47 protein-coding genes are annotated in these 57,671 nt (G+C 46.4%); 30 read left to right on the plus strand and 17 right to left on the minus strand.

Annotated elements, in window-relative coordinates; translation table 11 throughout:
* Positions 1-274: 274 nt before the first annotated feature.
* The 7 genes from J0L70_RS27225 to J0L70_RS27255 all read left to right on the plus strand — a co-directional run bounded on the left by J0L70_RS27225 (position 275) and on the right by J0L70_RS27255 (position 11,429).
* Positions 275-778 (plus strand): hypothetical protein, encoded by a 504-nt coding sequence (locus J0L70_RS27225; protein WP_287456575.1) that lies wholly within the window; start codon positions 275-277, stop codon positions 776-778.
* A 35-nt stretch (positions 779-813) separates the two neighbouring features.
* Positions 814-6,972, plus strand: coding sequence for a strawberry notch C-terminal domain-containing protein (locus tag J0L70_RS27230; protein ID WP_287456576.1), 6,159 nt, complete (start codon positions 814-816; stop codon positions 6,970-6,972).
* Between the two features lie 88 nt (positions 6,973-7,060).
* Positions 7,061-9,385 (plus strand): M23 family metallopeptidase, encoded by a 2,325-nt coding sequence (locus J0L70_RS27235; RefSeq protein ID WP_287456577.1) that lies wholly within the window; start codon positions 7,061-7,063, stop codon positions 9,383-9,385.
* Between the two features lie 15 nt (positions 9,386-9,400).
* Positions 9,401-9,913, plus strand: coding sequence for a hypothetical protein (locus tag J0L70_RS27240; protein WP_287456578.1), 513 nt, complete (start codon positions 9,401-9,403; stop codon positions 9,911-9,913).
* 4 nt (positions 9,914-9,917) lie between these two features.
* On the plus strand, positions 9,918-10,472 hold the full coding sequence (locus J0L70_RS27245; protein ID WP_287456579.1) for a hypothetical protein: 555 nt from the start codon (positions 9,918-9,920) through the stop codon (positions 10,470-10,472).
* Between the two features lie 72 nt (positions 10,473-10,544).
* Entirely contained in the window at positions 10,545-10,805 is a 261-nt protein-coding gene (locus J0L70_RS27250) for a hypothetical protein (RefSeq protein ID WP_287456580.1), read from the plus strand.
* 54 nt (positions 10,806-10,859) lie between these two features.
* A complete protein-coding gene (locus J0L70_RS27255) occupies positions 10,860-11,429 on the plus strand; it encodes a hypothetical protein (RefSeq protein ID WP_287456581.1) in 570 nt (189 codons plus the stop codon).
* A 279-nt stretch (positions 11,430-11,708) separates the two neighbouring features.
* Here J0L70_RS27255 and J0L70_RS27260 read toward each other — a convergent pair whose 3' ends face one another.
* The 3 genes from J0L70_RS27260 to J0L70_RS27270 form a co-directional block, all read right to left on the minus strand.
* The gene (locus tag J0L70_RS27260; protein ID WP_287456582.1) at positions 11,709-11,891 is read right to left on the minus strand and encodes a hypothetical protein; all 183 of its coding nucleotides are present in this window, start codon (positions 11,889-11,891) and stop codon (positions 11,709-11,711) included.
* An 87-nt stretch (positions 11,892-11,978) separates the two neighbouring features.
* Positions 11,979-13,049: a S1 family peptidase gene (locus J0L70_RS27265; protein WP_287456583.1), complete on the minus strand. Its 1,071-nt coding sequence runs from the start codon at positions 13,047-13,049 to the stop codon at positions 11,979-11,981.
* Positions 13,050-13,170: 121 nt separating this feature from the next.
* Complete coding sequence (locus J0L70_RS27270) at positions 13,171-14,505, minus strand: S1C family serine protease (RefSeq protein ID WP_287456584.1); 1,335 nt, start codon at positions 14,503-14,505, stop codon at positions 13,171-13,173.
* A gap of 329 nt (positions 14,506-14,834) precedes the next feature.
* Here J0L70_RS27270 and J0L70_RS27275 point away from each other — a divergent pair, with 329 nt between their 5' ends.
* The 4 genes from J0L70_RS27275 to J0L70_RS27290 all read left to right on the plus strand — a co-directional run bounded on the left by J0L70_RS27275 (position 14,835) and on the right by J0L70_RS27290 (position 19,449).
* On the plus strand, positions 14,835-16,064 hold the full coding sequence (locus tag J0L70_RS27275) for an AAA family ATPase (protein ID WP_287456585.1): 1,230 nt from the start codon (positions 14,835-14,837) through the stop codon (positions 16,062-16,064).
* 279 nt (positions 16,065-16,343) lie between these two features.
* Positions 16,344-18,875 carry a bifunctional serine/threonine-protein kinase/ABC transporter substrate-binding protein gene (locus tag J0L70_RS27280; RefSeq protein ID WP_287456586.1) on the plus strand — a complete coding sequence of 844 codons (2,532 nt, stop codon included), beginning with the start codon at positions 16,344-16,346 and terminating at the stop codon, positions 18,873-18,875.
* Positions 18,876-19,007: 132 nt separating this feature from the next.
* Positions 19,008-19,145, plus strand: coding sequence for a hypothetical protein (locus J0L70_RS27285; protein ID WP_287456587.1), 138 nt, complete (start codon positions 19,008-19,010; stop codon positions 19,143-19,145).
* Entirely contained in the window at positions 19,108-19,449 is a 342-nt protein-coding gene (locus J0L70_RS27290; RefSeq protein WP_287456588.1) for a hypothetical protein, read from the plus strand. Before J0L70_RS27285 ends, J0L70_RS27290 begins: the two co-directional genes overlap by 38 nt.
* A gap of 362 nt (positions 19,450-19,811) precedes the next feature.
* On the opposite strand, the gene J0L70_RS27295 is transcribed toward J0L70_RS27290, so the two are convergent.
* The 3 genes from J0L70_RS27295 to J0L70_RS27305 all read right to left on the minus strand — a co-directional run bounded on the left by J0L70_RS27295 (position 19,812) and on the right by J0L70_RS27305 (position 21,996).
* Positions 19,812-19,970, minus strand: coding sequence for a hypothetical protein (locus tag J0L70_RS27295; RefSeq protein ID WP_287456589.1), 159 nt, complete (start codon positions 19,968-19,970; stop codon positions 19,812-19,814).
* Between the two features lie 239 nt (positions 19,971-20,209).
* Entirely contained in the window at positions 20,210-20,707 is a 498-nt protein-coding gene (locus J0L70_RS27300) for a BamA/TamA family outer membrane protein (protein ID WP_287456590.1), read from the minus strand.
* 2 nt (positions 20,708-20,709) lie between these two features.
* Positions 20,710-21,996 carry a ShlB/FhaC/HecB family hemolysin secretion/activation protein gene (locus tag J0L70_RS27305; RefSeq protein WP_287456591.1) on the minus strand — a complete coding sequence of 429 codons (1,287 nt, stop codon included), beginning with the start codon at positions 21,994-21,996 and terminating at the stop codon, positions 20,710-20,712.
* Positions 21,997-22,392: 396 nt separating this feature from the next.
* Between J0L70_RS27305 and J0L70_RS27310 the strand changes: the two genes are divergently transcribed.
* The 4 genes from J0L70_RS27310 to J0L70_RS27325 all read left to right on the plus strand — a co-directional run bounded on the left by J0L70_RS27310 (position 22,393) and on the right by J0L70_RS27325 (position 26,364).
* Positions 22,393-22,851 (plus strand): hypothetical protein, encoded by a 459-nt coding sequence (locus J0L70_RS27310; RefSeq protein WP_287456592.1) that lies wholly within the window; start codon positions 22,393-22,395, stop codon positions 22,849-22,851.
* Positions 22,852-23,013: 162 nt separating this feature from the next.
* Positions 23,014-23,694, plus strand: a complete 681-nt coding sequence (locus J0L70_RS27315) for a hypothetical protein (protein ID WP_287456593.1) — start codon at positions 23,014-23,016, stop codon at positions 23,692-23,694.
* A gap of 18 nt (positions 23,695-23,712) precedes the next feature.
* Entirely contained in the window at positions 23,713-24,381 is a 669-nt protein-coding gene (locus J0L70_RS27320; protein WP_287456595.1) for a response regulator transcription factor, read from the plus strand.
* Positions 24,382-24,402: 21 nt separating this feature from the next.
* Positions 24,403-26,364 carry a CHASE2 domain-containing protein gene (locus tag J0L70_RS27325; RefSeq protein WP_287456596.1) on the plus strand — a complete coding sequence of 654 codons (1,962 nt, stop codon included), beginning with the start codon at positions 24,403-24,405 and terminating at the stop codon, positions 26,362-26,364.
* Here the strand turns inward: J0L70_RS27325 and J0L70_RS27330 are convergent.
* Together J0L70_RS27330 and J0L70_RS27335 are read right to left on the minus strand one after the other, a co-directional pair.
* Positions 26,356-29,289: a two-partner secretion domain-containing protein gene (locus J0L70_RS27330; RefSeq protein WP_287456597.1), complete on the minus strand. Its 2,934-nt coding sequence runs from the start codon at positions 29,287-29,289 to the stop codon at positions 26,356-26,358. The two genes, J0L70_RS27325 and J0L70_RS27330, sit on opposite strands and share 9 nt — an antisense overlap.
* 34 nt (positions 29,290-29,323) lie before the next feature.
* Positions 29,324-32,623: a two-partner secretion domain-containing protein gene (locus tag J0L70_RS27335; RefSeq protein WP_287456598.1), complete on the minus strand. Its 3,300-nt coding sequence runs from the start codon at positions 32,621-32,623 to the stop codon at positions 29,324-29,326.
* Between the two features lie 191 nt (positions 32,624-32,814).
* Here J0L70_RS27335 and J0L70_RS27340 point away from each other — a divergent pair, with 191 nt between their 5' ends.
* Positions 32,815-35,526: a CHAT domain-containing protein gene (locus J0L70_RS27340; RefSeq protein WP_287456599.1), complete on the plus strand. Its 2,712-nt coding sequence runs from the start codon at positions 32,815-32,817 to the stop codon at positions 35,524-35,526.
* 16 nt (positions 35,527-35,542) lie between these two features.
* Here J0L70_RS27340 and J0L70_RS27345 read toward each other — a convergent pair whose 3' ends face one another.
* The 5 genes from J0L70_RS27345 to J0L70_RS27365 form a co-directional block, all read right to left on the minus strand.
* A complete protein-coding gene (locus J0L70_RS27345; protein ID WP_287456600.1) occupies positions 35,543-36,298 on the minus strand; it encodes a DUF928 domain-containing protein in 756 nt (251 codons plus the stop codon).
* A gap of 165 nt (positions 36,299-36,463) precedes the next feature.
* Positions 36,464-38,833, minus strand: coding sequence for a dynamin family protein (locus J0L70_RS27350; RefSeq protein ID WP_287456601.1), 2,370 nt, complete (start codon positions 38,831-38,833; stop codon positions 36,464-36,466).
* 196 nt (positions 38,834-39,029) lie between these two features.
* Positions 39,030-40,385, minus strand: a complete 1,356-nt coding sequence (locus J0L70_RS27355) for an HlyD family secretion protein (RefSeq protein WP_287456603.1) — start codon at positions 40,383-40,385, stop codon at positions 39,030-39,032.
* An 8-nt stretch (positions 40,386-40,393) separates the two neighbouring features.
* Positions 40,394-42,544 carry a peptidase domain-containing ABC transporter gene (locus J0L70_RS27360; RefSeq protein WP_287456604.1) on the minus strand — a complete coding sequence of 717 codons (2,151 nt, stop codon included), beginning with the start codon at positions 42,542-42,544 and terminating at the stop codon, positions 40,394-40,396.
* Positions 42,545-42,624: 80 nt separating this feature from the next.
* Positions 42,625-42,903 (minus strand): hypothetical protein, encoded by a 279-nt coding sequence (locus J0L70_RS27365; RefSeq protein ID WP_287456605.1) that lies wholly within the window; start codon positions 42,901-42,903, stop codon positions 42,625-42,627.
* Positions 42,904-43,223: 320 nt separating this feature from the next.
* On the opposite strand from J0L70_RS27365, the gene J0L70_RS27370 reads away from it, so the two are divergent.
* Entirely contained in the window at positions 43,224-44,525 is a 1,302-nt protein-coding gene (locus J0L70_RS27370; RefSeq protein ID WP_287456606.1) for a HEAT repeat domain-containing protein, read from the plus strand.
* Between the two features lie 36 nt (positions 44,526-44,561).
* Here J0L70_RS27370 and J0L70_RS27375 read toward each other — a convergent pair whose 3' ends face one another.
* Together J0L70_RS27375 and J0L70_RS27380 are read right to left on the minus strand one after the other, a co-directional pair.
* Positions 44,562-45,080 (minus strand): hypothetical protein, encoded by a 519-nt coding sequence (locus tag J0L70_RS27375; protein ID WP_287456607.1) that lies wholly within the window; start codon positions 45,078-45,080, stop codon positions 44,562-44,564.
* Positions 45,081-45,089: 9 nt separating this feature from the next.
* Positions 45,090-45,581, minus strand: coding sequence for a GNAT family N-acetyltransferase (locus J0L70_RS27380; RefSeq protein ID WP_287456608.1), 492 nt, complete (start codon positions 45,579-45,581; stop codon positions 45,090-45,092).
* A 756-nt stretch (positions 45,582-46,337) separates the two neighbouring features.
* Between J0L70_RS27380 and J0L70_RS27385 the strand changes: the two genes are divergently transcribed.
* The 3 genes from J0L70_RS27385 to J0L70_RS27395 all read left to right on the plus strand — a co-directional run bounded on the left by J0L70_RS27385 (position 46,338) and on the right by J0L70_RS27395 (position 49,835).
* Positions 46,338-46,838: a glycoside hydrolase family 24 protein gene (locus J0L70_RS27385; protein WP_287456609.1), complete on the plus strand. Its 501-nt coding sequence runs from the start codon at positions 46,338-46,340 to the stop codon at positions 46,836-46,838.
* A 390-nt stretch (positions 46,839-47,228) separates the two neighbouring features.
* The gene (locus tag J0L70_RS27390) at positions 47,229-48,716 is read left to right on the plus strand and encodes a pentapeptide repeat-containing protein (RefSeq protein ID WP_287456610.1); all 1,488 of its coding nucleotides are present in this window, start codon (positions 47,229-47,231) and stop codon (positions 48,714-48,716) included.
* An 840-nt stretch (positions 48,717-49,556) separates the two neighbouring features.
* Positions 49,557-49,835: a hypothetical protein gene (locus J0L70_RS27395; RefSeq protein WP_242044277.1), complete on the plus strand. Its 279-nt coding sequence runs from the start codon at positions 49,557-49,559 to the stop codon at positions 49,833-49,835.
* 82 nt (positions 49,836-49,917) lie between these two features.
* On the opposite strand, the gene J0L70_RS27400 is transcribed toward J0L70_RS27395, so the two are convergent.
* A complete protein-coding gene (locus tag J0L70_RS27400) occupies positions 49,918-50,373 on the minus strand; it encodes a hypothetical protein (RefSeq protein ID WP_287456611.1) in 456 nt (151 codons plus the stop codon).
* Positions 50,374-50,543: 170 nt separating this feature from the next.
* Here J0L70_RS27400 and J0L70_RS27405 point away from each other — a divergent pair, with 170 nt between their 5' ends.
* From J0L70_RS27405 to J0L70_RS27415, 3 genes are all read left to right on the plus strand, one after another.
* Entirely contained in the window at positions 50,544-50,849 is a 306-nt protein-coding gene (locus J0L70_RS27405) for a hypothetical protein (RefSeq protein ID WP_287456612.1), read from the plus strand.
* Positions 50,850-50,921: 72 nt separating this feature from the next.
* Positions 50,922-51,878, plus strand: coding sequence for a pentapeptide repeat-containing protein (locus J0L70_RS27410; protein ID WP_287456613.1), 957 nt, complete (start codon positions 50,922-50,924; stop codon positions 51,876-51,878).
* Between the two features lie 44 nt (positions 51,879-51,922).
* On the plus strand, positions 51,923-52,204 hold the full coding sequence (locus tag J0L70_RS27415) for a hypothetical protein (RefSeq protein ID WP_287456614.1): 282 nt from the start codon (positions 51,923-51,925) through the stop codon (positions 52,202-52,204).
* A 78-nt stretch (positions 52,205-52,282) separates the two neighbouring features.
* On the opposite strand, the gene J0L70_RS27420 is transcribed toward J0L70_RS27415, so the two are convergent.
* Positions 52,283-52,465: a DUF4278 domain-containing protein gene (locus J0L70_RS27420; protein WP_190648779.1), complete on the minus strand. Its 183-nt coding sequence runs from the start codon at positions 52,463-52,465 to the stop codon at positions 52,283-52,285.
* A 110-nt stretch (positions 52,466-52,575) separates the two neighbouring features.
* Between J0L70_RS27420 and J0L70_RS27425 the strand changes: the two genes are divergently transcribed.
* From J0L70_RS27425 to J0L70_RS27455, 7 genes are all read left to right on the plus strand, one after another.
* Entirely contained in the window at positions 52,576-52,992 is a 417-nt protein-coding gene (locus tag J0L70_RS27425; RefSeq protein ID WP_287456615.1) for a winged helix-turn-helix transcriptional regulator, read from the plus strand.
* A 193-nt stretch (positions 52,993-53,185) separates the two neighbouring features.
* Entirely contained in the window at positions 53,186-53,773 is a 588-nt protein-coding gene (locus J0L70_RS27430; RefSeq protein ID WP_287456616.1) for a hypothetical protein, read from the plus strand.
* A 29-nt stretch (positions 53,774-53,802) separates the two neighbouring features.
* A complete protein-coding gene (locus tag J0L70_RS27435; RefSeq protein WP_287456617.1) occupies positions 53,803-54,579 on the plus strand; it encodes a hypothetical protein in 777 nt (258 codons plus the stop codon).
* On the plus strand, positions 54,576-54,767 hold the full coding sequence (locus tag J0L70_RS27440; RefSeq protein WP_287456618.1) for a hypothetical protein: 192 nt from the start codon (positions 54,576-54,578) through the stop codon (positions 54,765-54,767). Before J0L70_RS27435 ends, J0L70_RS27440 begins: the two co-directional genes overlap by 4 nt.
* A gap of 109 nt (positions 54,768-54,876) precedes the next feature.
* Complete coding sequence (locus J0L70_RS27445) at positions 54,877-55,485, plus strand: hypothetical protein (protein WP_287456619.1); 609 nt, start codon at positions 54,877-54,879, stop codon at positions 55,483-55,485.
* 59 nt (positions 55,486-55,544) lie between these two features.
* Complete coding sequence (locus J0L70_RS27450) at positions 55,545-56,114, plus strand: metal-dependent hydrolase (RefSeq protein WP_287456620.1); 570 nt, start codon at positions 55,545-55,547, stop codon at positions 56,112-56,114.
* The gene (locus J0L70_RS27455; protein WP_287456621.1) at positions 56,111-56,566 is read left to right on the plus strand and encodes a hypothetical protein; all 456 of its coding nucleotides are present in this window, start codon (positions 56,111-56,113) and stop codon (positions 56,564-56,566) included. Before J0L70_RS27450 ends, J0L70_RS27455 begins: the two co-directional genes overlap by 4 nt.
* Positions 56,567-57,671: the final 1,105 nt, after the last annotated feature.

Consider the following 57,671-nt stretch of genomic DNA (forward strand, 5'->3'; position numbering starts at 1 on the left):
CGACCATGCTTAACGACATCCACACTCTGGCAATCGGGACATTGAACAGGTTCTAGGACCATCTCGACTCAGCCCTCTAACACATCGTTTTCATTCTGCCATATATCCACATATCTAGAACACTACCGGGGCAATCTATACCGCAAACAAGGCGCAGGATTTCCGATCGACGTAATTTTGATCGAAGGACGAGGACAATCACAGCGAGATCTACCTGCGGCGGAAGTGCCAATCATCTACAAATCATTCGATGCACTCAAGGAGCTACTGCCCAATGAACGCATTCAGCACCGAGAACTACAACCACTTCTCACAGATTTGGAAGCCACAAGAGGAGAGAGATCAAACCCTGTTTCTGGTCAGGCTCCCGATCGAGATACAGGAATTATCTTGGCGCGACTACCAACGCTTAATGATGCTCAGAATTCAGTGGATGATTCATCGCTGGTTGAAGGAGAGCGGCGAGAATCAAATTCAAACGCACCGCCGCCTCAGCCAAGCCCTCAGAGCACTATCCATGCAGGAACCGCCGACGCTGTACGAAGACGCTCAGGCGAGGGAACTGGAACCGCTGTGGTGGTGGATGCAGGAATGGGCAGAAACCTTCGTCCAACGCAACGAAGTCCTGGCGACCAAGTTTCAAATTCACAACGGGCTGACGTTTCCGACTCAGATCGCTCTAGCTTCTCCAGAGATCCAACAGGCGTGGATGCAGGAACACGACGAGATCACGTTGGAGAATTGGCTGTCGCAGTTGACCTACGGAATGAGCGAGTAGTTTCCTCTTCAGACACAACACAAGAGACTCAAATCATGGCAAATCTAAACTTTGAGAGTCCAGCTTCGACGGATGCTACATTGAATGTTGCTTATTTACCTCGGAGTCAAGGCAAATCTCCCGGTACGCTCATTCCTTCCAATATGGCGACTGCGGCTCAGACTGCCCTCGATAAGCTAGAACGGGCAGTCGGTGATGTCGATGAATATGTCCAGCATCGCCTGTGGTATGAATCTAAAGAAGAACTATGGAAGTATCTGTACGCTGAACAGATTGATGCGAATGCTTTGGCGTTTTGGCAGCGCGATCGCGACAAAGTATTTCTCAATGGCGATCAAACCGGAAACGGTAAAGGGCGATTTTGCGCGAGTCAGATTGTTGATGCGTTCAACCAAGGCTACATTCCCGTTTTTATTACCCAAAAATCAACCCTTTATGTCTCGATGTTGGCTGACCTGCAAGACATTAGTAAACCTGGAGTGAATATCTTCGCGACTGACAACAATCTCAGATTAGATTTGCCCAACGGCAGCAAACTCAGAACGGGAAACCCTGCCGAACAAGAAGCTGAAATGCAACGCATCATGCAGCAAGGCGTTGGTGCGTACAATGCGATTTTTACTACATACAGTCAACTCCAGACGATCGACCGTGGCAAAGAACCGTTCCGACGAAACTTTCTTCGAGAGATTGCACCCAACGCCATTTTTATCTTCGATGAGGCACATGAAGCAGGCGGGAGTACTGGAGAAAAAGGCTGGACAAGCAGTAGTGATGCGCCCAATCGAGCCGAGTTCGCACGGGAATTAATCGATTTGAGTGCTGGAGCGGTGTTTGCCAGTGCTACAGCAATTAAAGATCCAGCCGTAATGGATTTGTATGCTCGTCGCTCAGATGCAGCAGAAGCAGTCGCCAGTATCAAATCACTCCAACGAACATTGAAAGCAGGGGGTGTTCCGCTTCAGCAAATGATGGCAACGAAATTCGTCGCATCTGGTCAAATGTTGCGACGAGAACGATCGTTTGAAAATGTTGCCTTTCAAGCCAAGGTCGTTCCGGTCGATCGGGAGGTAGCCGATAACATTTCTGCAATCATGCGAGCAATCAGTCAGTTTGACCTTGCTAAAGAGAAAGCCATTGCCAAGTTGAGCAAAGAACTGAAGAAAGAAGCGAAAGCTGCTAGCGAGGATAGCTCGATTGGGCAGGCAGGGGCACGATCGACAAACTTCACTTCGCTGATGAATAATGCGATCGATCAAGGCTTACTTTGTCAAAAAGCAGAGGCAGCAGTGCAAGAAGCGATCGCAGCCATCGAACGCGGGCAAAAACCTGTGATTGCTGTTGCTAATACAATGGATGCTTTCATTGGTCAGTATGCGGAAGACAGCGGACTTGAGCCAGGGGATGCGATCAATATTTCGTTTGGTGATGTATTGAGCCGATATCTGGAGCGATCGCGTGATGTCACGATCAAAGACCATGAAGGCAACATGACGCGCCGACGCATGACCGATGAAGAGCTAACCGACGTAGCATTAGCAGCTTATGACACTGCGAGAGAAATCATTGATACGACTGACCTCTCGACGATTCCGCTTAGTTCGATCGACTATATCAAGTGGCGATTGGCGCAGGCGGGGCTTCGAGTCGATGAGATTACCGGACGGCACAATATCATCGACTACGCAGTAACAGGAGAGCAAGGTTATGCTCGTCGCTCTGCGAATGAAACGAAGCCACAAGCACGAGTGCAAATTGTTGACCAATTCAATGCAGATCAAATTGATGTCCTAATCCTGAATCGTGCTGGAGCGACAGGTATTAACCTTCATGCTTCAGAGAAGTTTGCTGACCAAAAGCAGCGACATCTAATCATGGCGCAGGCAGAACGCGACATCAATCAAGTGATGCAGATGTTAGGGCGGGTGAATCGGTTTGGGCAAGTGTCTGAGCCGGAAATTACTTTGCTGATGAGTGATATTCCAGCCGAGAAGCGCTTGGGAGCTTTGCTATCTCACAAAATGGCAACGCTCAATGCTAATACAATCGCAGATCGCGATTCTGCTTTGTCGATCGCAAATGTCGTAGACTTTCTCACCCCCTATGGCGAAGAAGTGATTCACGAGATTCTCGACGACAATCCAGAACTAGAAGCAAAGCTGGCTTATCCCAGAAATAACCTACAAGGCGATTCAGAGATTGAGGCCATCAGCCGCATCACTGGGCGAATTCCGCTGCTATCGGTGAAAGAGCAAGAAGAATTATATGCGTTGATTGAATCAGAGACGCTGGATTTAGTCGCTCAAAAGCAGGCAATGGGCGAAAGCGTGTTGGAGGCACAGCAGCTTGATCTCGATGCTAGAACAATTGGACGGATGGAAGTTATTCCTGATGAAGGTCAAGTACGGAATGAATTTACGGGTTCAGTTTATCTGGACGTAGTGGATGCCAAAATCCCGGTGAAGCCGTTCAATCAACTCGAAGTGATTAACCTGGTGCGGGAGCATTTGGGATTAAAAGCTGTCCAACGAGTTGCTGACCATAACTTTGATCAGGTAGAGCGATCGGCAAAGGATGACGCAAAACTGACGATCACTCAACTTCGGCAAGCAACAAGAGACTATCGAACTGAGCTTCTATCAAGCAAACTCGATAGCTACAGTCGCAACAAATTAACCGAACGGCTCAATACACAGTTCAACCATATTCGCGACATTTTACGGCAGTTTCCATCTGGTCAAACTGTTCGAGTAGTATCGCCCGAAGGCAACGTGACATATGGAGTTGTTGCACGAATTTGGCAGAAGGGGCACAATGGCAGTCCCACCGCGCCATCAAACTGGAAAGCGCAAGTCCTAACAGACAATCAAGCTCGAATTCTCACCATCCCTTTGACCCGTTTCAATCGAGGAAAAACAGAGTCCCTGATCACAATTTCTGCTCAAGATAAAAACTGGGACGGTCATGACATCTACGAAGCCTTCGATCTCCGACAAACGGCAGACCGCACTGAGCGGCAAATTTTTCAAGGTAACTTGCTGAAAGCCTATGAGAAATATCCGACTGGAAAATTTCTGAACTACACCGATTATCAGGGCAATGTGCGGCAAGGGCTAGTTATGCCTACCAGCTTTGATATTCAGGAATCACTTCGAGAGCAGCCCGTCTCTTTTTCCGAACCACACCAGGTCAAGGCGTTCATGACTGAATTGACTACCTACCAAGGGTCAGTCAAAACCTTGGATGAGGTACTGACCATCAAAAGTCAAGCATCTGCTCGATTTGGGAGTACTGCGGCAGGTTTCGTGCTGCAAACTCCTAAAAGCGCGATCGGTGATCGCTTCTCACTCGATCAATCGCTGATTGTGGCTGCGGGGAATGAATTCTACTCGATTAGCGATCGCATGGAACTGATCGTTCCTGCTGAAAACATCGATCGCGTCCTGACTATTCTAATGAAAGAGCAGGAACAGACTCTAGCAGCATTTGATTTCAAGGATAAAGCGCGTGAGTTTTTGGGTGTGAGGCTACCAGAACTTGAAGTAGTCAGTGATGAATTTGTGGCAGAGAAATCAGTACCACAAGCAACGCTGAGGGGGGAAGCTTCAGAAATATTTGAGGAGGTGGGAACACCTCGACAGCAGGCTACTAACAACAATACGAACCAGCTAACCAGCAGCGCAGAAAGGAATGTGACGACATTCCTACGTGAAGCAGGTCTATGGACAGCCGTAGTAACTGCTGAAGATTATCACCTGAGAATTGAACACGAACCATACATTCCTCTTGTGATTGAACGGCATGGCAATCAGCTTTACCTAACGCATTACCTTGAACAAAACGGAGATACCTTCATTGATACAGAGGTGGTACTTCGCTTCCACGAGAACCACATTCTTCAGCTTGAAGAAACAGCCGTTCAAGATCCATTGCGTGGTGGAGAGCATCGAGGGAGAGATCGCAGCTTTGCCAAACTATTCTCCCAAAACATCCTCGATCAAGGATTTGCTCAAGCAGCCAGAACCCTTCAGCCCAATATGACTTCACAAATACCTGAAGAAGAATTGGAGCAATCAGAACTCTTTGCTCTCAATCAGTACGAATCTACAACTTCTAGAACTGACACTCTGCAATCCGACCCAACTTGGACAACATGGGATCAATCGCGCCAACAGCAAGACCACCAAGACCCCCAGCAAATTCAATCTATCGATATTCCTGTTGAAATGACAGTTAATTCATCCTGGAAAACCTTGGCTAATAGCATTCGAGATCTTGCATTGCTCGATTTAGCCGTTCAGTTTGGACTCGAACAAGACCGCTCCGATAAAGCAAAATGGCGATCGCAAAGTTTCTGTATTAGCATCAACGACAACAAGTTTTTTGACCATTATGTGGGCAAAGGTGGAATTGGCGCGATCGACTTTACGATGCACATTCAGAACTGCTCATTCCAAGAAGCGGTCGAGAAGCTAGCAAATGAACGTCCTTCGACTAACGTTCAAGCTCCCACCCAAGAGAAACGACCGAAATGCAACATTCGAGATGAAACCAAGTGGGAGGCAGTCCGAGATTATCTAGTGAATGAGCGCAGACTGCCTGCGGATCAAGTCGATAGACTACACGCTGAAGGATTACTCGCGGCTGATTCTCGCCAAAACGTGATGGTTTTTCGCCATCAACTCGCTGAGAACTTTGAACGCGGTGAAGCGATCGGAGCCAACCTACGAGGAACCATTCCAAATGCTGCAACTGGGGAAATCTTCAAAGGTTTGACACCTGGAACAGCCCGTGAGAACGGCTATTTCTGGTTCCAGCAAGGTGAAGGGAAAATTAATCGAGTCGTAATCACAGAATCTGCGATCGATGCCATCTCCTACTCTGCTCTGAATGAATTTGCGAACGCTACCGTTTTTCTGTCAACGGATGGTCAGGGTGCGATTCCAGTTGAGGCACTTCGCCAAGTCATCGATCGAGAAGGGGAAATCATTCTGGCACACGATCGTGATCGTCAAGGTGAGCATCTAGCGTGGCAGATTGCCCAGCAGTTTTCTGATGTAGTGCTAGAGCGAGAAACGCCAACAGCCGGAAAAGACTGGAATGATCAGCTTCTTGGTAAGGAGCAGGAAGATTGTCGATCGAAGATTGCAACAGAGCTTTGGACGTGTTATCGATTAGCAACGATCGAGAAACGACAAGAAATTATCCAGCTTGGGCTTGAAGTCAATGAAGCAAACAATCCTCGCACTCTAACAAGCGAAGAATTGCAGGCAATTCAAGATTCGATTACCTCAAAATGGGGGCAGGAAATTGCCCTGATTGCTCAACGTGCCTATGCTTATGCGGAAACGATGGGCGTTGTGAAACCTGATGAAAGTGGGGAAGCTTGGACTGCGATCGGAAACGGCTACGATCTCAGCTATAGACCAGTTAACGGTCACTTTCTGGTCGTGAGCAAAGAAAGTGAACCGATGGAAATTCTCAGTATCAACGGCATTATCCAGCCTGAAGCGACGCGAGGGATTCGAGAAACGAATTTAATCGATTTCCGCGAAACTGACAAATATCTGAATGAGGTGAAATTTCAGACCAATCAAACTCCAACTCAAACACAAGAAATTGCTCAGAGCAAACGAGAGCAATCCCAGGAGCCTCAACCTTTGAGTCCGTCTCAGCAACAATCCTCTCTGAAAGACCTACGGAATTGGTATCGCCGAGCGCGAGACATCGGGCGTTCCGATCAACATTTGAAGCAAATTGAGTTGGTGGGGAAAGCCTTTGTGGAAGGACAGTCACTTTCTGAGCGGGATTTGCAGATGATGGCAAAGGATATGGCGACTTGGGAAAAGCAGGCGCACTCGATCGCAGAACAAGCACGATTTATTCTGTCAGAGCTTGGGCAACCGCTAGCAGCAGGAACGGTATTTCCAGGCAAAACTTATTTGTTGTACGCGCAGGAATCATCGCTTTACGCTCTCGCTCCGGAACGCGGGAAGAAGCCTCAAGCAACCGACCAGCAAATCCTCCCAGAATCGGTGTTGAGATCAGGGCACGGCATCATTCTCAAACTGGAACACGGTGAAATTTCCTCAATGACGCAGTTAACTTCTGCGGATGCTCATCGGTTTGGGAAATTCGTTGAACAGATTCAACAAAGGACAAAGCAGACCGAAATGATTGGGCGCGATCTCTGAGGCAGCTTGTCAGAATTTATCAATTGTCTGCCTTATTTGTGTCAGATCGAGTCCCTAACCTTACAGCATTCAGCTTCTCAAACAAGCAATGCGTTGGTTTAGATTTCTCACACCGATAGTTCTGACTGTTGTTCTAGTCGTCATTGGAGCCGTTATCTTTCCGCAGCGATCCGATGCGGCGGAGAGTTACTTTCCAACAACACTCTACAACAGTGCGCCCGTGCCTGATTTGAGCCAAACTACTTTCTCTTCTTTGCCTGCAATTGAGCAGGCTGGAGCAGTTCAGGTTCCAAGTCAGACGATCGAGCAATTAGGTTACGACCCGTCTCGAAGTTGGCAAGCAGGAGCTTCGATTGGAGATGTTCTCATGTTAGGCGATACACAAGATACTTTTGGACTTCAAACCTTCAGTCTAGATAATGTAGCTCAGTTGGGTCGATTGAACCTGGGCAATCTCAGTCTCAGCAACTTTCCACTGATTAGACAGCAAACGATCGCAACGCTCGTGGATGCCGTGCCAATGCTGGAGAATTTTCAGCTTGGACAAGTCAAACCGCTGTCCGATCTGGTCAATCAAAGCCTTGCCCATCTTGCGCTCAAAGATCTGAATCTGAATGATTGGGGGGCTACTTCACTTTCTGCGATCGCATCTCATGACGTACTGGGGCAACTGCCGCTGAGTGAACTATCGCTCAATCGCTACAGTTTCAGCCAAATTCCAGGATTGGATCAAGTTCCACTTTCCAACTTCAAAGCGTGGCAAACAGCATTGATCAATGGCATACCAGGCTTATCGCAAGTTGCCTTCTCCCAGTTTCCGATTAATCCTTTTCAGATGCTTGGAGCCGTTGCAATTCATGATGTGACATATGGTGGGGAGCGATCGCACAAGGAATCCACCCAAAATCCAACAAAGTTTTCGATCACCGGAAGCGACAAAGTTGGGTTTCACTACAGCTGCGCTCAGGCAGGAGGCTGTGATTATATCGAACTTAATTCACCAGGCTATTCTGGCTCAGGAGCATTGAGCGATCCGGGACAGCTTCATGGAGCGAGATGGATTCGAGGTGGAAAAGAAGCAGGTGAGCAAATGGTTCCTGGAGGTCGTGGCGTTTTAGGACGACTCAACAGTGGAATGGAACCGACAGGTAGGCTTGCTTTCGGCAAAGCGTTCAAAGTCGTTCTGACAGATACCGATGAAGCGACAGGAACAGGTAGATTTGGGCTATATTTTCGGGTTTGCATCAAAAAAGCATTTGTCAATCTCGGCTGTACGCCCTATTTCATTGGTCCGGTTCCGTGGCTTTCGACCCAGGAAAAAGGCTTCGTGTTTGTTGGTCTAGCAGACGGCAACGGAGGTATGGATGAGCTACCGCCTGGAACTGAACTTCCCCCAGAAGTGCAGCAACAAATCGATCAAATCAAAGGGGAGAATTCACCCGAAGCAAATTTAGATGGGTCTGGGTTATGTGGTTCTGGCCCCGGTGGAGTCGATTTCAAAGCTTTAGCAGACGCAACCAGTGGCATTGAGGGAAATTACAGTAGTGTCGGACAATGGGGCTGTGATGGAGACGGAAACTGTGGGCGCGGACTAGGACGCTATCAGTTCATGACTTACCGCGAGGATGTCAAACAGGCAGTTTTGCGGCAACCTGGAGGTAGTGCTTTCTACGGGCGACTCGCGGCTGGGCACGAACCCAGTTCGGCTGAATTGCTGCAATACTTTCCAACTTCGGTGCAGGACTCATTATTTGTCAATGCCGAGACTCAAAACATCAAGTACCTTCAGAGCCGAGGAAAATCTGGGAATGAGCTTATTGCTTGCTTAGGAGAGATGTGGTACTCCGGTGAATGCAGTCATTCCGGTGGCAGGGATTACACCGGAGGACCAACGATCAGTGAGTACGGGCAGATTCTAGTTAGCAATTACCAGAAAGCTCTGAAGCGATCCGGCGGAAAATCCTGCTCTATCAACGCGAAAGGCGGCGGAAAATCTACTGGGAAGTTGAGCAGCCCGGTTTCTAATGCGCCTGTAACCAGCGAGTTTGGTGCGAGATCGCGACCCTGTGCAGCTTGCAGTACCTATCACTTGGGACTCGATTTCGGCGTACCCGATGGAACACCTGTGAAGGCAGCAGATGGTGGCAAGATTATCTACTCCGGTTGGATGCAAGGGTACGGCAATACGGTTGTCGTTGATCACGGCAATGGGCTGATGACGCTGTACGCACACAATTCTCAACTCCGGGTCAAAGTCGGAGACACGGTATCTCAAGGACAAATTATCACCGAGAGCGGCCATTCAGGCGTGGGAACAGGTTCTCACCTTCATTTTACGGTGATCGAAGGCGCAACTCCCGGTGATGTTTACAGTGGTCATGAAGTAGACCCCAGAAAGTATCTCAGATTGTAATTTCAGGAGAAAACTATGCCTCAACGCATTCGTCCGATTCGCTTTGGAATCAGCAGCATCGTGTTACTGATGACGCTGTTGGGATCAGTTCAACTGGTTCAGGGTCAGACCTCTAAAATTCCTGATGTTATCAAAAGTTGTTTACCAACCCAAACCCGCCCCGCGATCGTGCGCTCAGAACTGATCACCCAAACGCGATCGCAAAGCAAAACCTACTATTTACTGAGTGCATTCCCAGCTTCTGGCAATGGCATTGATTTGGTCATCTCGGTAAACGGAAATCGCTGCACCCAAGAATTTTTTAATGCTCCTGGAGATACTGTATCGCTGACGAGTGTGGTAGGTCAGGAGGTGGCACGAAAACTAGCATTAGGACGTTACCAGCACGAAATTAAACGGTTTGGCAGACCAAAGTTACAGCAGCAAGTGAACCAAGCAGCATCCAACGGTGTGTTCTATCCAGAAGAGGTCTGGGCACTGAAACAGCTTGGAATTTCGATTCCGACAACAGTTCACGTAACGGAGTAGAAGAATGTCGATCAAACGATTGGTTTATGGCGCGATCGTAGTCACACTATCCGGTGTTCTCATCTGGCAAATTGCCCCCAGCTTCTCTAATGAGTCAAGTTGGCAACCTGCTTCTCAAATCGCACCGCCAGGACTCTTGCAACGACTACAGCAAGACTACGCGCCTCATATTCCTTCCAACGCGACTGTGGATGTTAGGCAAATGCAAATGCTTAAACTGCAACAATCAGGATCGCTACCGCTGTATTTAGTCAACACAAGGATTCATACAAGTGGAAATCAGAAGAAAACGCCAACCTGTGGCTTTGGCGGCTGTCTATTTCTGGGTTACATCCCGGATAACAGTAGTTTTAAGCAAGTGTTCAACGGATTGATTAATGATTTTCAGGTGCAAGGAAAACCACCTGTGATCAAGCCAATTGCACGAACGATGAACAGGGTTCCTTGCTTTCAATTAACCACGTATAACCCAAGAACAGGAAAGAGCAATCCAACGCAAACCCTGTGCTTCAACGGGGGAGATTTTACGCCTGTTGGAGGGAAGGTGAAATACCCCTGATGACAAGCTAGAAAACTACAGCATTACTTCATCATTCGACTTCTTTAGTTTCTATCATGCGAGAGTCTCAGAATGGTTCAATTCGTTGACAAATACCAAGCAACTAAAACACTTAGCTTGAGTGGCGAAACCCTCAAGAAGTACCGACTTCAAGGGGAATGGATCGAAGGAATCCATTGGGTGCGGATCAATAGCCGATGTGTCCGGTACAATCTAGAACTAATCCAAGATTGGTTCCATAATCGTCATGATCCTGCCGCTCATTGGCGAGCGATCGAAGTCTACCAATCCACCCTGTTAAGTAATCAGAAGAAATCGAAAAAAGCCAAGTAAAGCAGGCATCATTTCGATTTTCCAGAACATTTACTCTTTCACAAAATACGGAATATGCAACAAAAGCCTTTTGCTGAAACCTTGCAAGAACTCCCTGAATCGACTCGTTTAGAGCATGGGCAATACACTATGCTGCTTCAGCAGGAAATGTCAGCAGTAACCGAGGGAAGCATTTACTTTAGCTTGCCAGATCAAGATGGTTATCTTTTTGAGTATGATGGCGATCTTGATGAGGCATTGAATGACTTGCCTGAGATTCATGGCGCGATCGCTTCCAGAGATGAAGTACAGCAATCTCCAACCTTAACTCCTGAGGCTACGATCGTAATCGAGCAACTTTGGAATCACTTCGAGCAAACTGGAACCCAAGAACTTGAAGGCGGACGGGATTACAATTTTCGGATTGAGAGCGACTGGCTTCTGGTTGTGCCAAAAGAGCCTTCTGAGGAAGTCGTGGCGATCAGTCGAGATGGGGAAGTACAGTCAACTTTTGAGCCAGAGCGCTATGAGCATCTGATGGCACGATGCGCGATCGCCTACGAAAACAGTATAGATCCCGCTTATGAGCAAACACAGGTACAACAATTCCAACAAAATAAAGAGCAGAACTGGGAATTGGGATAATGGAATAGTCGCCTTTCAACTTACCGTTTCGTGAGAGTTATTTTTGATTAGAGGGTTGTTTGCTGAACTGGAACTTGGAGCCGATAAACCAGTTCATTTGAGATCGGTTGAATTTCGAATTCAGTAAAAGTAGTTCCTGTTTCGACTTGCTCTTTGAGCAATCGCTCATCAATGAAGGTTTGGACAAGCACATAGCTTTGTCGATCATCAACGTCAGAGTTGTTTAGATATTTTGGGATTGCTGGATGCTCAATGGGCTGAAGAATATGGGTTTTGCGCTCAAATGTCTATCCTCCAATGGGCAAACCAATCGGGAGATAGACATTTGAGAATGATTTGAATTTGGGTTCCTTGGTCTTGTGCAAGGTAGGTTTTTCGTCCTGTTTTGCTGCTGAGACGAGCTTTGATTTGATAGCGATGGTTGAGAATTACATCGATCGGGAAAGTTTGATTCTGCACCATGAGACAATACAGCTAAAGCATTATCATCCAACGGGCCGCTCGTCTTCTTGATTGCTGCAACCATTGACAGCAATCAAGTCGCTACTTTTAGGATTTGCCAATAATTCGCCGTCGGCAATTTGCGATAAAGGCTTGGACATGAGCATCATAGGGAAACAGGGCTTGAACCTCTAGAAATTTGGAGAACGCCTGTCCAATGTTGCCCTGATTGTAAAGCTCGATCGCTTCTCGATAAATTGTGCTGGTAACACTCTCTTCATTTTTCACGCCTGCTTCCTTCAAGAATGCCAGCACATCGCTTGCAGGAATGGCAAAGCTATATCTTGGATCTCGACTCACAAAGGTTGATACTCCGGCAGCTTCAAGTTGCTGATTGATGACCGGGCTACCAGAGTGTCCGCCAGAGATTGTAACGGTCATCTGAATCACCTCTGAGCCGTCGGGCATCGTTTGTTTCCCCGAAATGGTTCCCTCACCTACAGTCGCAATCGGCTTTGGAAACAGAACATCGACTACACCTGGAAAGCCAACCGAAATGATGCGAGATAAGCTCAGAGGTTCAGAAGTTGCTAGCTTCAAAGCAGGTGCATTGCTTACACCCTCAACTCGAATTAGAGACAGATCAATCTCTTTGTCGCCTAATTTGCCAGATTTAATTACGGTATATGGGCGACTTTCGCCAGTTGAGAAGCGAATTTCCTGAATGAGGTTAGACTTTCCGATCTTTAGCTCAGATTCAATCTCATAATTGACCTCTTCTTCACGGAGTTCACCCTGTTCGAGGCGGTCATAGATAAAAGTGCGGATCACATCTGATTCATTGAGATTATCAATGGTAGTCACATGATGATTCGTGATTAAATCCGTTCGATTAACAAAGAAAGCAGACCCAGATCCCAGCACTCTCACTTTGTAGGTTCGCCCAGTTTTTGACCAGTACACTTCAACTTCATGACCGTTCACCACTTGAACAACGTGTGCTTGAAGATATTCAGCTAGATTTTTACCCTCAAACACCGATCTAGATTGAGTGACTGCTAAAGCTTGGTGATTGGTTTCGCGGGATAAGCTTGCCGAGGTTGCAACACCAGCTGTACTGCCATAAGAAGCGAGGAACACTACGATTGCGGTCAACTGTTTCCAATTTAGATTAAACATGACATCGCTCTCCTGCTTTGAGCAAAGTTAATAGGAATAGAACAATCAGAATTCAACACTGTAGGGCTAAGATAGGTGAGATTGCTGAAACATCCAGCAATCTCACAATGATTAGAAGAGGCTACTTGTTAGGTGCAGCTTGAGACTTTGCAATCAATTGCTGAATGTAGGGAAAGTCAGGGTTTAAGTTGCGAACTTCTTCAAATTCTTTCAGAGCCTGACCAAACTGCTTTCTCTGTAAAAAATCAATTCCGCGATGGTAGCGCCGCATCAGTTTACTCTCCTGAGGAGTGATACCTGCTGCCTGTAAGAGTTGCTTCAAGGTTTTGATGGGAACAAAAAAACCTGCACCCTCTACTTGTTGCTCTTTGTCGTTCAGTGCAACAAAACTTGCAAGACCAATGGCTTCTCCTCTACTGTCCAGTAAAGGACCACCACTATTTCCGGGACTAATTGCAATGTTCGCTTGTAGAACTTCTCCGCCTTCAGCAGGTCGCTTAACAGCACTAATGATTCCTGCGGTTAAACTAGGTTCTGGCAGATCTCGCCGATCTTGGTTAATGAACATTTTTGTAATGTCTCCTGGATAACCCAGTGAGTAAACACTGCCTCCAGTCGAAGGTTCAATATCATCTGATAAGGTCACAATTGGGAAGTTTTGCCCAGACATTTTGAGCAAGGCAACATCTTGACCCGGTACTGACTGCCCAGTTTTCTTAATCTCACTGGACATCACTTTAGGTGTGTTTGTTTGCCCAGGATTCGTAGACGGTAACACAACGTTTGTATCAGTCGAGACTCGACCAATTCGCAAATGCTCCGCATAGTACTTCTCGAACCCGCTTTCACAGATTGCTAGTAATTCTCGTGGGTTAGTGGTTTGAGAGAGGGCTTCTCGAACTCGATCATCACTAGCAAGCTCTCGGATTCCTTTTTTGCAGTATTCTCGTGTCGTGTTTACTAATGCTGTTTGAGCGATTTTACGCTTCATCGATTCGTTCTCATGAGACACGACATGGGCGGCAGTTGCAACCGTTCCATCGTCCGTAATAATAAATCCTGTACCGAATGATGGAACTTTAACTTGTTCCTCCCGTGTGCTACCGGGGCGCATGTATTGAACGGGATTACCCAGAACTTCTTTGATGAAGAGCGTTACTGCTTCAGCTTTAGAACTGATTTTCCCATTCGATAAGCGTTGAGCAACCTCCGCTTGTAATTGTTGAAATTTCTCACTGTCAAGGACAGGTTCTGGATAACTAATATCAGCTTGATGCTGAGCGTGTACCAAAACGATTCCAGGTTTGTTGTAGCTCGCAATTTTATCGGGCTTGAGGGATGGATCTGAGGGTTGCTGGCAGGCAACAACAGAAAATGATGTGAGGAATGACAGAAGTAAAATGAACCAATTTTTCCACCACCTATAGATTGGTGAAAACTTGAGTTGCACAGACATGATGCTCTCTCCAAGATTGAGGGGCTTAATAGAATGAATGTCGTCAAATCTGAAGTCAGCAATGGCAGATTGAACCTATGAATTAACAGAAAGCTAATAAACAGTCTTTTCAGTGCATCGGCTTTGAAAAGGTAGCGGTTCAGAGCGCGAACCTTGTGTGGTAGTTGCTGTATGGGTATAACCTAGCAGGAGGGATAGAAGCAGATCTAGAGTCCGTTTTCTCGCCTTTTCGGTCAGTTTTCGGTCAGTTTGCCATTATTTTGAGCAGACGTTGATTGATCGCCGAGCTATCTGATAGAGTCAATCTGTCCCTCAAACGGCTGTGATTTATGGGATTGAAGGCATCCACTCAAGGCAAGGAAGCGATCGCAAAAGCGATTAAAGCTCAAGAATTCAGACTAAACGGAAAGAATTGCCCCCTCCAAGCAGTTAAGGAATCCTTTGGTGAAGAGCTATCCGAGACAACTTGGGAAAGGTTTATCTATGCAAAGGCTCCGATCCGTGAGAAGAACTTCAATGCTTTGTGCAAGATTTTGCAGCTAGACCCAAAAAATATTGCGATGCGCCCAGAGGCACATTGTTTTGATTCTGCACCAATGCAGTTTAGATTTTACGGTCGTGAGCCTGAACTGCAAGCTTTAGAACATTGGATAAAACGCGATCGCTGCCGTTTGATATTGATCTGTGGACTTGATGGCATCGGTAAAACATGGTTGGCGGCAAAGCTTACTGATAAAGTTCACGATCGATTTGATCGCTCATTTTCCCAAGATTTCTCATATGCTCAGCCTATTCGAGAAATCATTGCGAATCTGCTGAGGCGGGTTGATTCTGATTTTGCAAGTGGGATCGATTTACATGAAAGTCTGCTCAATTTAAGAATGCGGCTGATTAAAGCACTAACGGATCAGCGAATCTTGATTACCTTAAATGAATCTTGGGATGACAGGGATCGCTTGCAGGACAGTTACCATCAGATGCAAGGCTGGTTGCTTGAATTGAGTGAGAAAGCACATCAAAGCTGTGTTGTCATGACGACTCGAATTGAGTTAGATATGCCCATAATTGAAAAAAAGGTACAGTCTTTGAAATTAGGCGGATTGTGTGAATCAGCGATCGTTCAACTTCTGAATGACAAGGGAATCACCTGCAATCTTGATAGTGCTCGCAGACTTGGAGAACGTTATGGCGGCAATCCTTCAGCGCTTAATCTTGCTGTGTCACTGATTATTAAGCACTATGGTGGAGACTGCGAAGGGTTTCTGAGCAGAACGATTATGATCCCTCCTAGTCTTGAAGAGATCTATCGACAGCACTGGGATCATCTCAGTGAAACCCATAAGGCACTTTTGAAGCAGTTGGCAGCCTGTCAAGAAGCACTTCTGAAAGAGGAGTTAGACGTAAAACTTTCAGCGGAAGTGCCAGCGTCTGAAATTGATCTAGCTGTGTTCGATTTGGAACGTCGATCTCTTCTGGAGCTAGTGCAAGAGGGATCAAGATCAGCGTATACTTTGCAACCCGTACTTCAACGACTAATTCAACGAAAGAAGCTAGTGTGAGCTAGATATCCACATATCTACTTATTGGCACTGTATTGTTAAACTTGATCATTGCTCCGTATGCTATTCAGCATTTAATTGCTCATACTGTGTAGCTCGTGAAATTCCAATTTATGTGGCAAATTAATGAATGTGACCGCTTAAAAATGACTTAATCGCTGTGAAGATATGAGCCTCTGCATCAACCCGCTCTGTAACTTGCAAAATCAAGAAGATGACGAGTACTGCCAGCACTGTAGCACATCGCTGATTATTGATGGACGGTATCGATTAGTTAGTATGATTCAGAATAATCTGAATACTGGCACAAAGGTATATGAGGCTGAGAGCTTTCACGAACCGGGGGCACAAATGATTCTGAAGGCACTTCAGCAGAATCATGCGGGTAGTGAAGAGACAAAAAGAGTACAAGAGTTTCTAACACGTGCGTTTGATCGAGAAATCAGATTGTTGATAGAACTCAATCATCCAGGGATTCCTAGACATATTGCAAACTTTACACTGCCGCTTTCTGGACGTGCGAATAGCTCTGCATACTTGAGATGTCTAGTTATGGAAAAGGTCGAGGGTATGAACCTTGACGCATGGTTAAAACAATCTGGCAAGCTTCGGGACAAGAAAATCGCTTTAAATTGGCTCAAGCAGCTTGCCGAGATGCTCGATCTAATTCATACACACAGTGAAGGCTATATTCATCGAGATATCAAGCCTGCTAATATCATCTGTAAACCAAATGGAACGCTTGCACTCGTCGATTTCGGGATCGCTAGAGAGATCCCCCCAATCGGCAATTTAGCAACTCGTTACTTCTCCCCTGGCTACACCTCTCCTGAGCAGTATGAAGGTCATGCTGAACCTCGTTCAGATTTTTACGCCTTAGGTCGAACGTTCATGCACATCCTTGCAGGCATCTCACCGACTGCGCTTGATGACGATCTCGCAGTTTCGTGGGATCAAAAAACTGCGTTTCCAGACTCCCCGCTCACTCGACTGATTCAGTCTCTGTGTGAGAAAGAGATCGCGCAGCGACCTGAGAACGCAAAGGAGATTATCAGCAGAGTTACTAGACTTCAACAACAAGCGCAAATCAGAAAAATTAAGCTCAAAAAAGCTGTTGCAAAACCAGATGTGACGATCGTTCTACCCCCACCTCCACCTCCAACCTGGAAAATTTGGCTGAGGAAGTTGAGATCACAGTTGAAGAAATGGTGGTGGGCAATCCTAATTCTTTTTTTCGCACTAGGGCTACTGATTGCATGGCTGTTCCCCATCTCGTGGGGGGATGGTGATGGCGTAGTCGCGGTTAATTTTGGAAAAGAATTAATTTATGCCGATAGACCTTTAGAGAACCCCTACGACAACTTGAGAAACGATGGACTTAACGCATATCAAGAGGCTGAAGGGGAAACCGATCCAAATGCAAAAATTAGGGCTTATGAGAGAGCTTATGAGAAATTTGATCAGATCCGAGAAATAGCGCTTCCTATTGCAGCATCAAAAGATGCTGAAGAAACAAACGTAGCGAACGCAGAGACTGAGGAAGAGAAAAAGAAAAAGGCTGCTGCTGGTAAAGCTGTGCGCGATATTCAGACCTTAATCTTCCGAAACAATGCCCTATCAATGAAGCGGTCTTTGGGCATGGGTAGACAGCCGTATAGAATTGTAGTTACTGTTCCTGTCAGCCTATCTGAAGGTGAGCAAGTCTTGTTTGGTATCGCTCTAGCACAAGAGAAGTTTTTGCAAGGTGGCGACCAGCGTACTCTAGTAATTGGCATTGTGAATGATTTGAATAATAAAGATGGCGAGGCGAAGAAGGTTGCAGAAAAAATAGCCAGACTGAGACCGGAGATCCTTGCTGTGGTTGGACACTACACTAGTTCTGGAACCTGCCAAGCACTTTCTACATATAGCAGGGAGGGAATCCCTCTCATCTCTTCCACCAGTTCTGCTATGGCAATTAAGAGAAAGCCCTTCCGAGATTCCTGCACAGATCTTCAAAGTTTCATTCGAGGCTTTATTCGTGGAACAGGGTCTACTTTTTTAAGAACGAATTCAACGACAAAGGAAGAAGCAGAAAGACTAGTAGAGTACTTAAAACTGAATAGTGTGAGTGAGCCAAAAGTTATAGCTTTCTACAGCAAAGATGAGGTCTACAGTGAAGATTTGCTTAACCAGTTTGAAAAGGCGCTAGAGAACAACAATGGAAGAATTATCCAGAAATTTGCATTGAGTGATCCTGATTTTTCAGATTACTCATCAATGCAAGAAACTTTGCAAAATGGACAATTTGATGCGATCGCACTCTTTGTAGATGGCAAGACTGGTATTGAGGAAAAATCAACGAATGCTGCTTACAAAGTTATTGAGGCGAATCAAGGCAGGAAAACGATCTTGGGATCAGCCCCACTTTATCATGCAAATACCATTAATAGGTCTAATCTGAAGCAGCAAGATTTAGAGAGGTTAGTACTGGCTGTAGATTGGAATAGGAACTGCAATGCTGAGCAGGCTTTTCTAGACAGAACAAAATGGGGTGGATTTAATCGTCGAATGGCGCAGTCTTATGAAGCAGTGCAAGCACTTGGTAACGTTTTTCAGGATGGTGTTTCAGATAGAGCAAACTTGATAAAGAAGTTGAAAGGCTCGACGATATCAAGTGAGGTCACTAGAGGCGCATTTATTCAATTTCATGAGAATGGAGATAGAAATGGTTTGAAGCGACCGAAATTGGTGCAAGTCAAATTTAGAGCACAAAACACAGAACCTATATTCTCTCCTATTGACAAGGAGGAGTGCGAAAATAGAAAGTAATTTTATGAATTCTACGAGTGTAGAAGGCAGAGGATAGCTGTAGAAAGGACTTCAAGGCAAGTGTCGAAGGAATTCATAGAACCGATCCAAGAATAACCTGATTTGACTCGTCTGGAGCTAGGGAAATATTCGATGCTTCTCCATAATAAGATGGCAGCAGCAACTGGGAGCAGCATTGACTTCAGCCTGCCAGAACAAGACAGCTCCCTTTACGAGTATGACGGAGATATCGATGAAGCATTGGATAGTCTGCCTGAGATTACGAAGTGACCCGATCAGAGATGGTTTAATCCAGACAGAACAACAAACATTGACTCCTGAAGCTGAGATCGTCGTCGAGCAACTTTGGAACTACTTCGATCAAACCGGAACCCAGGAACTTGAGGGTAAACAGGATTACAATTTTTGGATTGAGGACGAAAGGCTTCTGGTCTTACTAAAAGACTCTCCCGAAGAAGTCGTTGCGATCAGCCGAGACGAGCAGGTGCAGTCAACTTTTGAGCTAGAGCGGTATGGGCATCTGATGGAGCGATGTGCGATCGCTTATGACAACAGCATAGATTACCGCTTATGAGCAAATTCAGGTTCAATCATCTCAGCAGAAGAATACTCAGGATTGGGGGTTGGGGTAGAGATTGGAATTGAAGTAATCGTTCAAAACCGATTTGATAGTTTGGTCACGATCACAGTAAATCCGGCCACTTTTTCTAAAATATTACGTGCGACTTCATTCCACGGATGTTCATCATCGGTCACGTTCAAAAAAGAATGCAATCTTCCTGACTGAAGCTATTCGTAACAGTTATACTTTTAGCCCTCTTGCTTGAACCAGTTAAAGAAAGCTCGGAGTGTATTGAAATCAAGATTCAGAAAGGGACAGGCAGAGCAACTTTGCATCCTGAAGTTGGCTCAATCAGGCACTTCTTGGCATGAATTTTACTTCTTGTTTTCATCATCCTGCATGAATTTTCTTACTGCGTCTGCTAGTTCTTGCTCTCGTGTCTTCTTCGGCTTTTTAGTTGGTGGTTTAATCAGATCTGCTATTAGTAACCAAAGCACGATTATTACAACAATTGCACCTAGAATTAGTTCCATGTTGCACCTCCTGGAATAGGATTGTTTGTTCTACTGGTGGCTATGACTTTTCAGTTGCCTTTAACTTCACCCGTTGTGCGCCCATATTTCAAATGGTAAAAACTGAGGGAAATGAAGTCATTCCATGTTCTTGCATCTTTAACAGCGGTAAGCAGAATAGATTGATGCAGCTTTATGCAACGCCTAGTAGAAAATACTATGCTGACCTACAGAGTATCCAAAGCGAAAAAATCTCGCCCTTAAAAAGGCTGATAACGCAACGAGAAATAGAAACCATTATCTTGCAAGGAACTGCCTCGATTTTCAACCTGAATTAGGGGAATGCCATAATCTAGCCGTAGATTCAAGTTTGGAGTGATTAGCCAGCGGAGTCCCAAGCCTATACTTGCGATCGTCGCTTTCTCCGGATTAGCTGTTCTGTTATTCCAAGCGTGACCTGCCTCAACAAAAGGAACAATCTGAAGCCGATTAGAATCCCCCGACAATGAGACACGAAGTTCAGCCGAGGCTGAGATTCCGTTATCAGCTACTAGCTGATTCTGACCATAGCCTCTCACTGTTTCAATTCCACCTAAGCTAAATCGCTCTAAGGATAGCAAGGAATCGGGTGTTAGCTGTGCGTTCACCCGCGTCAAAAGCACCAATCGAGGTGATAGCTGCTGCAAGTATTGGAACTGTCCCAGCCAGCTAAAGAAACGTCCATCTGTGCCCGTATCGTTTACGGTTGCATCGAACAAATTTAATCCGAAGCTGAACTCGATCGCGCCGCCAGCACACTCGTCCTATTGCGAGAGAGCCACTCTTGAGAGAATCGCAGCACCGATACTTTAGATTCTCCATTTTCTGCACCCTCGGAGAAGGAAAAAGGTTCATCATCTAGAATGAACGTCTGGCTTCGTCGTAGGTCAAATGATAATCCGAATGCAAATTCTTGGTTTGGGGAACGAAACAGAGGTTGCCGAAACCCTGCTGAAAAGGTGCGGGCTTCACTGCGAATCCCCAGTTGATCAAATGGTTCTTCAATAATGTCGCTGTTGCTATTGCTATAGCGCAGTGTTATTGTCCCATCAAGAGCGTTAACAGGCAGTGTGTAGCCCAAATCGTACAAGTTTTGTCCGCGTGTAAGACCGTATTGAGCATTGATGCGATCGCCCAATCCTAGAAGATTTGTGTAGCTACCTGCCACACTCAATTGTTCTGATCCGACACTGGACGTTTGATAGTTATCAGCGATGATTGCTGCGGTAAAAGGAGGTGCTTCTCGCAAGTTGACCTGCAAAACATTGCGACCTGGGCTGCTCCCTGCCGTCAATTCCGCATTTACCTGTTGAATCAGTGGATCGATTTGAAGAAGTTGCAGCGCTCGGACTAGATCATTTCGGTTGAGTGGTCTACTTGCTGCTCGTTCTAGGCGCGATCTCACATAGCTCTGTTGCAGGCGAGTTAACCCTCCGATCTCAATTCGCTCTAACACTCCCTCAACCACTTGGATTTGAATGACACCATCGGTTAAATCTTGATTATTGGGAAGAAAAGCACCAGAGGTAATGTAGCCGCGATCGATGTAAAGCTGGGTAATCTGCGATCGCAGGTCAACCAATTCATCAAATGTAGCATCACGGTTTTCGGTTCTGAGGCGATTAATGAAAGCCTGAACAAGTTTATCTATCTCTACCTGTAGAACTGTACTGCCCAGAATTTCAATGCGATCGACTCGGAATCGGATATTAGTAGGCTCGGTTGGGGCTGGTGAAACAGGCGACGGAGTTGGGGGTTGAAGTGGGGATGGAAGTGACGGCGTAACAAGTGGTGTTTGAGGCGTTGGCGAAGGCTGTGGAATCGTTTGTTCTACAGTTCCAGGTGTATTAGGAGAAATTGTGATACCCGGTGGGGGAGCAGACTGAGCCAAGATAGAAGAGCTATTGCCCAGCCAGAACAGACTGGAGGTAATGAACGCAAAATACGACTTTGAAAGAGGTAGCCGTGTCAGGTAGGAATTCTGAAATTGAGATGAAACAACACTCATACCCACGGGAAGACATTCCTCATTTTGCTAAACCTCATTACACCAGACTGTCAGTATCTATGTCCTTACTTCTGAAGCACTGATCGACACATCAAAACCGCGACCTGAAACTGCGCTTCAAGCATTGCGGAATTTCTGGTAGGTAGAAATAAAAACGAATGTAGCATTAAGTTCCTGACATACCAACAGTAAGCATTATTGGGTCTTTGCGATAAAAATTACAAGAGTCCCTGTATCAAACGCGATCGTAGATGTTCTGCATTGATCAATATCTATAAGTTCAGAAAACTGCACCTTCATCATCAAGAATCAGAAGTTAGTATCGCGTAGATAGTCAATGATTTGTGTTTGGGATTTTTCCTACAGTGTGTATCAACTTCTTTAGGAGAAACGACAATGAAACGAATGATTGGAGCTTCACAGCTTGTCTGTGCGCTAACGGTTGGGTTACTGTCTACTACTTTCATCGCTTCGGAGAATCGAAGTGCAAGTGCCCAGACTGCTCAAGCTGCTCAGTGCTATGCCCAGTTTCAAGGACGGATGATGTATTTGCTCAACGGGTCATTTGAGTCCTGTGTTCGCGCCATCCGTGGAGCAGCAGGCGGCAACCAACTTGGAGTTGGGAACTGGGGAGGTTATGCAGTTAACACGGATGCCAACGGCAATACTTATGTCAATTCAGGCAATGGTCAATGGCAGTATGTTGGCGTTGTGCGGAATGTGAGCGGAACCGTCGGAAGTTTACAAGATCGATGTGTACGAGGTGATGTGCAAGCCTGTAATCAGTGGCGACGACAATCGCAGAATGCCATCCAGCAAATGCAGCGGCTCTATCCGCCAGGTTGGAACCGATAAGCGATCGCTCAACCATTGCACTTTTCTGCAAAGGTTCCTTCAGGAAAGTGCAATGAATTGAGTAGAAAGGATGAAAGCAGAGATGAAACCGCAAATTGTATGGTAGAACTATCGAAATTCAAACAGTTTCGGTCATCCCTTGCTCCAACCCTCCTTTTGACCGTGAGTTCAACCCAGCCGATCGCGAATTTATTTCAGTCCTCTGAGTCTCTGATGGAGATTCAGGACGCAATGCAGTGGTGGCATCAGCGACGATCGTTGAGGTCAGACCAGCAAGCGGCTGAAATTCGTCATCATCTGCTACAGGAGTTGTTTAGCTTGCGTCGGAGCTTGGAGTTGGCGAATTCCAACGCCGATCAGCATCAGCAATGGTTGGGAAAGGTAGAAGGACTTCAGCGATCGCTAGAGAATCTGAGCCACCAGCTTGCTCCACCCTATTTAGAGGCAAGTCTATCTCTAGCACTTCAGTTTGCGATCGAACAGTGGAAAGTGCAACATCCTGAGATTCAGTTTGAGATGCACTCGACTCATTCACAGCAACAGGATTCTCTGGAGCACAATCGAGTCATTCTCGAAGTCTTAAATGAGTGGCTCAGGCTCAATCTGCCTGTGTGTGATCTCGCGATCGCGCTAAACCATCAGGGCAATGACCATACACTGATGCTTCAGGTGAATTACGCTGATGCGGAAAAACTTGAGGCAACGCTGAAATCAGTTGAGGTGCAGTATCTAAGCCGAGTGTTTGAACTATTGATTTCAGGAAAAACTGAGGTGAAACAGCAGGGGCAGAGGGCAGTATGGTATTTTTTCTGGAAAGGGGAGAGTCCCAGTTTGAGTGCATAGTTTTTGAGGAATCAAACGATGGGTGAACCAACAGTACGAGACAAGCAGCAAAAATTTTTGGTCATCGATGATTTCGAGACGGTTCTGGATGGAACGGTTCACTCGTTGCAGCAACATTTTCCTGAAGTCGAAATTGTCACGGCTCGAACCGTTCAGGAGGCACAGGAACGATTGGCATCTCAGCCCGATCTCGTCGTGATGGATTTAGCGATCCCGGAAACCGCAGGCGATGAGCCTCGATCGGATGTAGGAGTTCAGCTTTTGCGCGAGATTCTGCAAACCAATCCAACGCTACACATTGTTGTTCAAAGTGCCTACCCCAAAGCCCTCGTTCGTCTGAAACCTGCGATTACATCTCACGATGGAGGATTTACGATCGCTGAAAAAAGCATCTCGCTCAAGGAGATGATCAAGCGTGTGGAGTGGGCATTAGATGGAATTGTCTACACGCCCAAGGAGATGCGAACCCGATTGGAGATTAAGCCAGAATGGTTGCAATTACTGAAGCTGGCGTTTGAGAAAGGGCTGACGGATCAAGCGATCGCGCAGGAGATGCGAGTTTCTGAGCGAACGGTTCGCAACTACTGGACGCAGATTCAAGATGCGCTCGGAGTCTATCCTGATCCAGGTAAGAATTTACGGGTTCAGACTCAAGTACGAGCGCGTGAAGAAGGCTTAATTGACTAACCTCCAACTCATGAATGAGATATGCGATACCTGAGAAAAGCATCCGTCCGAGAGGTTGGAAATCAGCTTCTATTGAGACGTGGGATTCTACTACCCTGGATGATTTCCGCCGCGATCGTAATCGTTGCCCGAACGTCTGGCGTTTTGCAATCCTTTGAGCGACAAGCATTAGATTCGCTGCTCCATCTGCGTCCAGCAGAACCAACTGACGAACGAGTTTTGATTGTTGGGATTGATGAGGAAGATATTCGCAGGGCAAGAACTTACCCAATTCCCGATCGAGATTTAGCTAAACTAATCCAAACTTTAAAGCAGAAGCAGCCTGCTGTGATTGGATTAGATATTTTTCGAGATCTCCCGGTTCCGCCCGGACATGCTGATCTCGTGAAAACATTTAGAGCTTCATCTCAAAATTTAGTCGGAATTGAGAAGATACTGGGAGAACAAGGAGATAGCACGATTAATCCTCCTCCAGATTTGCCACCTGACCAAGTTGGCTTCGTAGATGCGGTTCTCGATCCAGATGGAAAGTTACGACGCAGTTTACTGGGAACGCACACTAACAATGGCGACTACCGATTTTCGCTAACCATTCGATTAGCTGAACGCTATCTCTCAACTCAAAAGGGGATTAGCTTAGATAGTGGAATTCGTGACTCCATCAATATGAGATTTGGGTCTACAGAACTACAGCATCTCAGCCCTAATTCTGGCAGCTATGTCGGAGAAGATACTGGAGGTAATCAAATCTTGATTAATTTCCGCAGTGGCTCCCAACCGTTTCGAGTCGTCGCAATGAAAGAGGTGCTGTCTGGGAGTGTTCCGTCTGACTGGATTCGCGATCGCATTGTGCTGATCGGAATCATGTCTCATAGTGCGGGAGATATTGTCTACACGAATGCGATTCACAACTCGTCTGGGCTGATGTTTGGGGTAGAAGCACAGGCTCACGCAACGAGTCAAATTGTGAGTGCAGTGATCGATGGACGATCGCTCATTAGTGCTTGGGCAGACGAATGGGAATATCTATGGATTGTCGGTTGGACAGTGATTGGAATTGCGCTCGGTTGGTGGCTCAGGTTATCTCTTAGATTATTGGCTGGACTGATTTTAGCGGGTGTTCTGCTCGTTGGCGTGAGTTACGGCTTGTTAATTTTGGGGTGGTGGGTTCCGGTTGTCCCGCCGCTCCTAGTTTTTCTTGGGACGATGATCGCGTTTGGGTTTCGCTACGATCGCAACTTGAAAGATCAAATTAGTGAGCGTCAGTTTATTATTGAGCGAACTTATGATGAGATTCATCGAGGTTCATTAAATGTCCTGGCACGAATTCAGCGAAATTCGCAAGAGAAAGATACTCTGGATGATTCACTCAAGTATGAATTAGAGGAACTAGAGGACAATCTGCGAAGCATCTATAAATTCATGCAGCAGCAATTTTTGAAGAGCCATGAGTTTAAGCAGCAGTTTCTTGTTCAGAATGTGGATGTCTATCTGAATCAACTCTGGTGGGATGGATTAGAAAATCCAACGAGTGAATTGCTATATCAGGTCTTTGATGAAACGCTACAAACAGATGCGCCTGGTTTTAGAAAAATTAGAACCACGATCGAGAACTTCAAGGACTTTGACGACTGCCCACTGACTCCTAAACAAAAGCAAGCCCTTTGTCTCTTTCTAGAAGGAGCATTGCAGAATGTTGGAAAACACGCGATCGAGGCAACAGAATTGCAAATTCTCTACAAACCAAGTCAGGGTAAGCATCGATTTCAAATTATTGACAATGGACTAAAAAAGGAAGGAGCCATTAATATTTCGGGAACGTCTGATCTCTCGAAGAGCCGAGGAAGCCGACAAGCAGAAGGAATTGCGCGTCTATTGGGTGGCGAGTTTCAGCTTAAACCACTTGAACCACATGGAATGCTGTGTGAGTTAACCTGGTCTCACAAGAAGCCGAACCTCTGGTTTTTGAGAAAATTATTTTGAACATTCTCGACTCATCACGATGCGTCCGCTTGGTAGCTGATAAGCTCCCTGGGGTTCGACGATCGGATCACCAAGCTGCCAGGTCTGAGCAGATGCAGCAGGGAGAGGGCGCACGGTTCCTAAGGAGTAAGAAGAAGTAAAAGGATCTCCAGGTCGATCGCGCAATCCCTCAGCACCCGTTACAAGAAAAGTGCCGCCCTGTTCGGTACGAGCAATGCAGCTATTCGCGATTAGGGTGTCGGGATCGATCGCGGTTTGTTGCAGTTCGCTCAAGCTATTTTCGATAAAGCTCACATCAGGTAGATTCACCGTTCCACCTTGTGTTCTGCCTGTCGAAATCACTTCAACTCGATTATTTCCATTTGAAATATCTTCAGTGGTCGATCGATTAATTCCCTGTTGAATGGTCGATCTGTTAAACGCTTCTAGAAACACGGCAGGTGTCGTGAATGTAATGCTTCCACCCGCAGCATTATCAGAGCTTGCCACAATATCACTATCTCGAAAAGCAATCAAACCCGTCCCACCGACTGTAATATTCCCGCCGTCTTGTAAGCTATTTGTTCTGATATCTCCACTTCGTAACAGTGCTATGCCTGATGTGAAGCTTGGTGAAGTATTGATTTGAATATTTCCACCGGATGAGAAGGGAGCTTGTGTAGTAATGCTGCTATCAACCAGTTCTAATCTTCGACTCACATCAACCGTGAGATTTCCCGCTTGTCCTTGTCCCGCACTCTGAGCCGAGATTGATGCTCCATCAATAACGTCGAGTTGTCCAGCTTTCAGACGTAAATCGCCTGCTCGACCGCTTCCAGACGTTGCTGTAAATAATCCACTAGGTTGCCCTTGTCCATTGATTAGCAGCGCTGAACCCTCAAATTTCCCAGATTCTCGGATTATGACGTTCAAATCCCCGCCGCGCCCATTACCAAAGGTTCCTGTAGAAATAAAAGCACCATCCGAGATTGTCAGCAATCTGGTATTAACAGTGATGTCGCCTGCACTTCCTGTCTCTCCCTCAGCTTGACTAGTAATACTGGTAGACGATCGAGGAAGCACAGATACACCGTTCAAGCGAATAGAATCAGCCGTCACAAAAATACTACCAGCTTGACCAGAAGCCCTAGTGCTAGTTGAAATAAAAGCTCCGTCACGTATATTTAACTGGTTAGTCTCAATCGTAACAGCACCAGCTTGACCTGCTCCATTTGTCCGAGTATCGATCGAACTGAATAGATTAGTTGGTGATACTCCTGTGATCTCTAACAGTTTAGTAGCGTTAACAGAGATGTCTCCAGAATTTCCCTGACCCGCATTCACAAGGTTGTTAGGATCACTAAACAGTTGTTGAACAAAAGCAAAAAACTGTGGAGTGTAAAGCGAGGGATCGAGAGTATCAAAACCTAAACTTCGCGGATCAATATTGCTGGTTGACACAACGCTTCCATTGCGAATTAGGATAACAGGAGCTTTAAGAGAGATATTTCCTCCAGCACCTCCACCAATAGAGTTTGTTCTAAGAAAGGAAGTTTGTAATTCTATAACATTGGTTGCCGAAATGGTTAGATCTCGAACTCTGCTTTGTCCGAGGAAGGTTGTAGTCAGGATGCCTGAATTTTGAACACGAAAATCTCGTGTATTGATCGTAATATTACCTGGCGAACCTAGACTGGGAATAGATCCAAAACCGACAGATAACGAGGCAATGCTTGAGGCAACGGGATCAGTAGGAAGAGTAAGAAGTACTACCTCATCGGTTGCTTCAATATGAATATCTCCAGCATTACCGAAGCTGAACGCACTGATGGTACTCACTAAAGAGCTATTTCTAACATTCAGAGTTCCTGTTTTAATTTGAATACTGCTTCCACTGCCCAAGGGAATATTTGATAGATCTGGAGAGAGGGATGCTGTAGAGATTGCGGACGAATTAGAAATCTCTAAATGTAAAGCTCTAATCGAAATACCTCTCCCATCTTGGTTTCCGAAAGTGATTGACGAGATACCAGATCCATTATCTAAGGTTACTCTGTTGCCAGTAATGCTGATCGCTCCTCCGCGCAATCCGCTTGTATCAATTAAAGTACCATTTATCAGGGAGACGTTTGCAAGAGAACTTCCGTCCGGAGTCGAAGTGCTAATTTCGCTATCTCTAAAATCTAAATTAATAGTTCCAGGTGTAGCAAGACCACCGAGTTCGATGCGACTTCCTGAAGAGCTAAGTCGTCCATTATCAATGAGAACCTCTCCACCAATGAGGATCAGACTTTGGTTAGAAGGCACTTGCAAACCGAAAACAGGAGACGGTGTTCCATTTAAGGCACTAGAACTATAAACGATGCTTGCAGGTGTAGCTTGATTGAACAAGAACGCTGAAGGGTCAATCGTTAGAATAGAGTCTACAACAGCGGGATTCGTTGCGCTAAAATTTCCGCGATCGCCAAACCTAATCGCATTCGCGGTTGTCGCCACAAACGAACCACCCACATCTAGGCTTGCCGCAGGACCAAATAAGATGCCGTTGGGGCTGAGGAAGAATAAGTTAGCACTTCCCAACACGCCTAAGCGACCGAGAATTTCAGAGCGATCGCTCCCCGTCACCCGACTAAAAATATTCTGCACTCCTGCCGGGTTCTCAAAATAAGCACCTCGTAGAGCAGGAACATCAAATTGGCTAAAACTATGAAATAGATTAATATCTCGTCTTGCGCCGCCTGAAATGCGATCGCTGACTCCCCCTCGAATCACATCTCCAGTCACAACAGAGTTTTCGGCTCCTAGTGTGGCATCAGGAATCACTTGGGCATCGACGGGTGAGGCAGCAAGAGTCGAGACCGCCACAACGCTGACGGAAGTGAGCCTTGCTGCATTCTTCAATCTTTCAATACAAGCTTTGTAGTAGAAACCCGGCAAGTTCTTCATCGCCACTTTACCCTCTGTATGCAAAGGTAGAAATTTAAGAACACTTCCTGCTCATCATCACCCGACCATCCGAAAGACGATAAACGCCGCTCGGTTCCACAATTGGATCGCCTAACTGCCAAGAACGTTGAGAATTGGAAGAGTGAGGAGCGATCGCGGCAGGGTCAGGTAACGGACGAACGCTTCCGAGCGAGTAATTGGAGGTGAGCGGGTCACCGGGACGATCGCGCAATCCCTCAGCCCCCGTCACCAGGAAAGTTCCGCCTTGTTCGGTACGGGCAATACAGCTATTGGCAATGAGGGTATCGGGGTCGATCGCGGTTTGTTGTAGTTCACTCAAGCTGTTTTGAATCAAAGTTGTATCGCCCGTGGTAATGCGTCCCTCTGAAACAGTGCCTCGTGCGTTGACATCTACCCGCCCATTACCCTCAAACTGATCGCTGTTTCCTGGAGGTAGCGTTTCTGAGAAGAAAGTGCTGAGGGTGATATTTCCACCTCGTCCCTGCAATGCTCGTGCAATAATGTTACTATCGCCTAAAGCAATCACGCCTGCGCCCAAGATTGTGATGTTGCCACCGTCACCGATGATGCTACCAGGAAGCAGATTGGTTCCGCTTTCGGTTGTGATGTCGCTGTTTCGTAGCACAACAATGCCAGAACCAAAACCCTTCTCAGTATTGATAGAAATGTTGCCACCTGATGAATTGGGTGCAGCAGTAATGATACTACTATTGATCAACTCTAATCGGTCTCTCACATTTAGTTCGATGCTGCCAGCGGTTCCTTGTCCTAGACTTTGAGCCGAAATGCGAGCACGCTCTCTCAATTTCAAGTTGGTGGTCGATAGCCCAATCGAACCTCCATCACCTGTAGAGCTAGATTCTGCACTGGCAAAAATACCGCTGTTGGCACTAGTATTGGCGACTGGAGCATCAGGAAATTGAGACAATCGACTGTCGTAATTTGGATCAAGACCAGAAATTACAACATCTCTAACATGAAGTCTAATATCCCCAGCATTACCGCCGCTTAAGGTATTGGCAACGATTTGCCCTCCTCCAAGCGCTTCCAACGAATTAGCATTAATTTCGATTTTGCCGCTATCGCTGTTATTAAGAGTTTGAGCTGTGATGACTGCTCCATTTGCGATCCGTAAATGTCCCGTTGCAATGTTAATGTTGCCGCCGCGACCGCTTGCTCCTCGCTGGGTGTTAGCAAAGATGCCACTAGAGAATCCAGTCGAGCCAATTCCATCAATGTTGATAAATTCAGAAGCATTGATGTATACGTCACCCGCTCGCTCCGCTTGTCCACCAAGTAAGCCATTCCCCGCACGAAAAACTGAAGTTGCAATTTCTCCACCGTCTAGTAGAGAGAGCGTTCGGGTTGTGATATTGATGTCTCCTCCATTTCCCTGACCTCCACTTTCAACTTGACTGAAGATGTAGCTCTGCCCTATGAGAGAAATAGAATCATTAGCCCGTATGGTGATACTCCCCGCATTTCCTCTACCTGAAGTTACGGTGCTGATATCCGAAGAGTCTGTAATTCCTGTTAGTGAAAGTGAATTAGCCTGAATAGTGATGTTACCAGCACTACCACTACTACCTCTAATTGCACTAGCTGATATAATCCCTCCGTTTTGAACAACTAACTTCTTCGCTCTAATACCAATGTCGCCACCTCGTCCACTGCCTGCTGTTGTAGCAGCTAAAGCAGAACGATTTCTCCCATCTGAGGAGACACCAATGAGTTGCACTGAGTCTGAAGCATTGATAGTTAGGTTTCCAGCTTGCCCAGTAGTTCCTTCGATCGCGTTCACCGAAATGATCGGTCCATTTTCAATCGAAAGTTGTCTAGTCTTGATCTCAACACTGCCCCCGCGACCGCCGCCCCCAGTTTGAGCAGCTATGGCAGCACGAACACCTTGTTCAGTAACACCGCTCAATCTCACAAAGTCCGAAACATTTACCATTAAGATTCCACCTTGTCCTTGGCTACCGGGCAAGGTATTTGTTGAAAGGATTGCTCCATTGCGAATCGTTAACTGTCTCGCAGAGATTGAAACATTGCCACTATTTCCAATACCAGATGTTTCAGAAGCAATACGAGTTCTGGTGGCGCGACTACCCAAAGTACCACTCATCTCAATTGAATCGGCAGAGATAGTGAGATTGCCTGCATTGCCGATTGCTCCAGATTCGACAAAACTATAAATTTGGGCACCTGGTTCAGCATTGAGCGTTTTGGTGCTGATTAAGATATCGCCTGCGCTACCGGAGCGATTCGCAATTTGATAAATCCCTGATAAAACGCCAGATCGCCCTATTCCACCAAAAGACACCTGATTTGCGTTGATCGTAATATTGCCTCCATCACCAGTTCCGTCGCTTCCAGCGGTTAATCTCCCCCCGGTGGTGCCAGAAAAGGTATTTGCATTAACCGTAATGTTTCCACCCTCGGTTCCTCGCACATTCACGGTTGCATCATTTGACAAAAATACATTTGATAATTGACTTGCCGATGGAAATGAGAGATTGAAGGTGTTGTTATTGACTTCTAAACTAACGACTCCTAAACTCGCTAATCCACCTAATGCAATTTGCCCTCCGATCGCATTCAACCGTCCACCATCTAGATTTACCTCACCACCAATCAGTGCCAAACTTTGACCATTGGGAACCTGTAAACCAATTATAGGAACCCCTAAAGGTTTGGTATTACCTGTGGATGCTGTTGAATTGTTGATAATATTTCCAGTTGGAATCTGATTGAAGAGCAGAGCAGATGGATTTATTGTAAGAAGTTGTGTTGGCGCTTCAGGATTTGCTGCACTAAAGTTACCCCGATCGCCAAACCCGATCGCATTCGCCGTCGTCGCCACAAACGACCCACCTACATCCAAGCTTCCCGTCGCACCGAACAAAATGCCATTGGGATTCACAAAAAATAGATTGGCAGTGCCCAAAACTTCTGTAGAACCAGCTTGAATGACTCCCAAGCGACCGAAGATTTCAGTCCGATCGCTCCCCGTCACCCGACTAAAAATATTCTGAACACCAGTCGGATTCTCGAAATAAGCCGATCGCCCTTCAAGCACATCAAACTGGCTAAAGCTATGAAACAAATTTTGCCCACGCCTCGCACCACCAGGGATGCGATCGCTGATCCCCCCTCGGATCACATCTTCCGTGACGATCGATCCCTCAGTTCCCAATGTACCATCAGGAATAACCTGAGCATTGGCAATCTCAGCGGCGATCGCAACTGTAAAGATAGAGACGAATGCGCTAAAACCGGACTTCAACCAACCCGACCCCAGAGACAGTTTCATACCTGCGCTCCTAAAAATGCTTCTGTAGGATGCGGTGATTGGGAATTAATCTATCACTCAAAGTTTAACCAGTACGCGATCGCCTCATCAGTATTTTTCTAGGGAAAGCATCAAGGATCATCGAAGCAAAATTTGCAACAATTCACGGTAGATTAATCGTGAACCGTCAAACCCTTGCCTCTCCCTAAACCATGAAATCTCTCAGGCGCATTGCTTTTCGTCGCAGCAGGATTCGTTGGGTGCTGGTTACTATTTTTCTCAGTAGTCTTCTCTGTTGTCTCTGGATAGGGCAAGGAAAAGCAATCAGTCAAGATGGCAGGTTACTGGTACAGAAAGGTGTAGAGCAATACCAGAAAGGGAATGTGCAGAACGCGATCGCGCAATGGGAAGCCGCCCTACCGTTGTATCAAAATAATCTTAACGATCGCGTCGTTATTCTAGAAAACCTGGCAAGGGCATATCAGCGCGTTGGCAATATTGAACAAGCGATCGCTCGATGGTCAGAAGTGGTGTCTACCTACCGTCGCCTCAACAATCCACTACAAGTTGGACGGATGCTCACTGAACAGGCACAAGCATCGATTCAATTGGGGCAGTATCAAGAGGCGATTGTGCTATTGTGCAACGCGCCGCAGGAGAAAGCCTGTACGCCAGGAAGTAGCCTTCAAATTGCACGTACACTCAGCGATCGAACTGGAGAAGTCGCCGCATTGGGAAGTTTGGGAGAAGCATACCGACTCAGAGGAGGAGAGCGCGACAGTGCAGCAGGCAGTGGCAATCGACAGGCAGGAGAGTATCTAGAGCAAGGATTAAAGGTCGCCAGAGAGATTCAAAACTCCCAATTCATCACAGCATTGCTGAATAGCCTGGGAAACAATGCACTCAACCTTGCCCAGATTAACTACCGTCGCGCTAACTCCGCAGAACTTATTGGCAATGGTGAAGCAAACGAACTCAGGCAAGGCGGATTGACCAATGATCAGGAAGCCTTGAAGCGATTTCAGGAAGGAATTACTCTTGCTCAACAGCAACGAGATTCAACGAATCAGTTGAGAATGCTGATTAGCTCCATTGCACCTGCCTACCGAACGGGAAATTCCCAAAGTGCGCTCGCGCTCACCCAGCAAGCTCTCGCTCTGCTAAACCAAGTTCCTGATTCTCAAGAGAAGGTATACGCAACGCTAGATCTCACTCGCTTGCTCCAACCCATTCCCGCTGTGCAGCCCACTACTGAGCAGTCCTCGACCGCAAGACTTGTGCAACTCGGTGGCTCATTCGGGAATCAGTGCTACAGTGCGACCGTTGAACCCCAGTCTTTGCAACTCTTAGAAAATGCCGTCTCAATTGCTCAACGCATTAGCGATCCCCGTTCAGAATCGTTTGTCTGGGGTGAACTCGGTCGGATTTATGAGTGCCGCAAAGATTATAGACAGGCGCTCGATCGCACCCAGAAAGCACGCTTGACTGCTGAGCAGAACTTGAGAGCCAAAGACAGCCTGTATCTCTGGGAGTGGCAGACCGCCCGAATCTTAAAGGCTCAAGGTCAATTACCCGCCGCAATCGCAGCCTATGATAAAGCCCTCGCAACGCTAAAAGAAATCCGGGCTGACTTGCTCAATGCCAACCGAGATCTCCAGTTTGATTTCCGAGATGCAGTTGATCCACTCTATCGGCAGGCAGTAGAGCTAAGATTGGCACTTGCAGGTGATCAAAAGATCACCTCTACAAAGCAAAACAGCAAAGCTACGATCTCAACTCAGAAAAACTTAAACACGGTTCTCGAAACGATCAATGATTTAAGACTTGCAGAACTCCAGAACTATTTTGGCAATGACTGTATCATTGTTCCAGTCAGCCGAGAGCGAGTGTCGCCCGTTGCCCAAAAAGAGCGAACTGCGATCGTTAGCTCGATCGTTCTCGACGATCGAACAGCTATCATCATGCAGCTTCCGGACGGTCGCCAAGAATTCCACTGGATTGATGTAAATCGCGAAACGTTGAGACGCGAGGTGATTGATTACCGACTCAAACTAGAAGACGACTCCGAAATTGTTTTTGAGCCTAGCCAATCTATCAAGCTCTACAACTGGATCATTGCGCCCTTTGAAACTGTGCTGAAACAGTCAGAAACCAAAACGCTCGTCTTCGTTCAAGATGGGATTTTGCGGAATGTACCCATGTCGGCTTTATATAACAGCAAGACGCAGAAGTTTTTGATTGAAGAGTTCGTCGTTGCTACAACCCCCAGCCTTAGCATTACCGAAGTCGAAGTGTTCGATCGCAACAATCTGCGAGTTTTAGCGCTGGGGGTGAGTAACGCGACAGAAGTTGAGAACCAAAAATTCATTCCACTAGAGTACGTGACTCAAGAAATTCAAAGAATTGCCGCGAAGATTCCTCAAACGACCACATTGCTCAATCAAGATTTTACTCGCGATCGCCTTCAGCAAGCCCTAAAACGTCAAACTTACTCAATCCTTCATATTGCAACTCATGGGCAATTCGGAACCGAACCCAGCGATACGTTCCTGGTCACAGGCGATAGTCGAAGATTAACCATTGGTGAACTTGAACGATTTATTCGGAATGCACCCTCTAGAGGTCAAATTGACTTACTGGCTTTAACGGCTTGCGAAACAGCGGTCGGTGACGATCGCTCCGCGTTAGGGTTGGCAGGGGTGGCGGTTCAGGCTGGTGCGAGAAGTGCCTTAGCCTCTCTCTGGTCAGCCGATGATGTGACAGCCGCCGAAGTCGCAGTTCAATTCTATGCCAGTCTAGTTAGCAATTCAGGCATCAGCAAAGCAGAGGCTTTACAATCGGCGCAGATTAAAGTGCTTCGAGGACAAGAGCGAACACATCCAAGCTACTGGGCACCCTTTATCCTCATTGGCAATTGGCTTTAGTTCGCTCAGTTCGCCTTTACGATCGTCGATCCCAAGTTGCCATCACCTGCCGCAATTGCTCAATAAATCGGTTATCTGTGCCATCTTGACGAATCGCAGTCTCTGTCATTGTCAAATTCTGTAGAAGTTCTAGCTGGAGGGCTTTTGCGCTTGGGTTTTGAACGGTTAATGCTGTACCGAAAGCATCGTACCATAGCCCTGATTCCGCAAAGATCTTAGCGCGTTGCAAGTCGTTTTGCACAGTGGAAAGCTGTTGCCGTAGAGTAGATGGCATTTCTACAATCTCAATTTCAGCTTCTGCTCTCAGATACTTAGAAGGGGATCTGGGGTCACAAAACAAAGTTGTTCGCCAGCGATACCGTTGTCCGGTCTGTAAAGCTTCCTGATTCTGAGGTAGGGTGTACTGCATCAATCCTGATGTGCTCTGCATCGTTGCTCGATGAACAATGCGTTCACCATTGCTAGTTAATTCAGATAGGACAAACTTGATTTCTTTGGGAGATGTTTCTGGAACAAACCAGGCAAACGTCGGGCGAGCAGAAGTCGTCTGCCCCACATAGGCTTGAGGAGCCAATGCTGGCATAAAATCGCCAACACCTGGGCAACCGCGTCTACCTGTCACAATCCCAGATCTTCTTGGTGTACTGCGCTGTTTCGGCGGTTGATATCCGGCTTCAGCAGGGAGGGTGATGCTGAGGAGCAAAGCGCAAAGGCTGCCAGCCAAAAATTTTCTGCTCAAGTCTGCTCTCAGTAATTGGGGGATGGCTCTCATAAAACTTCTCCAGAAAAATGGCTAGAAAGTAGCAGGATTTTTTGCCTTCAGAACTATTGTTGCAGAATCGCTTAGTAAAATTCAATCGAGTAGCAGTCTGGCTTTTCTGAGCAGCAAGGAGATCGCGACTCTAGCTTAGTCACGACCTCTCTCTTGCGGTACGCTCTAGTTCAAAAATTCAACTCTGTCTCGCTGATTGAGATCCAGAATCTTCTGCACTGCATCTAGCCAACCCTGATGCGATGCTTTCATTGCCTCAATCTGTCTAAACTCAGACCAGACCTTTGCTCGGATCTCCGGATCGCGCAAAAAGTCGTCCCATTCTTCCTTCATGTTACTGGCATCAAGGACTCGATCGACAAATTCAGTTGCCATGTAATAGCGGATTTGACTAGGAGCCTCTAGCCAGCGATCAAGAGTTTCACGACACTTCTGAACGGCTTGCTGATGGAGATGCTGCAAATTCCCGCGAACGTGCTTGGCATCAAATTCAAAAACTGAATTGAGAACGGCAGTCGCCAGTTGATCCGTAACTTGAACGACTTGTCCAACGAGTTCAGGGCTAATCGGTGTTGTTGCAGGCACTCCAACCGCAATTCCAGTAGTCGCAATAACCTTTGCTGCCTCCGTTGCTGTTTCCCGTAACTCATGGTTCTTGACGACTTCATCTGAATCAAGCACACTCATCAGATTTTGACGAATCAGCCGTAGAATCAACGCCCCATAGGAGATATTAAAGGTTGTAAGAGTGCGGAAGCCGACCTCAAGCGAGTTGTCACATTCTGCCAAGAGATCCGTGATGGTTTCTAGGAATTCTACTCCGCGTGCGTCTGTGAGATTGCCTAGCCCTCCTTTTTCAACCAGAACTTGAGCCACTCGCTCTTTGAGCTTGTTCGCAGCTTGTTGTAATCCATCGTCGAGTGCCAAGAAATTCTTCGATAGATGGGCACGCATTTCAGGAATGAAGATGCAATAAGCGGCTTTGTAGGAGTCGTGGAGATCTAGACTACGAGTGCGATCGCGAATTTCAGCTTCTGAGGGAATGCCCGAATCATTCTCACAAGTTGCCAGCGCCCCTTTCACAACTGCTTCAAAATCTGGATCAATCGTGTTTTGTTCACTGGCTAGGGTTTCCACTAAATCGCGCAATCCATTTGCGAGATCCTGCATTGTGTCTTTGAACAATCGCTTGAACAGGCGATTCTCTTGAGCCGAGGAGCGAATGGCATGGCGGGCACGACTTAGTTCAGACTGAATCGTGTGATGGAGTTCAATCAAGCTTTTTTGGCGCGATCTTGCATACCGTTCTTCGAGTGCTTGAATGTGCTGGTCAAGATACTGAAGAATGAGATCGAGAATTCGCTGTGCTTCATCTGGTTGGGCACAATTGGCGATTTCACAAGTCACAAATTTCATCTCGCCTTGTTTATCGCGCATTGCTCTACAAGCATCTAAGTTGTTACCCTCGGTTTGATGATTCAGCACCATAAAGGCGCGATCACCTAAATCAGGAAGGGCTTTAGCAGCAATGTCGTAAAGATCGGTATCGTATTTCAACCATTGATAGCGTTTGCTATCGGGTCGGCGAAGAAATAGCACAATATCGACTTCTCGCCCCAACGTGGTCAGCATCAAATCTTCGTCGCCTAAGCGAGTATCACCGAGTCCAGGCACATCCACTAACCCAAGTCGGCTCACGTCAGTTTTGCTGAATCGGCAGAAGATTTGAACTTCTCGAACCGCTAGATGCTTGAACGTTGTCAGTCGATCTTCAGCATCGCGCTGTTGCATGACATAGGTTGGAATTTCTTCCTGATTAATCTCGATTTCCCTAGGCTTACCAGGCTTTAATAGTTCACGGTAGTTTTTGAACGGCAGATAGTAGTCATTTTTTAGATGATCGTACATTGTCTGATGCGTCACCCCCTGTGGAGGTTCAGGCAACGGCTGAGATGCAAATTCATCTAAACTACTTGGAGGTTTGCCAAGCGCTAGTTTTATGTAATAAGGAGTGATTACCTCTTTCACGAAAGAGCTTTCCGAATGAAGTATGACGATTGCTTTAGTTTCAGCATCGTGATGCTCAATCTTGCTCCGAACAGCGGTACATGCTCCACCGGAACGTGCCGGAATTTCGTTATCGCTCAGTCCACTTAAGCTTTTTAGAAAAGTGCTTTTTCCTTGTCCTGTTAAGCCAACAACCCCAATATTTAGGGTATGGCGCGAGAATCGCTGCTCAAGCTGCTCAATTCGATCGAGTTCTGTTCGAATACTCTTTTCTAGTGCATTGAGATTTAGATTTTCTAGATTCTCCCTAGATTCGGAAATTTCTAATGTGGGCTGAATCGCAATCTTTTGCTGGTTGAGATTCTGAATTTCTCGAAGGAGAGCTTCGAGATGTGCTTTGACAGGTTTTACTCTAGATGCCAGTTCTTGTCGTTTCTGAATCACTTTGGCGATACGATCGCTGATACTTGATCGCGTTCCGTTATTTGTGTGATTGTTCTGTGTTTCATCAACTGCATTTACGCTCATTATGACCTCCTAGTTTCTGGTTCAGTTAAAGTAAGTTGCTTAATCTAGAGAGTAGGAAAGTTGACTTGGGATAGCATCGTTGCTTTCAGTACTTGTAATGGCAGACTTCGGATAGCCTAGATTCACAAATTCACTCAGTGGATTGCAGAAAACAGCAATCGGCTTCTGATATGGATCTTGCTAGCCACGTAGAGAGCTAGTCGAGCAAAAGTCTGGCTTTTCGGAGCAGAGATCGCAGTACCGTTTCTTCCCGCGAAATGATGTCGGCAGTCGCTTCCATGCCCGCTTGAATTGAACAAGGTTGGTTCCCTTTCATCAAGGTAGTGGACTTGGGCTGAACCTTGACTGTGAACACACCGCCAGATGTTGAACTTGTCAGTGTAGGAGTAGCAGAATTTTGAGGCACAATCGCATCTGGCGAAATTTCGCTCACTGTTCCCTCTAAGGTTCCATAGTCTGGATAAGCACAAGCGGCAATTCTCAACTGGACTCGCTGCCCGATTTGAACTTGCTCAATCTCTTGAGACAGAACCGTTGCGCGAATCATTAAAGGCGCACTGTCCGGGGAAATTTGCGCGATCGCATCTCCAGTTCTGACCAGTTGCCCCGGATTGCGTAACTCTAACTTCAAAATCGTTCCATCACTTGTTGCCCGAATCACCGTTCGTTGTAAATCGCGATCGAGTTGCTGAATCTCTTTTTCTTGACGGCTGAGTTGCGCTTGAAGCTGCACTTTTTGCTGAATAATAGCTTCTCGTTCTTTTTGCAGCGCTGCTGAGGTTGAGTTCCCTTTAGCTTGTTGCTGTGCGATTTGTTCTTGAGCAATCTGAATCGGGGCTGCACTTGGAGCTAATGCGGCTTTGGCACGGGATAATCGAGCTTGAGCCGATTGAACCGCAGATTCTTTTTCTTTCAGTTGCGCTTGAGAAACACCACCAACGCTGGCTAGGGTTTGAAATCGCTGCATTTGATCAGTCGCGAGTGCCAACGCTGCTTCTGCTTCTTGCACTTCAGATTCTGAGGTAATGGTGCGATCGCGATGTTCTCGCTCAGTGCGGCTCAGTTCTGCTTGAGAGGCTGCAATTGCCCGATCGATGGCGGACTGTTCGGCTGTAATCTGGTTATCCAAGGCACGAATCTGGGCATCCAATTGTCCAATCTGTAAACGGTCTTGTTGTAGAATCGATTGAAGCTGGTTGCGGCGATTTTGGAGTTGAAAATCGTCTAGGTAGGCGATCGCGTCTCCTCGCTTAACTTGCTGATTCTCTTTGACTGTAATCTGTCTAATTGTTCCTTCGAGTTCTGATTGCACAATCCGCAATTCTCCAGCCGGACGCACGATCGCGCTTGCTCTAACCTTTGTATTGTATTGAGTCACAGCAGCAAGCCCGATCGCAGCAGCAACACCTCCAACCAGTACTAATCCGCTCAAAGTCATCCAGCGACTCACAGAGGGCAGAAATTCATCGCTTGTGACAGTGCGGAGCATTGTGATCGGTGACGTTCTTTCCGTCAGAGAAGGGAGATCCAATTTAGGGCGACTAATCAGCATAGTTCAATTTATGGGGTAAGAAAATCGAGATGAGAACCAGATTGAGCGCGGAGATCTGAGGGTGTTCCTTGAAGTTTGACTTTGCCTTGTTCGAGAAACACAATCCAATCGGCACGATCGATGACTCTCGGACGATGGCTAATCAAAATCGTGGTTTTTCCCTGGCGATGAGCAAACAATCGACTTAGAACCTGAGCTTCACTGACTGGATCAAGTCCAGCCGTCGATTCATCCAAAATCAAAACAGGCGGATCATTTACAATGGCACGAGCGATCGCCAATCTTTGCCGTTGTCCTCCAGAAAGATTCGCTCCAAATTCGCCTAAAACGGTTTGATACTTATCGGGTAAACGGTTAATAAATTCATCTGCCTGAACAATCTGACAGGCTTGGACAATCTTTTCAAAGGGTGTTTCAGGATTACCTAAGCGGAAGTTTTCGAGAATCGATCTGCTCCAGAAATGAGCATCCTGCGGCACAAGTACAACTTGTTGGCGTAAGCAATCGAGTGAGAGATCTTGAATGTTATACAGTCCGATTTGAATGTTGCCAGATTGAGGCGGATACAGTCCAGAAATCAGCTTTGCAACAGTACTTTTTCCGCACCCGGACTGACCAATAATTGCAACCACCTGACCGCCCGGAATCTTCAGTGAAAAGTCTTGCAGGAGTTCTATTCGTCCTGGATAGTGAAACTGAAGTTGACTGCAAACTAAATCAGCTTGTGGCGAAATTCGAGCCGTTGGTTTATCAAAATCGTTCTCACCCTCTGGGGTTGCATCAATCACTTCTGTGAGTCGTTGTGTTGCAGTTTTGACTCTTGCGAACTCATCGACAAATCGAACCAACGTGCTAATCAATGATAGAACATGATCATTCATCGCTTTGAAAGCAAGTAGCTGACCAATGCTTAGATTTTCCGCTGGATTCGTCACCAGCATTCCACCAAACCAAAGTAGAAAGATGCCGCTACTGCTGGAAACAACGCTTGAAAACGTTCCATTGATGATGCCAATCTGAGCCGTATTGAGCGTGACTTTCGATAAACGGCTAAAACGGCTTTGAAATTCTTCCCAAAACTGCGGTGCAGCCGTTGTTGTTTTCAGCGTCATTGCACCTTTGAACGTCTCAACTAAAACCCCTTGATTTTCAGCTTCTGCAACTAACAATGTGCGTGTCTTTTGCTGAAGGGTTGGCATGAACAAGAGAGGTACGATCGTCATCAATAATCCAGAGACAACACCTGCGATCGTCAATTTCCAACTATAAAACAGCATCACTCCCAGCGAAATCAGCGCCACAAAAATCTGTGTTGGCAGACTGATAACAACCTGCGATACCAATTGATTGATCTCGCGAACATCTCTCAATCGGCTGACAATCTCACCACTTCGCCGCGCTTCATAGTACTCCAGCGGCAGTTGTAGCACCTTACGCCCAAATTCCAGCACCAACCCCAACTCTAGTCGTTGAGCAAAGTTCGCAATTAGATTCGACTGCACAAATCCCAAACTACTGCTAATCAGCGTCATGACCACAACTGCGATCGCCATTGTCGTTAACAGCTTCGTATCACCTCTTACCAAAACATCATCGGTGAGCATTTGCATCAGGAAAGGCGAAGCTAGCGACAACACTCCTAAAACACTATTGAGCAATAGCACTTGAGCAAACACACCCCGATATGCCCAAGCCCGACTGATAAACCGCCGCATTCCTCCAACTGGGTCATCCGTCTGCTCAAAGAATCGTACCGGATCAGGCTCAATTAACAATGTCATCCAGTCTGTCCAAGCTTCTACGAGTTCTCGCTTCGTGACATGACGGATTCCTACTGCTGGATCAGCAATCACACACTTTCTGCGATGCTGACCGTATAGCACAACCCAGTGTCTTCCTTTCCAGTGAATGATTGCAGGTAAGGGAGCATCTTCTAATCGATCAAGAATCTGCGGCGAAGTTCTGACTGATCGTGCATTGAATCCTAAAGCCTCTGCACCCCGTTTCAATCCGAGTAGCGTTGTACCCATCTGACCTGTGCCGACCGCTTGGCGCGATCGATTCAAGCTAACACTGCGTCCATAATGTTTCGCGATCGTGGCAAGGCAAGCGGCTCCGCAATCTTCTTCACCGTGTTGGGGGACGTGATGATATCGCATAGGGCAATTCTGCTGATGTGAGTTTGAGAAAAGCGATCGCACTTGGGCAAGCAGCGCGATCGCTCGCGGTAATAGTTTGGTTAGAATCCACCAACCTGTCTTGCAGCGCCTAGTAGGAAATCTAATTGCCCCGTCGTGCCACCTTGTAAGAAGGCATCAAGCGAACCCCAAGACACTACATTGTCGAAAAATTGCACCTGAAGTGGATAAATCCACGGATCAGGTAAGAATGGGACTAGAGAGTTGTAGAATTGACCTTGGAAGTCGAAGCCGCCCAGACCGCCAAAACCACCGTTAACTGAGGCAGATTCATCAGATGTCACGTCGGTAAAGAGAGAAGTATGGTTGATCGTATTCATGATTTGCTCCTTATGATTTGGATAAGTTGAGTGACCAGAAACAGGTGAATCAGAAGTTGAAACCGGAATCGCTGTTTCTTTGATTCATAGAATATAAAAAGCAAGCATTGTAAACACTAACGGTTCCTGCGAATCTAGCTGCTAGAAGTCGATAGGGCAGGTGCAAGAGCCTGTAGCGGCATGTGCAGAAAACTGAATCTTGTATTTAAGAGACATATAACCGTTTGCTGTCGTGGCTTTAACCCAAGCGTCTCAAGGTCGCGCCTGATTCTTGGGCAGACTGAAGTGAGTTGTTAGCAGTTAGGACTTGAGTGTTATCGATGAGAAACCGAACTGAGAAATTAGCACGCTCGACTTCGCCAAACTTCTTAGAAATGACGTGGGCAATACTCAAGATAATTTTGTGGGGTGGAACGCTAGCCATTGGAATCGGCGATCGTACTTCTGCACAGCCTGTTGCACCAATGTCAAAGCCTTCACCCACTCAGACGACTTTTCAGAATATTTCAACTCTGATCGAAAAGCTTGAAAGCCCGAAACCAATTGATCGACTCAATGCCATTGATGGGCTGGCAAATATGGGATCAGCAGCGTCACCTGCGATTCCCCAACTGATTGATTTACTACAGGACGAATTTCCTGGCATCCGCAGTAGCGCGGCTCGTGCGCTAGGAGCGATTGGGGAACCTGCAAAAATCGCAATCCCTGAACTAACCGCTCTCCTTCAAGATCCGAATGGCACTGTTCGTGCAAGTTCAACTCGCACACTACAACGAATTAGAGCTATGCCACAAGTTGAAATTCCCCGCCTGATTGCGCTCTTGAAAGATTCTGATCCCAATATTCGCAGTCGCGCAGCACATGAATTGTACTTGTTGGGAGAACCTGCAAAAGTTGCGATTCCTGCCCTGATTCCCCTTCTGAAAGACTCCGATCTTAACGTCCGTATTGCGATCTCGGCTGTATTGAACAAAATGGGAGAGACAAAGCTCGCAATTCCTACCCTAATTCCATTGCTCAAAGATTCAAATCCCTTGATTCGTCAAGGTGCAGTAAATGTATTGGGTTTAATGAAAGTCTCAGCAAAAGAAGCAACCTCACAAATCTTGCCCCTGCTCAAAGATTCCAACCTAGAGGTTCGCCATAGTGCTACCTTTGCGCTAGGACGGATTGGAGCAATCGCACAAGTTACTCCTTTTCTCCGCGATTCCGATCCCAGTCTCCGCAACCTGATTGCCGAGGTGTTAGGAAGCATGGGAGAACCAAACGTCGTGCTGGCGCAGTTTGTCCCATTGCTGAAAGACACAGATCCAAGAATGCGTAGTAATGCCGCTCAGGGTTTGGGATGGAAAGGAACAGCCGCGTCTCCGGCGATTCCACATCTCGTTCTGCTGTTGAGCGATCGAGACTTCGAGGTGCGGAAAAGCGCAGCCGAAGCGTTGGGACGAATCGAAGGAGTAGATACAACGATCTCACGACTCACTCCTTTTCTCAAAGATGCAGACCCGCAAGTTCGACTCAGCGCAGCCTTCTCACTGGCAGAACTGGGATACAAGCCTATGGAAATGCTGAAGCTGATTCAGAATTTGATAGATGGGATGTCAAACTCACCTCAACCATGAAGCGCAAACTCTAAATTTCGTCTGGGGCAAATCGACCTAAGCTGTTTTTGAACCTTGAATGAAATCTGCCCAATGGTTTTGAATTGCGTCGGTTGCAGCTTGTCCGATCGCATTCCAATCTGAAGCGGAGAGTAACGAATGAACCACTGACTTCAGTTGGGCACGAAGCGGTTTGTCTGGGGACTGAAGCTGATCCTCGTCAACCAAGGCATCGAAATAGGCTTGCTGTTCGCCCGTGAGATCAGTCAGATGCTGTCGGATGCGTCGTCGCCCCTCTGTGATTGCCGCTTCAGTTCCTGCACCCAGATTCACAAACTGAATCAGTTCTGCCAGATCGCTCAACACCATTGACTGCAATCGCACCTTTCGCATGACTGCCTTCGACTGAGCAGGTGTAACAGGCTTCGGATTCTTAGAATAAGCAGGGAACCCAGCCCCAATCTCATCAAATTCCGATTCGAGGCGAACGACTTCTTCCAGAACCGTGGGGTTGTCTAGGATGTCCAGCAGATCGCCAGTTTGCTCGAATTGTTTCCGCAGCAGTTCGTCATTCATGATTCAGCCTCAATCCTCTAGCGGTTGCAGCAATCGTCCATATTCAAAGTATCTCAGATCTTCTTTGTCTGGGCCTTGCCCATAATCTGTCATATTTCGACGCTCATAAAATCCTTCTGATGTCGGTAAAGCATGGAGTCCAATCCGCTCTTCATAGCCTAAAGCGACACTTCGCCGTCGAGCAAAGAGGAGCAGTGCCGTTCCAACTCCATCAAGATAGGGTGGATCTTCGAGACGGCGACGATTCCAAGGGGCAGATGCCAATGCTTCAACGTAAACAATTCGGTGAGCAGGATTTACCCACGATCGATGACACTGAGTTTCGATCCACATTAATCCTTGAGTCAGTCCTTCAAACTCGATCGCATAAGCTTCAAAGCGATCGTTAGGGATAGATAACCGTTTTTTCATTGCCCAACTCCAAAATTCGTCGTCCTGTCCTAACTCATGCAAAATGTCTCGCCAAAAGCCTTCAAAGTCTTCCACATGGCGCTGCTGCATGAAATAAAGTTAAGCCTGAACAGTCTGCCCTAGTCCTGTTTGCAGACTAATGAGTCGCAGCATGAGCTTCGCAGTTTATGAGTCTTCAATCCTACAGCATCTGGGAAACCATCAGATTTTTTCTATGAATGGTGGCGCAAGGCTGTAACGCCATAAAACTTAATACGTCTCTAATGTAGTGAAACAGGCGTAAGACTACTAAATTCACCCGAAATTACTCAATTGTTTCTAAAGAAACCTAAGTTTTAGCGATTGTGATCTAGATTGTGATCCAAGATTTGAAAACTCAAATTTCAGCGGCTGCAACCCTTGATAGGATTGAATTTTGAAAAGGTAGAGGCGCTGATTTGTAATCAGCCGGTCGCAAGTTCGAGTCTTGTCACCAGCTTTCCTCTAACCCATACCCTGTCGGAGTTTCAGGTATTCTGAATGTCTGGGAGTATCTCAGAATATGGCAGAATATACCCTATATTTTAGGGAAAGTTTAGGGAAGACAGGGTAAGTGGTTAAGGGTAAATTGACTGTTGAGGCAATCAATGAGCGGTTGAGATCCGCTAATGTTGGAGTGGCGGTTCGACAAAAGGGAAATCGCCTTTACCTGCGGGCGACATACAACGCCGCGAAACTGAGAAGCAACGTGCAATCGCTGAGAAGCAACATGAAATTGCTGAAACACAGCGCCGGGAGGCAGTCAGGCAACGTCAACTTATAGAAGGTTTACTACAGAAATCAGACATTGCAACACCAGAACTGAGTTTGAATCTAAAGGCTTTTCTGGATACTGTAGCATGGTCATTAGGGACTGCTTTACCAAACGGTTATGGATTGATTTTCTCGGGAGAGGAGTTCAATCAGTTCAACACTCATCCTCGTCGTGAAGTTTGTGCTGTTTTCTTAGGGAAACAAATTTGTGAAGATGCTGCTGGACGCTATTTAATAGTATCGTCAACATGGGATTCTATTGCCCAAAGACTAAGACTACAAGACTTCTCACCTCGATCGCAAGATAAAGCAGCTATCGAGTTGATTCAAGAGAAGGGCGCGCTTGAAGATGTAGAAGAAGGAAGGTTCGATCTAGCGGTTAAAAAATGCTCTTCTGTTTGGGGTTCGCTGCCAGACTCTGAAGGACGCTCTCAATGGGGATTTCAGATTCAACCCATTGAATCTTTACGCTCGGTATATATGTTTTACCGTTCAAAGTATATTTACCAAGATAAAAAAGGAAACTATTTGATGTTTTTTAAAGAGAAGACGTGAAATCTGAATGCTTAGTGTAATGAGCACTACTCCGTTAAGTAGTCCGACTTTGCGAAGTATAGAGTGCAACATGCCTAATCTCGCTTGCAGCGGGGCATTATGGCTTCGTCTTCTGCTAATGACTTACACAGTTGAACTTGATGATTTATGCAGCGTGACTGAGATTTGTGGATAGTACGATCAACATAACGAGCTAGGCGATCCCAATTAGAAAGTGACATATCCCAAAGTGGACACAATTGAGTGTGGAAGAACAACAGTGCTCAGGAAAATTAGCGATCTCTTATGATCGATATGGGTAATTAGCGCCACTTTGAGATCTGTGAAAGGGAAATTAGGGATCGGTGGCGATAGTGAAGTAGTGAATGTCTCAGCGTTGAGGGAAAGACGGTGGCAGAGCAGGAACAGGTAGAAATTTTGAAGCAGGGTGTGGAAGTTTGGAACAACTGGCGCAAGCGTAACACTACGATTATTCCTGATTTAAGTGAAGCGGATCTTAGTGAAGCTGTCTTACCAGAAATTAATTTATCAGTCACAAACCTTTATGGAGCAAGGCTAAATAATACAAATCTACGAGATGCAAGTTTTGTTGGCGCAGATCTTAGGAAAGCCATTCTGGTAAATGCAAATCTCATTAAGACAAAGTTTGGGAAAGCGAAGCTAAACGAGGCAAATTTGAGTGGAGCTGAGATGATGGAGGCAAAACTCATTAAAGCAAACCTGGAAGGGGCATGTTTAATAGGGGTTGATCTAAGTGATGCCTCGCTTAGAGAAGCCAACTTAAGCAGAGCTATTTTTCAGCACGCAGAACTCCAGGAAGCCGACTTTAGACCTTATACACTTCAGGAAGGTGGAGCGATAAAATTTTGGCTTGATGATGGATACACACGGCAAAATTTCGCTGAAGCTATTTTCAGAGAAGCTAACCTCCGAGAGGCTACTTTCCGAGGTGCAGATCTGAGAAATGCTGATTTCAGTGCAGCTAATTTGAGTGGCGTTGATTTTAGAGGTGCTGATTTGTCTAATACTAGATTGACGGGAGCTTGTGTTGAGGGCTGGAATATCAGTAGTGATACTAAAACTGTAAATGTACTTTGTGATTATCTCTACATAAAAGGACTATATCAGGAACGTCGCCCTAGCCACGGAACTTTTGCACCTGGACAGTTTTCTGCTCTCTTTCAGCAAGCTTTAGAAACTGTTGATCTGATTTTTGCTGATGGTATCGACTGGCAAGCCTTCTTTCAATCCTTTCAAGAACTGAGAACGCAATACGACAATCTTTCCATCCAAGCGATCGAAAAGAAAAGTGGCGGTGCATTCGTCATTCGCTTAGAAGTGCCACCAGAAGCAGATAAGGCAGCAATTGAGAGTCAGGCGAAGCAACTCTACGAAGGGCAAATTCGACTGTTAGAGGAACGGGTTTCGGAATATCGAGATGAAGTGATTTTTTTGCGTCAAAGCTTGCGTCAAAGTAATACTAATATTGAAAGGATTGTTGAAACAATGGCTGAAAATCAATCTCCCAAGTATGACTTTCGGGGTTCCAATATCGGTAATTTTGTTGATACTGCTCAGGCTGGAAGTCATCAGAGTAATGTCCAATACATCAATATGAGTCAGGATCTCACCCAGGCGGCACAACAGATTCAAGACTTATTGCAACAACTTCAAACTCAAGGCGTGACTGTTGAAGACTCTCAACAGCAAGTCGCGACAGATATGGCGAAGCAAGCGGAAACGAATCCTGCCATGATGGGAAAATTGGTTTTGTGGGGAAAGGCAATGGCGAACAAAGCCAGTGAGACAACCGTAAGTGAAGCGGCGAAGATGGTTCTTACCCTGGCATTGAAGGCAGCAGGCATTCCCCTACCATAAGCGTTGGTGCTTGATTACCTAGATTGACAACGGTTGAAGACCCACATCGTATCACCGATGGGAGGATTGCTCTCTGAAATTGATAATCTTCTATTGTAATAATCACGGCTACCTAAGCCATTGATAAAGGCGTATTTAGGGACACTGCTTTCCCGTCCCAATAGCCTTGAGGCAGATTTGAGGTCGCTATCAAAGAAGTTGATTATAAAACTATTGTCCTGCCAATTCTCGGAAGTAGCCCTAGTATCTGCAAGTGAGATTGAGCCATATCCCTGTGACTGCGAGAGATTGAAGCGATATAATTCGCCCTGGGAGTTTCTTCTAATGACAGCCGTAGCATAAATTGTCACACTTCTCGAAGTAGGTGGTCTGAAAACTAACTCAAATCCCTTTCCATTTCCATCTCGGTATACAGCCTGAGTTAGTTTGCAATTTTGGGCATAAACGGGAGTCGCCAGAACTATTGTGCTGATTGCAAACAATACGACGCTTGGTTTCATTTCTAAGTACCATCACTAATAAACCGTGATTGATTATACTACTCTTGAATTTTTTCTAACGTCTTCACAGGAATAGCCTGATTTGTTACGGAAATGCAACTGAATAACAAGCAGCAGTTTTATGCTGTCAATCTACGAACAAACAAAACAGGGTAGGGAGAAATCGTGATGTCGGAGAGTTCACATCCATTTACACCCGAAGAAATGAACGAATAGCAACAACAATTAGAGGAAGCAGATCGATACAACTTTTACCATTGTTGAGCCTGAAAACATCTTCAGAAGAGGCGCTCTACTGAAGATTTATGGTATGAATGTGACCATTTACCCGGAGTACTCGATGCAAACTTCTAATTCTCCCTCGTCTGTCCCTTCCAAAAGCATGGTTCAGAGCAAGACAATTTGGGGCGCGGTGCTGACTGCGATCGCGTCTATTGCTCCTCTCATTGCCAAAAGCATTACCGCTTATCAGAACACGGGCAAAACTGATCTGAATGATATCGCTCAAATGGTTGTCATACTAGCAACTACGGCATTAACCATTATTGGGCGAATTGATGCCAGTGCTGTGGTTTACACACCCGATGGAATGCCAGGAGCCAATAAGCCCAAAAATTAAGTGACCTTCGAGATGCTGACTACCTTCGAGATGCTTACTTTAAAGGCTTCAAAAATGTCGTCAGAGAAACTAATCTTCAATGTCAAGGAAATTTCAGAGGCTGTTGAACTCCTCCGACGATTGGGGATGCTCTCCAGCCCAATTTTTTTGGTTGATCACAGTATCCGATCGTGGCAGACCATCGAGATGGAAACTCCGAGTCAAGAAATTGAATATGCAAAGTCCCCCAGTAGTAGGTTTTTTGCCCATTGCGCCCCTCACGATAAGTCTCACACCGAACGTTTGAGGTCGATTGGCTCCAGTAGCCGGAGTAGTTTCTTCGATCTTGAAGCTGCCCTGCCAATCCGTCAATGAATAGTGCCCCTTGGACAGCATCACCATACGTCAAGATCGCAGTTTTTCCTCGATCAGCCTGATAGACCACTCTGCCATAGTCACTGTCCCAGACTTCATCAGATCTCGCAGGTGAAGCAATTCCTGCTGTCGCCAGTAAGATTGCAGCATGGAGTAATACCCGTTGACCCGAAATTTTGATCATTTGAGATATTGTTGAAAGGATTTTGAGAACTCAGGAAAATATTAACTCAACCCCTTCAAGACTTTGCATTTTAGAACAACTTTCAAAACCGGAAATCCGGCAGTATGGGTGCAAAAGGATTAAGCATGTTGCTTGCTTGGAGTTTCCAGATGATGAGGGAAAACATTTCTATGTTCGAGATTCTCAAGCACTATCGAACTGGTATGGCAGCCTACGATCGCTGTCACCTGCCCACAATTCGCTCCCAATGGTCAGCATTCATGGCAGAACTGAAAGAATTCATCGCTGAGCCGAGTTTAGACGAAGCCTCAGATGTATTGCACTCCTTTGGTCGGCTGGTTTGGAAGCTGACAGGAATTCCGCTTCAATGGCTGGCTTATCCGACTGTGAGGAAGCATGGAGAGCGATTCGCGGAAACGGGTTGTATTCGCAGCAGGCGGAATTGTAAGGGGCGATGTTGCGACAGAGATTATTAATTAACGACGGAGAACTCTGAAATGCTCAAGGAATTGGCTGTATCAGTTGAGTATTGAGTCTCTATTTCAACGATGACGCAACCAACGCCCCCAGAATCGTCAAATAATCATCGCTCTGATGCAAAATCACCTTCTTTTGTGAAACGTGGAAAGCTTTGGGTTCCTGATACGTTTCAAAGTCGTCGATCGCTCCTTCAGAAAGTTTGGCACTGGACGGGATTTGGAGAAAAGAAGCTGTGGGATGTGTTGCAATTGTTGATTGTGCCGACTGCTTTAGCGATCGGTGCATTCTATTTACAGGAAACGTCGAAACAGAGGGATTTGGAACTTGCGGACGATCGAGCGAAACAAGAGATGCTGAATCGGTATTTTGACCAGATTTCGACGTTGTTATTTGATCGGGGGCTACGGACTGCGAAAGCAGACGATGAATCTCGAATTGTTGCACAGGCACGAACATTAACAGCCTTGAGAGAGCTAGATGGAGAGCGACAAGGACAGCTCATCAAGTTTCTACATAAAGCGAAACTCCTTCAAGCGAAAAAGCCAGTCCTCGATCTTAGACAAACTAATTTAAGAGAAGCAAATCTGAGTGGAAGCAACTTATCGGACATCGATTTAGCTGGGGTTGACCTAGCTGGCATCAACCTATCTGATCTCAATTTACCTGATACGGATTCAATTCTGTCAGTCGAGCGCAAGATAGGGAATAAAGAGCCGTCTAGAGTAATGATTTTTCGGTCTTATGAGAATCTTTCAAGATTGGAAAGGACAAATTTAGAGGGAGCAAATTTGAGTGGAACAGACTTCCGTGCGGCAAATTTAAGAAGAGTAAATCTTAGTAGAACAGACCTTAGTAAAGCAGACCTTAGTAAAGCAGACCTTAGAGATACAAATCTAAGTTTCGCTAACTTGAAAGACGCAATTATGTTTGAGCCAATTCTAGATGGAACGCTGCTCTGCAATACCATAATGCCCGATGGGACAAAGAGCGATCGCGACTGTGACAAACTTAAACACCTGAAATAATCTTGACATCAATCAATATGGTAGAGGTTTCAGGAGTTAGATGAATGAGCACAACTGAATTTCATCCCTGCCCCATCTGTTCAACTCCAGTACCACACTGGGCGCGATACCCAAAATCAGTCTGCCACAACTGTTTCGACAAAGCCTGTGACGATAAAGGGCGAAAGTTGGGCTTTTATAACGTCTCATTCAGTGGTGGATTCAAAGCCGTAGTCGAGGAAACAGGCGAGGAGAATGAAAACCACATCTGCTACATCGAAGGCGTAAAGTGCTGGGCAGATGAAGCGCGGTTTGGTGGAATTGTGATCCAGCCCTTTGAAAGTTGAAAACCATCACGCTACTACTGAGGAACGCGATCGCGGGTAAAGTGAGGGTGCGATCGCGCTCCTGATAGTTTCAAAGCACTAGCAAGCAAAGTAAACTGATCCCCGATAGGTCAAGATCTGACATTGTGATGTTGCACGCTGAGGAGCCGCAGAATTTGGCTGATATTTGACTCCTCGGTAAATAAGGGTCGGGTTGGAGGGAGCCACTTGAGCGCTGGTAGAGTTGGAGTTGTAAGAGCAGCCACGATATTTCAATTGCATGATAGATCTCCTTGGGGGTAAGTAGAGGAATGAAAGAGAGCAAAACTCAGAGGGTGTTATCGCTCTCTTGATTACTTCCACGATGAAGTTCTGAAATTTATGCAGCCAGTTTGGAAATCTGCGCGATCGCTGCTCGTTTGTCGATCGCTTCCCGCCCATCGGGCACTTTGACAGCAGCAGTTTTGTACTATCTCATGCTGTCGATATACGAACAAACGAAACAGGGACGAGGAACGCGATCGCGCATTCTGGCAATTCTCAATGAGACAGACGGACTTACCCGCAAGGAATTAGTTGAGCGATCGGGACTGACCTATGAGCAAGTGCGGCGACAGACCCGAAACTTACATGTTGCCGGAGTGATTGAGTCTCGATTAGTTGAGGGAGAGCGACGATATTATCTGAAAAAGTCTTCTACTACGCCTGTATTGGTTGGGTTTCTTCTGCTCGTATGGTTGCCAATTTTGCATCCAACGATCGAGATAGAGCCTATTAAGATATCTCCCTATGATCAGCGGGATTCCTAGCTGAGAGTGAGAATTAACTGTAAATAATTACAGTGAGAAAGATTGAACTTGCTCAGTTCAATTGTGAAACATTCCGATTTCTGGTCTTCATCAAGTCTTTACGGTGGTTGGTCAGAATTCCGGTAGAGTCTCGGACACGAATTTTTTTGCGAGACTCAGATAATATGCACAGTTGATTCAAATGTTTTCCGCTATGACTGACCAGAATTCCGCCACTGCTAACCAGAATTCCACTACTGAGATGCAGTACCGACCGGACGAAGTTCAACGAGAATTTGATATCAAATCTGCTCAGTATTACGAGCGATTAAAGTTTCTCGGCATCAAAGCTCACAAAGATGAAAAAGGAAAGGCTTACCTCGACCAATCGCAATTTGATCGAATGAAGCGACTCGATCAACACATTCGAGAAACCGGAGAAATGGACGGATTTATTGATAGTGAAGGTGGAGAACTTGCGCCTGTAAATTCTGCTAACCTCGCAGCAGTGGAAGGTAGCGACCTGGCAGAACCGATCCCCGCAGTGGAAGAACCCACGATCGAGAATGGTTTGGGCAAGCAAATCTTTCGAGCAGCCGCTGAATTGAAGGCTTCCGAATTGGCAATGATTCCTCAAGTCGTTCGAGAAGTCGCGAACCGGATGACCAAAGACGATCTGCCTGAAGACCTTAAAGCCCAAGTGGAGCGAACCGAGGAGGCAACTCGCCCAAATTTTCACCCAAGCGCGATTGCGGACAAGTTACTCGATCAAATGCGCCAGAACCGACAAACAGCAGCGTAAATGACGATGCTCTAAATAAGGTGTGTGCTGTGGTCGAATCCGGTCACAGCGTTCTTGTCATTGGTGAAGCGGGATCAGGAGTCGATGATCTCGCTGTTTCTGTGCGCGAACTCTTTGAAGGTCAGTTCACCTGCGCGACTGAAACCTATAAGGGCACGACGAAAACCTTCTTCAAGTCGCTGGCTGAACAGGTTGGATGTCCGACTGAAGCCGAAGTCGGTGAGGGCAAATTCAAGCCGATGAGCGTCGATGAGATGAAAGACGAAATTCTCTCGAATGCTTCTGATGATTGGCTCTTTATCCTGCCTGAAGCGAAACGACTTCCGGCGAGTATTCGGTACTGGTTGGAAGATGCGATCGCATCCGGAGTCAGAGTTGTCGCCTTCAGTCCAATCAATCCTGGTCGTGATGTGTTTCTGCGAATGCTAGAAGTTGAATTAGAACTGCCCTCCGATGCTCATATCCGTAGTGTGATGACATCGGAGGCACAAAGACTCGGATTGCAGATTGATCAGTCGAGAATCGCGGAATTACAGCCACTTGCGGGACGAAGCCCGATGATTGCGCGGAAGGTGATTCAGCGCGAGAAGTTGGGCATGAAGCAAGACAAAGTGGAACATACTCAGGGCATTGTCATCATGCCGATTTTGGTCGCTGCACTGTTCTCGTTTGCAGTAGTACGCTTTGTAGGGCTGGGAACTAACAATAAGGGGCTTTACATCACAGGTGGTGTTTGTTTGACCGTGGGAATGGCGTTGAAACAGTTGGGTAGAGTATCCGGACCGAGAAGGAAGTTAGGGCAGTGAGAACGTTGGATGTGTTGCTGAAGAAATTTGATGAGTATGGGTTTGAGGATTTTGCGGTCTTTGCCGATTCTGTTGTCGTGCTGTTTGCGAATAGCGATCGATGGGAGGAATTACCGGATTTGGTTAGGGCTGAGATTCTTGAGCTTTTGGGACGGCAGATTGAGAATGTACAGCAATGCGAAGGATGACTGTCAGAACTTCTGATCCTCACGACTTTTTATTCACAAATTAATTCTTTGCATTATCCAAGACTGATTTGCAGACCTAAAATTTAGTCATCGTATCGATGGCTTTATCATGCGTACTTTTTCGACTATTGTTCTTGCGACGATCGGTTGGATTGGACTCAGCAGCATTTCCAGTCCGCTCAATGCGACGATCGTGAGTAACTTTGAAATAACAGTTGATCGATCTTTTGATTCCGATCGACTGCCGCCAGTCGGAACAAAGGGTTTCGGAACTTTGACGTTCGATGAATCCCAAATTCAGTACAACGAGAATAACTTTTTCGATCCCTATGCACGACCACCGTTTGGCTACTATGCTCAGAGACCAACTAGCCTCTCTCTTGATTTCTTCAACCGTCGCTACACACAAGTGAACGACTCCTCGATTGGTCGTTCTACTACTTACTTTTCATTCAACCGAACCGATACAGGAAGCTATCAACTCAAGGGTTTTCTGGTTGGCACGAGTGATGAAAGTTCATCGCTTGCCATATCGAGTAATGGCTTTGCCGCTGCATTTAATAATGCTGGTCTCGCTTACGGCACTGTACGATTGACGAGTTCTGAGGTAATCCCGGAGCCTAGCATGATCGCAGGAGTTCCAGTTGCCTTGATGTTCGGCTGGCTTTCCCACCAGAAGTTAAAACGTAGACGCTCTAAAACGATCGTTCTCAAATAAGGCTGTACTACAAACAGCGAGGGCAATCTAGAAGCAAGTTTCAGAACTCTTGCTCCTTAATGATGTCCGTGACTCATTGCGCGATCGCAACCGCAGGCACTTCCCTAATTCTCGGAACCGCTGAACCCTTAGCACTCTTCCTATCGCTAATCGGGTCACAGCTTCCAGACCTGGACACATCCACAAGTTATATCGGGCAAATCTTCTTTCCTGTAAGTCGATGGTTTGAGGCAAGATTCCCGCATCGAACGATCACGCACAGCCTGTTAGCAACCGGATTCCTTTGCGCGATCGCACTTCCGATCGGTTACTTCACAAACAATCTTCTCATCTGGCTATCCCTGCCACTCGGACACCTGCTAACCTGCATTTCCGACTGCTTTACGGTGAAAGGGGTGCAATGGTTTTATCCGGTTCCGGCTTGGTGCTGGAGCGTTTCAAATCCAAAGCGGCGAATTACAACGGGTGGAACGGGTGAGTATTGGGTATTAGCGATCGCGCTTTTCTTACTCGTTCTAGGGTTGCACATTGGCAGCAGTGGCGGACTCTCTCAGCAGGTCACAACGGCATTAGGCATGAGTGATGGTATAACAAGAAGTCAGCGACGAATCATGTTTGGGTGGATGTGAAGGGGATTTGGGCAAGCGATCGCACCCGCGCCGATGGAAAGTATTTCATCGTTGCCAATGAAGGTGATTCGTTCATCGTGACGGATGGGAAGGGTGGATTCTTCAAAACGGGTCAGCAGATTCTGACAGAGCGGATTGCAGCGACGATCGGCAACCCTGCTACAACTCAATTACAAACAATCTCATTCATGGATGAAGAAATCGCGCCAAAACTTCAGGAGATTGTAGCATTACAGCCCAATGCTTTGATTTTGCTCAGTGGGTCGATCGTGGTTGACCTGCCAGAGAATGTGAGGATTGCGATCGATGCGAATCGATTACAAACAGCGAAACTGGTAGATAAGACGGTAACGATGACATTTCACCCGATTGAGTCGGCTCTACAGCATTTGGGTGAGCAGTATGTAACGGGGACGTTGATGGTGAAGGTGATTAGTCCGCGACCGCAGTGAAGTTTTGTCCAGAGGGTTGCTAGAGATCTCTGAAACCTGATCAAGCTGCTTTCCTGATCGAGTCATGCTAAGGTGTCTACCTAATCCTTTGATTGGGGATCTTAGACAGATAAAAGTGCCTTCTCTAGTGGAAAAAATACAGAAGATTTCAGGCTAAGATTCCTACAGAGGGGTATTATGCGGAAAAGTTGTTGGGCTAAGTTCCTCAAATTGGGATCTTAGGCGGATTTTTTCAGTCCCAACAATAGTTAGGCGGCGTTAAGTTCTTGGAGAGATCGATGAGTGACATCAAAGCCATTTGAAGTTCCTGACTTAGCTACGTTTTGCCTTCTTGTAGAACAAGCTCGCGTTAGAGTGGGATGGATCGTCTATCCCGATATTGGTCCAGGGTGGATCGGAAGTCACCGAGAGATCAACTTCTATGTTGATTGCATGTTGGTTTCCAAAAATTTGATTATTTCACGTCTCATCAATGTGCTGTGCAAGGGACTAGAGATCCCAGCTACAAGTGCGGACTTGGTCATTTTCGGCGAAGGCGAACTTCGCAAGAATGGAAGCGCAATCGAGGTCGTCTACGATTGGAACAAAGCTTTCCCATACGATAATCCTATAGAAAGCGGTAGTGGTGTATTTACGTTAATAAGTAGGTTAACGGAATGATTTGTAAGATAGCGCTTCCCGAAATATCCCCTGTAATTCCCCTTGATAAGCAGGATGGCGAAGCCAGGAGTTTGCACGAAGAGGTTTTAACTTAATTATGTTTACCTACTTAGATATTGACATGAGATAGTAAACATTAATATTGCTGGTGCAATTCTCCTTCTAAAACGGCTCATCCCGAAGCTTCTCAACAGTTCTCAACCCTGGTGAATTCTGACTAGACCAACATCCGGTCTACGACAGGGCGGTCGCCCGGAAGTCACGTTCGGTGCATCAAAGTTTGCTCTTACGGGCATTGGTGATGCATTACGAGAAAGCTTCAGACAAAACGAATTGGGAGTTACCTGTTTGCAACTTGGTTACCTCAATACGGAGGATTCACTCTCTGTCCCATTGGCAGAGGCAGTTCGTCGGGGGGAGGGGAACTAATACCTTTGCATGACGT

The sequence above is a fragment of the Leptolyngbya sp. UWPOB_LEPTO1 genome (assembly GCF_017302695.1).
Taxonomy (GTDB): domain Bacteria; phylum Cyanobacteriota; class Cyanobacteriia; order Leptolyngbyales; family Leptolyngbyaceae; genus Leptolyngbya; species Leptolyngbya boryana.

Excerpts from the sequence above, each read along its gene's own strand:
- J0L70_RS27225 (WP_287456575.1), top strand. The coding sequence starts at position 275 with ATGAACGCATTCAGCACCGAGAACTACAACCACTTCTCACAGATTTGG.
- J0L70_RS27230 (WP_287456576.1), top strand. The coding sequence starts at position 814 with ATGGCAAATCTAAACTTTGAGAGTCCAGCTTCGACGGATGCTACATTG.
- J0L70_RS27235 (WP_287456577.1), top strand. The coding sequence starts at position 7,061 with ATGCGTTGGTTTAGATTTCTCACACCGATAGTTCTGACTGTTGTTCTA.
- J0L70_RS27240 (WP_287456578.1), top strand. The coding sequence starts at position 9,401 with ATGCCTCAACGCATTCGTCCGATTCGCTTTGGAATCAGCAGCATCGTG.
- J0L70_RS27245 (WP_287456579.1), top strand. The coding sequence starts at position 9,918 with ATGTCGATCAAACGATTGGTTTATGGCGCGATCGTAGTCACACTATCC.
- J0L70_RS27250 (WP_287456580.1), top strand. The coding sequence starts at position 10,545 with ATGGTTCAATTCGTTGACAAATACCAAGCAACTAAAACACTTAGCTTG.
- J0L70_RS27255 (WP_287456581.1), top strand. The coding sequence starts at position 10,860 with ATGCAACAAAAGCCTTTTGCTGAAACCTTGCAAGAACTCCCTGAATCG.
- J0L70_RS27260 (WP_287456582.1), bottom strand. The coding sequence starts at position 11,891 with ATGGTGCAGAATCAAACTTTCCCGATCGATGTAATTCTCAACCATCGC.
- J0L70_RS27265 (WP_287456583.1), bottom strand. The coding sequence starts at position 13,049 with ATGTTTAATCTAAATTGGAAACAGTTGACCGCAATCGTAGTGTTCCTC.
- J0L70_RS27270 (WP_287456584.1), bottom strand. The coding sequence starts at position 14,505 with ATGTCTGTGCAACTCAAGTTTTCACCAATCTATAGGTGGTGGAAAAAT.
- J0L70_RS27275 (WP_287456585.1), top strand. The coding sequence starts at position 14,835 with ATGGGATTGAAGGCATCCACTCAAGGCAAGGAAGCGATCGCAAAAGCG.
- J0L70_RS27280 (WP_287456586.1), top strand. The coding sequence starts at position 16,344 with ATGATTCAGAATAATCTGAATACTGGCACAAAGGTATATGAGGCTGAG.
- J0L70_RS27285 (WP_287456587.1), top strand. The coding sequence starts at position 19,008 with ATGCTTCTCCATAATAAGATGGCAGCAGCAACTGGGAGCAGCATTGAC.
- J0L70_RS27290 (WP_287456588.1), top strand. The coding sequence starts at position 19,108 with ATGAAGCATTGGATAGTCTGCCTGAGATTACGAAGTGACCCGATCAGA.
- J0L70_RS27295 (WP_287456589.1), bottom strand. The coding sequence starts at position 19,970 with ATGGAACTAATTCTAGGTGCAATTGTTGTAATAATCGTGCTTTGGTTA.
- J0L70_RS27305 (WP_287456591.1), bottom strand. The coding sequence starts at position 21,996 with ATGAGTGTTGTTTCATCTCAATTTCAGAATTCCTACCTGACACGGCTA.
- J0L70_RS27310 (WP_287456592.1), top strand. The coding sequence starts at position 22,393 with ATGAAACGAATGATTGGAGCTTCACAGCTTGTCTGTGCGCTAACGGTT.
- J0L70_RS27320 (WP_287456595.1), top strand. The coding sequence starts at position 23,713 with ATGGGTGAACCAACAGTACGAGACAAGCAGCAAAAATTTTTGGTCATC.
- J0L70_RS27325 (WP_287456596.1), top strand. The coding sequence starts at position 24,403 with ATGCGATACCTGAGAAAAGCATCCGTCCGAGAGGTTGGAAATCAGCTT.
- J0L70_RS27330 (WP_287456597.1), bottom strand. The coding sequence starts at position 29,289 with ATGAAGAACTTGCCGGGTTTCTACTACAAAGCTTGTATTGAAAGATTG.
- J0L70_RS27335 (WP_287456598.1), bottom strand. The coding sequence starts at position 32,623 with ATGAAACTGTCTCTGGGGTCGGGTTGGTTGAAGTCCGGTTTTAGCGCA.
- J0L70_RS27340 (WP_287456599.1), top strand. The coding sequence starts at position 32,815 with ATGAAATCTCTCAGGCGCATTGCTTTTCGTCGCAGCAGGATTCGTTGG.
- J0L70_RS27345 (WP_287456600.1), bottom strand. The coding sequence starts at position 36,298 with ATGAGAGCCATCCCCCAATTACTGAGAGCAGACTTGAGCAGAAAATTT.
- J0L70_RS27350 (WP_287456601.1), bottom strand. The coding sequence starts at position 38,833 with ATGAGCGTAAATGCAGTTGATGAAACACAGAACAATCACACAAATAAC.
- J0L70_RS27355 (WP_287456603.1), bottom strand. The coding sequence starts at position 40,385 with ATGCTGATTAGTCGCCCTAAATTGGATCTCCCTTCTCTGACGGAAAGA.
- J0L70_RS27360 (WP_287456604.1), bottom strand. The coding sequence starts at position 42,544 with ATGCGATATCATCACGTCCCCCAACACGGTGAAGAAGATTGCGGAGCC.
- J0L70_RS27365 (WP_287456605.1), bottom strand. The coding sequence starts at position 42,903 with ATGAATACGATCAACCATACTTCTCTCTTTACCGACGTGACATCTGAT.
- J0L70_RS27370 (WP_287456606.1), top strand. The coding sequence starts at position 43,224 with ATGAGAAACCGAACTGAGAAATTAGCACGCTCGACTTCGCCAAACTTC.
- J0L70_RS27375 (WP_287456607.1), bottom strand. The coding sequence starts at position 45,080 with ATGAATGACGAACTGCTGCGGAAACAATTCGAGCAAACTGGCGATCTG.
- J0L70_RS27380 (WP_287456608.1), bottom strand. The coding sequence starts at position 45,581 with ATGCAGCAGCGCCATGTGGAAGACTTTGAAGGCTTTTGGCGAGACATT.
- J0L70_RS27395 (WP_242044277.1), top strand. The coding sequence starts at position 49,557 with ATGCAAACTTCTAATTCTCCCTCGTCTGTCCCTTCCAAAAGCATGGTT.
- J0L70_RS27400 (WP_287456611.1), bottom strand. The coding sequence starts at position 50,373 with ATGATCAAAATTTCGGGTCAACGGGTATTACTCCATGCTGCAATCTTA.
- J0L70_RS27405 (WP_287456612.1), top strand. The coding sequence starts at position 50,544 with ATGTTCGAGATTCTCAAGCACTATCGAACTGGTATGGCAGCCTACGAT.
- J0L70_RS27410 (WP_287456613.1), top strand. The coding sequence starts at position 50,922 with ATGACGCAACCAACGCCCCCAGAATCGTCAAATAATCATCGCTCTGAT.
- J0L70_RS27415 (WP_287456614.1), top strand. The coding sequence starts at position 51,923 with ATGAGCACAACTGAATTTCATCCCTGCCCCATCTGTTCAACTCCAGTA.
- J0L70_RS27420 (WP_190648779.1), bottom strand. The coding sequence starts at position 52,465 with ATGCAATTGAAATATCGTGGCTGCTCTTACAACTCCAACTCTACCAGC.
- J0L70_RS27430 (WP_287456616.1), top strand. The coding sequence starts at position 53,186 with ATGACTGACCAGAATTCCGCCACTGCTAACCAGAATTCCACTACTGAG.
- J0L70_RS27445 (WP_287456619.1), top strand. The coding sequence starts at position 54,877 with ATGCGTACTTTTTCGACTATTGTTCTTGCGACGATCGGTTGGATTGGA.
- J0L70_RS27450 (WP_287456620.1), top strand. The coding sequence starts at position 55,545 with ATGATGTCCGTGACTCATTGCGCGATCGCAACCGCAGGCACTTCCCTA.